At 62.4% G+C, this 56,512-nt stretch carries 61 protein-coding genes and 2 pseudogenes (2 of these 63 running past the window's edge); 39 read left to right on the top strand and 24 right to left on the bottom strand.

The window, feature by feature from the left end; translation table 11 throughout:
* Positions 1–767, bottom strand: partial view of an acetyl-CoA C-acetyltransferase gene (locus ACP4XC_RS18220; protein WP_427172103.1) — the 5' portion only. 433 nt of this gene lie to the left of the window's left edge; 767 of the gene's 1,200 nt are visible here — the first part of the coding sequence; its start codon is at positions 765–767; the stop codon falls past the left edge of the window.
* A gap of 494 nt (positions 768–1,261) precedes the next feature.
* On the opposite strand from ACP4XC_RS18220, the gene rpoB reads away from it, so the two are divergent.
* From rpoB to ACP4XC_RS18185, 7 genes are all read left to right on the top strand, one after another.
* Positions 1,262–4,777 carry a DNA-directed RNA polymerase subunit beta gene (gene rpoB, locus ACP4XC_RS18215; protein ID WP_427172101.1) on the top strand — a complete coding sequence of 1,172 codons (3,516 nt, stop codon included), beginning with the start codon at positions 1,262–1,264 and terminating at the stop codon, positions 4,775–4,777.
* Between the two features lie 117 nt (positions 4,778–4,894).
* Complete coding sequence (locus ACP4XC_RS18210) at positions 4,895–8,794, top strand: DNA-directed RNA polymerase subunit beta' (RefSeq protein WP_427172099.1); 3,900 nt, start codon at positions 4,895–4,897, stop codon at positions 8,792–8,794.
* A 466-nt stretch (positions 8,795–9,260) separates the two neighbouring features.
* Positions 9,261–9,635 (top strand): 30S ribosomal protein S12, encoded by a 375-nt coding sequence (gene rpsL / locus ACP4XC_RS18205; RefSeq protein ID WP_011692814.1) that lies wholly within the window; start codon positions 9,261–9,263, stop codon positions 9,633–9,635.
* A 1-nt stretch (position 9,636) separates the two neighbouring features.
* Entirely contained in the window at positions 9,637–10,107 is a 471-nt protein-coding gene (rpsG, locus tag ACP4XC_RS18200; RefSeq protein WP_026531948.1) for a 30S ribosomal protein S7, read from the top strand.
* A 69-nt stretch (positions 10,108–10,176) separates the two neighbouring features.
* Complete coding sequence (gene fusA / locus ACP4XC_RS18195) at positions 10,177–12,291, top strand: elongation factor G (protein WP_427172096.1); 2,115 nt, start codon at positions 10,177–10,179, stop codon at positions 12,289–12,291.
* A gap of 247 nt (positions 12,292–12,538) precedes the next feature.
* Entirely contained in the window at positions 12,539–13,729 is a 1,191-nt protein-coding gene (gene tuf / locus ACP4XC_RS18190; RefSeq protein WP_069949303.1) for an elongation factor Tu, read from the top strand.
* Between the two features lie 270 nt (positions 13,730–13,999).
* On the top strand, positions 14,000–14,125 hold the full coding sequence (locus ACP4XC_RS18185) for a hypothetical protein (protein ID WP_427172094.1): 126 nt from the start codon (positions 14,000–14,002) through the stop codon (positions 14,123–14,125).
* 16 nt (positions 14,126–14,141) lie between these two features.
* Here the strand turns inward: ACP4XC_RS18185 and ACP4XC_RS18180 are convergent, their stop codons facing one another.
* Entirely contained in the window at positions 14,142–15,578 is a 1,437-nt protein-coding gene (locus ACP4XC_RS18180; protein ID WP_427172092.1) for a GH1 family beta-glucosidase, read from the bottom strand.
* A 460-nt stretch (positions 15,579–16,038) separates the two neighbouring features.
* Here ACP4XC_RS18180 and rpsJ point away from each other — a divergent pair, with 460 nt between their 5' ends.
* The 23 genes from rpsJ (at position 16,039) to map (ending at position 29,153) form a co-directional block, all read left to right on the top strand.
* Positions 16,039–16,347: a 30S ribosomal protein S10 gene (gene rpsJ / locus ACP4XC_RS18175; protein WP_003803825.1), complete on the top strand. Its 309-nt coding sequence runs from the start codon at positions 16,039–16,041 to the stop codon at positions 16,345–16,347.
* A 17-nt stretch (positions 16,348–16,364) separates the two neighbouring features.
* A complete protein-coding gene (gene rplC, locus ACP4XC_RS18170; RefSeq protein WP_003803812.1) occupies positions 16,365–17,015 on the top strand; it encodes a 50S ribosomal protein L3 in 651 nt (216 codons plus the stop codon).
* A gap of 4 nt (positions 17,016–17,019) precedes the next feature.
* Positions 17,020–17,637: a 50S ribosomal protein L4 gene (rplD, locus tag ACP4XC_RS18165; RefSeq protein WP_427172089.1), complete on the top strand. Its 618-nt coding sequence runs from the start codon at positions 17,020–17,022 to the stop codon at positions 17,635–17,637.
* Positions 17,634–17,939: a 50S ribosomal protein L23 gene (gene rplW / locus ACP4XC_RS18160; protein WP_066293292.1), complete on the top strand. Its 306-nt coding sequence runs from the start codon at positions 17,634–17,636 to the stop codon at positions 17,937–17,939. The genes rplD and rplW overlap by 4 nt, the downstream gene beginning before the upstream one ends.
* A 29-nt stretch (positions 17,940–17,968) precedes the next feature.
* Positions 17,969–18,808, top strand: a complete 840-nt coding sequence (gene rplB / locus ACP4XC_RS18155; RefSeq protein WP_427172087.1) for a 50S ribosomal protein L2 — start codon at positions 17,969–17,971, stop codon at positions 18,806–18,808.
* 12 nt (positions 18,809–18,820) lie between these two features.
* On the top strand, positions 18,821–19,102 hold the full coding sequence (rpsS, locus tag ACP4XC_RS18150) for a 30S ribosomal protein S19 (RefSeq protein ID WP_011692805.1): 282 nt from the start codon (positions 18,821–18,823) through the stop codon (positions 19,100–19,102).
* Positions 19,103–19,140: 38 nt separating this feature from the next.
* Complete coding sequence (rplV, locus tag ACP4XC_RS18145; RefSeq protein ID WP_003803798.1) at positions 19,141–19,506, top strand: 50S ribosomal protein L22; 366 nt, start codon at positions 19,141–19,143, stop codon at positions 19,504–19,506.
* Positions 19,507–20,340: a 30S ribosomal protein S3 gene (gene rpsC / locus ACP4XC_RS18140; RefSeq protein WP_354169337.1), complete on the top strand. Its 834-nt coding sequence runs from the start codon at positions 19,507–19,509 to the stop codon at positions 20,338–20,340. It begins immediately after the preceding gene.
* Positions 20,341–20,757, top strand: coding sequence for a 50S ribosomal protein L16 (gene rplP, locus ACP4XC_RS18135; RefSeq protein ID WP_427172084.1), 417 nt, complete (start codon positions 20,341–20,343; stop codon positions 20,755–20,757). It begins immediately after the preceding gene.
* Between the two features lie 2 nt (positions 20,758–20,759).
* Positions 20,760–21,089: a 50S ribosomal protein L29 gene (gene rpmC / locus ACP4XC_RS18130; RefSeq protein ID WP_069949295.1), complete on the top strand. Its 330-nt coding sequence runs from the start codon at positions 20,760–20,762 to the stop codon at positions 21,087–21,089.
* The gene (gene rpsQ / locus ACP4XC_RS18125) at positions 21,086–21,394 is read left to right on the top strand and encodes a 30S ribosomal protein S17 (protein WP_427172082.1); all 309 of its coding nucleotides are present in this window, start codon (positions 21,086–21,088) and stop codon (positions 21,392–21,394) included. Before rpmC ends, rpsQ begins: the two co-directional genes overlap by 4 nt.
* A 510-nt stretch (positions 21,395–21,904) precedes the next feature.
* Positions 21,905–22,273, top strand: a complete 369-nt coding sequence (gene rplN / locus ACP4XC_RS18120) for a 50S ribosomal protein L14 (RefSeq protein WP_003803789.1) — start codon at positions 21,905–21,907, stop codon at positions 22,271–22,273.
* Between the two features lie 3 nt (positions 22,274–22,276).
* A complete protein-coding gene (gene rplX / locus ACP4XC_RS18115) occupies positions 22,277–22,636 on the top strand; it encodes a 50S ribosomal protein L24 (RefSeq protein WP_024366125.1) in 360 nt (119 codons plus the stop codon).
* Positions 22,636–23,217 carry a 50S ribosomal protein L5 gene (gene rplE / locus ACP4XC_RS18110; RefSeq protein WP_018773672.1) on the top strand — a complete coding sequence of 194 codons (582 nt, stop codon included), beginning with the start codon at positions 22,636–22,638 and terminating at the stop codon, positions 23,215–23,217. The genes rplX and rplE overlap by 1 nt, the downstream gene beginning before the upstream one ends.
* A gap of 94 nt (positions 23,218–23,311) precedes the next feature.
* Positions 23,312–23,710, top strand: coding sequence for a 30S ribosomal protein S8 (gene rpsH / locus ACP4XC_RS18105; protein WP_056425243.1), 399 nt, complete (start codon positions 23,312–23,314; stop codon positions 23,708–23,710).
* 18 nt (positions 23,711–23,728) lie between these two features.
* Entirely contained in the window at positions 23,729–24,265 is a 537-nt protein-coding gene (rplF, locus tag ACP4XC_RS18100; protein WP_120951143.1) for a 50S ribosomal protein L6, read from the top strand.
* A 2-nt stretch (positions 24,266–24,267) separates the two neighbouring features.
* On the top strand, positions 24,268–24,651 hold the full coding sequence (gene rplR, locus ACP4XC_RS18095) for a 50S ribosomal protein L18 (protein WP_427172077.1): 384 nt from the start codon (positions 24,268–24,270) through the stop codon (positions 24,649–24,651).
* A 26-nt stretch (positions 24,652–24,677) separates the two neighbouring features.
* Complete coding sequence (rpsE, locus tag ACP4XC_RS18090) at positions 24,678–25,361, top strand: 30S ribosomal protein S5 (RefSeq protein WP_427172075.1); 684 nt, start codon at positions 24,678–24,680, stop codon at positions 25,359–25,361.
* 3 nt (positions 25,362–25,364) lie between these two features.
* Entirely contained in the window at positions 25,365–25,571 is a 207-nt protein-coding gene (rpmD, locus tag ACP4XC_RS18085) for a 50S ribosomal protein L30 (RefSeq protein WP_306915792.1), read from the top strand.
* The gene (gene rplO / locus ACP4XC_RS18080; protein WP_427172072.1) at positions 25,572–26,066 is read left to right on the top strand and encodes a 50S ribosomal protein L15; all 495 of its coding nucleotides are present in this window, start codon (positions 25,572–25,574) and stop codon (positions 26,064–26,066) included.
* Between the two features lie 188 nt (positions 26,067–26,254).
* A complete protein-coding gene (secY, locus tag ACP4XC_RS18075) occupies positions 26,255–27,565 on the top strand; it encodes a preprotein translocase subunit SecY (RefSeq protein ID WP_427172070.1) in 1,311 nt (436 codons plus the stop codon).
* Between the two features lie 5 nt (positions 27,566–27,570).
* A complete protein-coding gene (locus ACP4XC_RS18070) occupies positions 27,571–28,140 on the top strand; it encodes an adenylate kinase (protein WP_427175157.1) in 570 nt (189 codons plus the stop codon).
* Positions 28,141–28,325: 185 nt separating this feature from the next.
* Positions 28,326–29,153 (top strand): type I methionyl aminopeptidase, encoded by an 828-nt coding sequence (gene map, locus ACP4XC_RS18065; protein WP_427172068.1) that lies wholly within the window; start codon positions 28,326–28,328, stop codon positions 29,151–29,153.
* 156 nt (positions 29,154–29,309) lie between these two features.
* On the opposite strand, the gene ACP4XC_RS18060 is transcribed toward map, so the two are convergent.
* From ACP4XC_RS18060 to ACP4XC_RS18050, 3 genes are all read right to left on the bottom strand, one after another.
* Positions 29,310–30,656: an ABC transporter substrate-binding protein gene (locus tag ACP4XC_RS18060; RefSeq protein WP_427172066.1), complete on the bottom strand. Its 1,347-nt coding sequence runs from the start codon at positions 30,654–30,656 to the stop codon at positions 29,310–29,312.
* An 85-nt stretch (positions 30,657–30,741) separates the two neighbouring features.
* Entirely contained in the window at positions 30,742–31,674 is a 933-nt protein-coding gene (locus tag ACP4XC_RS18055) for a carbohydrate ABC transporter permease (RefSeq protein ID WP_427172064.1), read from the bottom strand.
* Entirely contained in the window at positions 31,671–32,621 is a 951-nt protein-coding gene (locus ACP4XC_RS18050; protein WP_427172062.1) for a carbohydrate ABC transporter permease, read from the bottom strand. Before ACP4XC_RS18050 ends, ACP4XC_RS18055 begins: the two co-directional genes overlap by 4 nt.
* Positions 32,622–32,877: 256 nt before the next feature.
* Here ACP4XC_RS18050 and ACP4XC_RS18045 point away from each other — a divergent pair, with 256 nt between their 5' ends.
* The 8 genes from ACP4XC_RS18045 (at position 32,878) to truA (ending at position 38,177) form a co-directional block, all read left to right on the top strand.
* Positions 32,878–33,891 (top strand): P1 family peptidase, encoded by a 1,014-nt coding sequence (locus ACP4XC_RS18045; protein WP_427172060.1) that lies wholly within the window; start codon positions 32,878–32,880, stop codon positions 33,889–33,891.
* Between the two features lie 153 nt (positions 33,892–34,044).
* Positions 34,045–34,266 carry a translation initiation factor IF-1 gene (infA, locus tag ACP4XC_RS18040; RefSeq protein ID WP_009358723.1) on the top strand — a complete coding sequence of 74 codons (222 nt, stop codon included), beginning with the start codon at positions 34,045–34,047 and terminating at the stop codon, positions 34,264–34,266.
* A 68-nt stretch (positions 34,267–34,334) separates the two neighbouring features.
* Entirely contained in the window at positions 34,335–34,448 is a 114-nt protein-coding gene (rpmJ, locus tag ACP4XC_RS18035) for a 50S ribosomal protein L36 (RefSeq protein WP_009358722.1), read from the top strand.
* Between the two features lie 185 nt (positions 34,449–34,633).
* Positions 34,634–35,011: a 30S ribosomal protein S13 gene (gene rpsM, locus ACP4XC_RS18030; RefSeq protein ID WP_011692780.1), complete on the top strand. Its 378-nt coding sequence runs from the start codon at positions 34,634–34,636 to the stop codon at positions 35,009–35,011.
* A 46-nt stretch (positions 35,012–35,057) separates the two neighbouring features.
* A complete protein-coding gene (gene rpsK / locus ACP4XC_RS18025) occupies positions 35,058–35,459 on the top strand; it encodes a 30S ribosomal protein S11 (protein WP_028265083.1) in 402 nt (133 codons plus the stop codon).
* A 132-nt stretch (positions 35,460–35,591) separates the two neighbouring features.
* Positions 35,592–36,602 carry a DNA-directed RNA polymerase subunit alpha gene (locus tag ACP4XC_RS18020; RefSeq protein WP_136321891.1) on the top strand — a complete coding sequence of 337 codons (1,011 nt, stop codon included), beginning with the start codon at positions 35,592–35,594 and terminating at the stop codon, positions 36,600–36,602.
* A 77-nt stretch (positions 36,603–36,679) separates the two neighbouring features.
* A complete protein-coding gene (gene rplQ / locus ACP4XC_RS18015; protein ID WP_427172057.1) occupies positions 36,680–37,255 on the top strand; it encodes a 50S ribosomal protein L17 in 576 nt (191 codons plus the stop codon).
* A gap of 31 nt (positions 37,256–37,286) precedes the next feature.
* Positions 37,287–38,177, top strand: coding sequence for a tRNA pseudouridine(38-40) synthase TruA (gene truA / locus ACP4XC_RS18010; RefSeq protein WP_427172055.1), 891 nt, complete (start codon positions 37,287–37,289; stop codon positions 38,175–38,177).
* A 3-nt stretch (positions 38,178–38,180) separates the two neighbouring features.
* On the opposite strand, the gene ACP4XC_RS18005 is transcribed toward truA, so the two are convergent.
* Entirely contained in the window at positions 38,181–39,854 is a 1,674-nt protein-coding gene (locus ACP4XC_RS18005) for a sensor histidine kinase (RefSeq protein ID WP_427172053.1), read from the bottom strand.
* Positions 39,855–40,112: 258 nt separating this feature from the next.
* Between ACP4XC_RS18005 and ACP4XC_RS18000 the strand changes: the two genes are divergently transcribed.
* Positions 40,113–40,898 carry a response regulator transcription factor gene (locus ACP4XC_RS18000; RefSeq protein ID WP_427172051.1) on the top strand — a complete coding sequence of 262 codons (786 nt, stop codon included), beginning with the start codon at positions 40,113–40,115 and terminating at the stop codon, positions 40,896–40,898.
* Between the two features lie 32 nt (positions 40,899–40,930).
* Here the strand turns inward: ACP4XC_RS18000 and ACP4XC_RS17995 are convergent, their stop codons facing one another.
* The 18 genes and pseudogenes from ACP4XC_RS17995 to cpaB (ACP4XC_RS17910) form a co-directional block, all read right to left on the bottom strand.
* A complete protein-coding gene (locus ACP4XC_RS17995; protein WP_427172049.1) occupies positions 40,931–41,455 on the bottom strand; it encodes an Hpt domain-containing protein in 525 nt (174 codons plus the stop codon).
* Positions 41,456–41,563: 108 nt separating this feature from the next.
* Positions 41,564–41,740, bottom strand: a pseudogene (locus tag ACP4XC_RS17990) (type II secretion system F family protein); the annotation flags it as partial.
* 12 nt (positions 41,741–41,752) lie between these two features.
* Positions 41,753–43,072, bottom strand: coding sequence for an ISL3 family transposase (locus tag ACP4XC_RS17985; RefSeq protein WP_427172047.1), 1,320 nt, complete (start codon positions 43,070–43,072; stop codon positions 41,753–41,755).
* Positions 43,073–43,233: 161 nt separating this feature from the next.
* Entirely contained in the window at positions 43,234–44,085 is an 852-nt protein-coding gene (locus tag ACP4XC_RS17980; RefSeq protein ID WP_427172045.1) for an MBL fold metallo-hydrolase, read from the bottom strand.
* A 3-nt stretch (positions 44,086–44,088) separates the two neighbouring features.
* Entirely contained in the window at positions 44,089–44,961 is an 873-nt protein-coding gene (locus ACP4XC_RS17975) for a type II secretion system F family protein (RefSeq protein ID WP_427172043.1), read from the bottom strand.
* Between the two features lie 7 nt (positions 44,962–44,968).
* On the bottom strand, positions 44,969–45,898 hold the full coding sequence (locus ACP4XC_RS17970) for a type II secretion system F family protein (RefSeq protein WP_427172041.1): 930 nt from the start codon (positions 45,896–45,898) through the stop codon (positions 44,969–44,971).
* 10 nt (positions 45,899–45,908) lie between these two features.
* Positions 45,909–47,477 (bottom strand): CpaF family protein, encoded by a 1,569-nt coding sequence (locus ACP4XC_RS17965; protein ID WP_427172039.1) that lies wholly within the window; start codon positions 47,475–47,477, stop codon positions 45,909–45,911.
* Positions 47,478–48,664: pseudogene (locus ACP4XC_RS17960) on the bottom strand (AAA family ATPase).
* Positions 48,661–49,425 carry a Flp pilus assembly protein CpaB gene (gene cpaB, locus ACP4XC_RS17955; protein ID WP_427172037.1) on the bottom strand — a complete coding sequence of 255 codons (765 nt, stop codon included), beginning with the start codon at positions 49,423–49,425 and terminating at the stop codon, positions 48,661–48,663. The pseudogene ACP4XC_RS17960 and the gene cpaB (ACP4XC_RS17955) overlap by 4 nt, the downstream one beginning before the upstream one ends.
* On the bottom strand, positions 49,422–50,417 hold the full coding sequence (locus tag ACP4XC_RS17950) for a pilus assembly protein TadG-related protein (RefSeq protein ID WP_427172035.1): 996 nt from the start codon (positions 50,415–50,417) through the stop codon (positions 49,422–49,424). The genes cpaB (ACP4XC_RS17955) and ACP4XC_RS17950 overlap by 4 nt, the downstream gene beginning before the upstream one ends.
* Positions 50,405–50,710, bottom strand: coding sequence for a TadE family protein (locus tag ACP4XC_RS17945; RefSeq protein ID WP_427172033.1), 306 nt, complete (start codon positions 50,708–50,710; stop codon positions 50,405–50,407). Before ACP4XC_RS17945 ends, ACP4XC_RS17950 begins: the two co-directional genes overlap by 13 nt.
* A gap of 168 nt (positions 50,711–50,878) precedes the next feature.
* Positions 50,879–51,013 carry a TadE/TadG family type IV pilus assembly protein gene (locus tag ACP4XC_RS17940; RefSeq protein ID WP_427172031.1) on the bottom strand — a complete coding sequence of 45 codons (135 nt, stop codon included), beginning with the start codon at positions 51,011–51,013 and terminating at the stop codon, positions 50,879–50,881.
* 124 nt (positions 51,014–51,137) lie between these two features.
* The gene (locus tag ACP4XC_RS17935; RefSeq protein WP_427172029.1) at positions 51,138–51,350 is read right to left on the bottom strand and encodes a Flp family type IVb pilin; all 213 of its coding nucleotides are present in this window, start codon (positions 51,348–51,350) and stop codon (positions 51,138–51,140) included.
* 365 nt (positions 51,351–51,715) lie between these two features.
* Complete coding sequence (locus ACP4XC_RS17930; RefSeq protein WP_427172027.1) at positions 51,716–52,594, bottom strand: type II secretion system F family protein; 879 nt, start codon at positions 52,592–52,594, stop codon at positions 51,716–51,718.
* A gap of 11 nt (positions 52,595–52,605) precedes the next feature.
* A complete protein-coding gene (locus ACP4XC_RS17925; RefSeq protein WP_427172025.1) occupies positions 52,606–53,547 on the bottom strand; it encodes a type II secretion system F family protein in 942 nt (313 codons plus the stop codon).
* A 3-nt stretch (positions 53,548–53,550) separates the two neighbouring features.
* On the bottom strand, positions 53,551–55,023 hold the full coding sequence (locus tag ACP4XC_RS17920) for a CpaF family protein (RefSeq protein ID WP_427175156.1): 1,473 nt from the start codon (positions 55,021–55,023) through the stop codon (positions 53,551–53,553).
* Complete coding sequence (locus tag ACP4XC_RS17915; protein ID WP_427172023.1) at positions 55,020–56,219, bottom strand: AAA family ATPase; 1,200 nt, start codon at positions 56,217–56,219, stop codon at positions 55,020–55,022. The genes ACP4XC_RS17920 and ACP4XC_RS17915 overlap by 4 nt, the downstream gene beginning before the upstream one ends.
* On the bottom strand, positions 56,219–56,512 hold the 3' end of the coding sequence (gene cpaB, locus ACP4XC_RS17910) for a Flp pilus assembly protein CpaB (protein WP_427172021.1). 462 nt of this gene lie beyond the right edge of the window; 294 of the gene's 756 nt are visible here — the last part of the coding sequence; its start codon lies off the right edge, out of view; its stop codon occupies positions 56,219–56,221. Before cpaB (ACP4XC_RS17910) ends, ACP4XC_RS17915 begins: the two co-directional genes overlap by 1 nt.

Raw genomic sequence — 56,512 nt, 5'->3', positions numbered from 1 at the left:
AGCGGCGAGGAGTTGCCCGCGGTGATGGTTCCATCGGTGACAAACGCCGCGCGCAGCCCGGCCAGCGACTCAACGGTGGTGTCCGGCCGGATGCCCTCGTCCGAGCCAAGGACGATCGGATCGCCCTTGCGCTGCTTGACACTGATGGGGGCGATCTCGCCGTCGAACACGCCGTCCTTGGCGGCCCGTGCGGCGCGCTGGTGCGACTGTGCCGCGATCTCGTCCTGGGACTTCCGGTCGATGCCGAGAACCAGGTTCTTGCTCTCGGTGGAAAGTCCCATCGACTGCCCGTCGAAGGCGTCGGTCAGCCCGTCGTGGGCGGCCACATCGAGGGCTTGAACTGTACCGTAGGCCCACCCCTGGCGGGAACCGGGAAGGATATGCGGGGCCCGGCTCATGGATTCCTGGCCGCCGGCGACGACGACGGTGGCGTCTCCGCTGCGGATCATCCGGGCGGCGTCGATGACCGCAGTGAGCCCGGAGAGGCAGACTTTGTTGATGGTAACGGTGGGCACGTTCCAGCCGATCCCGGCGCCGATGGCGCTCTGGCGGGCCGGATTCTGCCCGGCCCCGGCCTGCAGGACCTGTCCCATGATCACGGCATCGACCCTGCCGGCCGTCAGCCCGCTCGCAGCGAGGGCGGCCTTGATGGCGTGTGCCCCGAGTTCCACGGCCGTGAAGCTGGTCAGCTGGCCGTTCAGGCGGCCCTGCGGGGTCCGCGCCGCGGCGAGGATGACAACGTCATTGTTGTCTGCGGAGTTGCTCATGGTTTCTCTTCCGATCTCTCAAGACGTAGGCCTAGGCTATCGTGGGCCGAATCACGTATCCATTCAACGCTGATCCGGGGCCGGCCATTCCTGAAGCGGCCCGCGTCGCCGTACCCGCGTCGCCGGGCCTCCGTTGCGCCGGCGTCACGCCGGGCCTCCGTTGGCGCCGTAGGCGAGTTTGGGGTCCAGCCACGGGCTCCTTGGGGCTTCCTGAATTGGTGCTTGCAATAAGCTGAGAAGTGGGGTAGACACGTAGGCGACTTTGCCGTATCGTAGATATTTGCGTCTTCCCTGTTTACCTTCAGCCTTCATATAGCGGTGGGCTTTGCCTAGCAGCTGATCCATTAACGTGCCGTCAACAACGCGCATCAGCATGGACAGCCTAGGTTCCGGGTCATATAGCGGAACCGGACTGGTAGCGCTGCGGAGTCATTCTGCAGGGCTTGCAACGGGGGAGATCTGAAAACGCCTGAAGGTCTGTGGAAGGATCCCTCTTGGTCGCCTCGAGCACCTCTAATGTAAACAACGCTACCGCTATCAATGCCGACAGCACCGATGGTGCCACTCGCCGGCTCTCATTCGCAAAGATTCACGAACCTCTTGATGTTCCGAATCTGCTTGCCCTGCAAACGGACAGCTTCGACTGGCTGGTCGGAAACGAACGCTGGCAGGCACGCGTTGCGAAGGCCGTCGAAGAAGGCGACCTCAGCGTCGCCACTAGCTCCGGTCTGTCTGACATCTTCGAAGAGATCTCCCCGATCGAGGATTTCCAGGGCACCATGTCCCTGAGCTTCTCCGACCCGGAGTTCGCTGATCCCAAATACACCATGGCCGAGTGCAAGGACCGGGACGCAACGTACTCGGCTCCGCTGTACGTTAAGGCCGAGTTCATGAACAACAACACGGGCGAAATCAAGCAGCAGACCGTGTTCATGGGTGACTTCCCGCTGATGACCGAGAAGGGCACCTTCGTCGTCAACGGCACCGAGCGTGTCGTTGTCTCCCAGCTGGTCCGTTCCCCGGGCGCCTACTTCGAGCGCACCGCCGACAAGACCAGCGACAAGGATATCTTCACTGCCAAGATCATCCCGTCCCGCGGTGCCTGGTTCGAGCTCGAGATCGACAAGCGCGACCAGGTCGGCGTTCGCCTTGACCGTAAGCGCAAGCAGTCCGTCACGGTGCTGCTGAAGGCCCTCGGCTGGACCGAAGGCCAGATCCTCGAAGAGTTCGGCCAGTACGACTCTATGCGCGCAACGCTGGAGAAGGACGCCACCGAAACCCGCGAAGACGCCTTGCTGGACATCTACCGGAAGCTGCGACCGGGCGAGCCGCCCACCGTCGAGGCTGCCCAGTCCCTGCTGGACAACCTGTACTTCAACTCCAAGCGCTACGATCTGGCCAAGGTCGGCCGTTACAAGATCAACCGCAAGCTTGGCATCGACCGCTCCCTTGGCGACAAGGAAGCTTCGGTCCTGCACGTTGAAGACATCGTTGCAATGATCAAGTTCCTGGTTGCCCTCCACGCCGGCGAGAAGACCCTCATGGGCAAGCGCGACGGCCAGGACCACGAGCTGCGCGTTGAGATCGATGACATCGACCACTTCGGCAACCGCCGCATCCGCGCCGTGGGCGAGCTCATCGAGAACCAGGTCCGCACCGGCCTGTCCCGTATGGAGCGCGTCGTCCGCGAGCGTATGACCACGCAGGACGTCGAAGCCATCACGCCGCAGACGCTGATCAACATCCGCCCGGTTGTGGCAGCCATCAAGGAGTTCTTCGGAACCTCCCAGCTGTCCCAGTTCATGGACCAGAACAACCCGCTCTCGGGTCTGACCCACAAGCGCCGCCTTTCCGCGCTTGGCCCGGGTGGTCTGTCCCGTGACCGTGCAGGCATGGAAGTCCGGGACGTTCACCCGTCCCACTACGGACGTATGTGCCCCATCGAAACTCCTGAAGGCCCCAACATTGGTCTGATCGGTTCGCTGGCGTCCTACGGCCGCATCAACCCCTTCGGCTTCATCGAGACGCCTTACCGCCTCGTGTCCGAGGGCGTCGTTTCCGATGAGGTCCAGTACCTGACGGCCGACGACGAAGCGGAGGTCCTGATCGCCCAGGCCAACGCTCCGCTGGACGAGAACAAGAAGTTCGCTGAAGAGACCGTCCTGGTCCGCGCCCGTGGTGGTGGAGGCGAGCCCGTGCTGGTTCCCGCCGCCGAGGTCGAGTTCATGGACGTTTCCCCGCGCCAGATGGTTTCCGTGGCTACGGCCCTGATTCCGTTCCTTGAGCATGACGATGCAAACCGCGCCCTCATGGGTGCCAACATGCAGCGCCAGGCTGTGCCGCTGGTTCGTTCCGAGGCGCCGTTTGTCGGTACCGGCATGGAGCGCGCCGCTGCAGTCGACGCCGGTGACGTTGTCATCGCGAAGAAGGCCGGTGTGGTCACCGAGGTGTCCGCTGAGCTCGTCATCATGCTCAACGACGACGGTACGGAAACCAACTACCGCATCAACAAGTTCGCCCGCTCCAACCAGGGCAACTGCTACAACCACCGTGTCCTGGTGAACGAAGGCCAGCGCCTGGAAGTTGGCGGCATCATCGCTGACGGCCCGGCTACGGACCAGGGCGAGCTCGCCCTCGGTAAGAACCTGCTCGTGGCATTCATGTCATGGGAAGGCCACAACTTCGAGGACGCCATCATCCTCTCGCAGCGCATTGTTGCCGAGGATGTCCTTTCCTCCATCCACATCGAGGAGCACGAGATCGATGCCCGCGACACCAAGCTTGGTGCCGAGGAAATCACCCGTGACATCCCCAACGTGTCCGAGGAAGTCCTGGCGGGCCTGGACGAGCGAGGCATCATCCACATCGGTGCCGAGGTTGAAGCCGGCGACATCCTGGTCGGTAAGGTCACCCCGAAGGGTGAAACCGAGCTGACCCCGGAGGAGCGCCTGCTGCGCGCCATCTTCGGTGAGAAGTCCCGCGAAGTGCGCGACACCTCCCTGAAGGTTCCGCACGGCGAGTCCGGCACCGTGATCGGTGTCCGCGTCTTTGACCGCGACAACGACGACGAGCTGCCCCCGGGCGTTAACCAGTTGGTCCGCGTCTACGTGGCCGCCAAGCGCAAGATCACCGACGGCGACAAGCTCGCCGGCCGTCACGGCAACAAGGGTGTTATTTCCAAGATCCTCCCGATCGAGGACATGCCCTTCCTTGCCGACGGCACCCCCGTTGATATCGTCCTGAACCCGCTGGGTGTTCCGGGCCGTATGAACGTCGGCCAGGTGCTCGAAACGCACCTCGGCTGGGTGGCCAAGACAGGTTGGAAGATCGAAGGCGAGCCCGAGTGGATGAAGCAGCTGCCGAACCTGCCGCGCGAAAGTGGCCAGACCACTGTTGCAACGCCGGTCTTCGACGGTGCTCGTGAAGAGGAAATCACGGGCCTGCTCGACTCCACCAACGTAACCCGCGACGGCGACCGCCTGATCAACTCCTCGGGCAAGACGCGCTTGTTTGACGGCCGCTCCGGCGAGCCGTTCCCGGATCCGATCTCGGTCGGCTACATGTACATCCTGAAGCTCCACCACCTGGTGGACGACAAGATCCACGCACGCTCCACCGGCCCGTACTCCATGATCACGCAGCAGCCGCTGGGTGGTAAGGCACAGTTCGGTGGCCAGCGCTTCGGTGAGATGGAAGTGTGGGCGCTCGAAGCTTACGGCGCCGCCTACACGCTCCAGGAACTCCTCACCATCAAGTCGGATGACATCCATGGCCGTGTGAAGGTCTACGAAGCCATCGTCAAGGGCGAGAACATCCCGGAACCGGGCGTTCCTGAGTCCTTCAAGGTGTTGATCAAGGAAATGCAGTCGCTGTGCCTGAACGTGGAAGTTCTTTCCACGGACGGAACCACAATTGAAATGCGTGACTCTGATGACGCAGTCTTCACGGCTGCGGAAGAACTGGGCATCGATCTGTCTCGTGCAGAGCCCAGTTCCGTAGAAGAGGTTTAGCAGGCGGGGTACCGGGAAAAGCAGCGCCCCACCCGCGCTGTCTTTCCCGGTACGCCCCTCCCTCTTCCCGTAACCCAAGACTTCAGAATTTAGAGAACAAGAGAGAACAGGGACCATATGTCCAGCGAATCCTCCTTCGGCCTCATGCAGATCGGCCTCGCCACCGCGGAAGACATCCGTGGCTGGTCTTACGGCGAGGTTAAGAAGCCGGAAACCATCAACTACCGCACGCTCAAGCCTGAGAAGGACGGCCTCTTCTGCGAGAAGATCTTCGGACCGTCCCGCGACTGGGAGTGCTACTGCGGTAAGTACAAGCGCGTGCGCTTCAAGGGCATCATCTGCGAGCGGTGTGGCGTTGAGGTCACCCGTGCCAAGGTGCGTCGTGAGCGCATGGGCCACATCGAACTGGCCGCGCCCGTCACCCACATCTGGTACTTCAAGGGTGTTCCCTCCCGTCTGGGCTACCTCCTTGACCTGGCACCGAAGGACCTCGAAAAGGTCATCTACTTCGCTGCCTACATGATCACGAGCGTCGACGCCGACAGCCGTCACGAGGAACTGCCCAACCTGCAGGTTGAGCACGACATCGAGAAGAAGCAGCTGGTTGACAACCGCGACTCCGACATCGCCACGATCGCCCGCGACCTTGAGAACGAGCTTGCCCGTCTCGAAGGCGAAGGCGCCAAGGCCGCCGACAAGAAGAAGGCCCGTGACTCCGCGGACCGTCAGATGGCAAACGTGCGCAAGCGTGCGGATGCTGAGATCGAGCGCCTGGAGCAGGTCTGGGACCGCTTCAAGAACCTGAAGGTCGCAGACCTCGAAGGTGACGAGGGCCTTTACCGCGAACTGCGTGACCGCTACGGCATGTACTTCGAAGGCTCGATGGGTGCCGAGGCCATCAAGAAGCGTCTTGAGAGCTTCGACATGCAGGCCGAGTCGGACCTGCTGCGCGACATCATTGCCAACGGCAAGGGCCAGCGCAAGACCCGTGCCCTCAAGCGCCTGAAGGTGGTCAATGCGTTCCTGACCACCAACAACAGCCCGCTCGGCATGGTTCTGGACGCCGTCCCGGTGATCCCGCCGGAACTGCGCCCCATGGTCCAGCTGGACGGTGGCCGCTTCGCGACCTCCGACCTCAACGACCTCTACCGCCGCGTGATCAACCGCAACAACCGCCTCAAGCGACTGCTTGATTTGGGTGCCCCGGAGATCATCGTCAACAACGAGAAGCGCATGCTTCAGGAAGCCGTTGACAGCCTCTTCGACAACGGCCGCCGTGGCCGTCCGGTCACCGGACCGGGCAACCGTCCGCTGAAGTCCCTGAGCGACATGCTCAAGGGCAAGCAGGGCCGTTTCCGCCAGAACCTTCTGGGTAAGCGCGTTGACTACTCCGGCCGTTCGGTCATCGTCGTCGGCCCGCAGCTGAAGCTGCACCAGTGTGGTCTGCCCAAGCAGATGGCCCTGGAGCTCTTCAAGCCGTTCGTGATGAAGCGACTGGTTGACCTCAACCACGCGCAGAACATCAAGTCCGCAAAGCGCATGGTGGAGCGTTACCGTCCGCAGGTCTGGGACGTTCTCGAAGAGATCATCACCGAGCACCCGGTACTGCTGAACCGTGCACCCACCCTGCACCGCCTCGGCATCCAGGCGTTCGAGCCCCAGCTTGTTGAAGGTAAGGCAATCCAGCTTCACCCGCTGGTTTGTGGCGCCTTCAACGCCGACTTCGACGGCGACCAGATGGCAGTTCACCTGCCGCTGAGCCCCGAAGCCCAGGCCGAGGCACGCATCCTGATGCTCTCCTCGAACAACATCCTGAAGCCGTCTGACGGCCGCCCGGTGACGCTTCCTTCGCAGGATATGATCATCGGCCTCTACCACCTGACCACCAAGCGTGTCGGTTCAGCTGGCGAGGGCCGCGTGTTCTCCTCCGTGCCGGAAGCCATCATGGCGTTCGACCTCCACGAGCTGCACCTGAACTCCCAGGTCAAGATCCGCCTCGAGGGCTTCGTCCCTTACGCGGGCTGGGAAGCTCCGGAAGGCTGGGAGCCGGGTCAGCCCGCGCTCGTCCAGACCTCCCTGGGTCAGGTCATCTTCAACCAGACCCTGCCCGAGGACTACCCGTGGGTTGAGGCCGTGGCCGACAAGGGCGAACTGTCCCGGATCGTCAACGACCTCGCTGAGCGCTACCCGAAGGTGGTCACTGCCGCAACGCTGGACAACCTGAAGGACGCCGGTTTCTACTGGGCTACACGCTCAGGCGTCACCGTGGCCATCTCCGACATCGAGGTGCCCAAGGACAAGCCGCAGATCCTGGCCGGTTACGAGACCATGGCCGCCAAGATCCAGGGCCAGTACGACAAGGGCCTGATCGACGACGACGAGCGTCGCCAGGAACTGATCGAGATCTGGAACAAGGCGACCAACGAAATCGCCCAGGCGATGCGTGACAGCCTGTCCCCGATGAACACCATCAACCGCATGGTGTCCTCCGGTGCACGTGGTAACTGGATGCAGGTCCGTCAGATCGCGGGTATCCGTGGCCTGGTGGCCAACCCTAAGGGTGAGATCATCCCGCGTCCCATCAAGTCCTCCTACCGCGAGGGCCTGTCGGTGCTGGAGTACTTCATCGCCACGCACGGTGCACGTAAGGGTCTGGCCGACACCGCGCTGCGTACCGCCAACTCGGGTTACCTGACCCGTCGTCTGGTGGACGTCTCGCAGGACGTCATCGTTCGCGAAGAGGACTGCGGTACCGAACGCGGCCTCGTCACCCCGATTGCCGTGGCTGACGCCAACGGCGAGCTGGTGCTGGACGAGAACGTCGAGAACAGCGCGTACGCCCGTACCCTGGCCGTGGATGTCGTTGACTCCAAGGGCAAGGTCCTGGCACCGGCGGGAACTGACTGCGGCGACGTTGTCATCGCCGAGCTGTTCGCGGCCGGCATCACCGAGGTCAAGGTCCGCTCCGTGCTCACCTGTGAGTCCAGCGTCGGCACCTGCGCCCTGTGCTACGGCCGTTCGCTTGCCACGGGTAAGACCGTGGACATTGGTGAGGCCGTGGGCATCATCGCCGCACAGTCCATCGGTGAGCCCGGTACCCAGCTGACCATGCGTACCTTCCACACCGGTGGTGCTGTTTCGGCCAGCGGTGGCGATGACATCACCCAGGGTCTGCCCCGTATCCAGGAGCTCTTCGAAGCCCGTACTCCGAAGGGTGTCGCACCGATTGCTGAAGCAGCCGGCCGCATCACCATCGAAGAGTCCGAGCGCCAGATGCGCCTGGTCATCACTCCGGATGACGGCAGCGAAGAGATCGCTTACCCGGTCCTGCGCCGCTCACGTCTCCTGATTGAGGACGGCCAGCACGTCACGGTGGGCCAGAAGCTCATCAACGGTCCGGTCGACCCCAAGCAGGTTCTGCGCATCATGGGTCCCCGTGCCGCGCAGAAGTTCCTGGTGGATGAGGTCCAGGGCGTGTACCGCAGCCAGGGCATTGGTATCCACGACAAGCACGTCGAGGTTATCGTCCGCCAGATGCTGCGCCGCGTCACGGTTATCGAATCCGGCGAGTCCGATCTGCTCCCCGGTGAGCTGGCCGAACGCAGCCGCTTCGAGGACGCCAACCGCCGCGTTGTGTCCGAGGGCAAGACGCCGGCTTCCGGCCGTCCTGAGCTCATGGGCATCACCAAGGCGTCCCTGGCAACCGAGTCCTGGCTGTCCGCAGCTTCCTTCCAGGAAACCACCCGCGTCCTGACGCAGGCGGCCATGGAAGGCAAGAGCGACCCCCTGCTCGGCCTCAAGGAAAACGTCATCATCGGTAAGCTCATCCCGGCAGGCACGGGTCTCCCGCGCTACACCGAGGTCACGGTGGAGCCCACTGAGGAAGCAAAGGCCAATCTGTTCACCGGCCCCAGCGCATTCAGTGACTTCTCCTACGACTCACTGGGCGGCGACGGAGCTCCGGAGTTCCACGCCATCCCGCTGGATGACTACGACCTCGGCAGCGACTTCCGCTAACCGTTAGCTCGGCGTCGGGCCCCGTCACCACTCCGCGTTATCAGCGGAGCGGAGGCGGGGCCCTTCCTGTTGGCCCAACTGGCTCGCAGTTAATGTCGTTATGGGCGTCCATAACGACATTAACTGCGAGCTACTTGGGCAGCGGGGGTCCGATTAAGGACTGGCGGCCGTCCGTGTTAGACTGGGTACCAATTGTTATTGTGGCAGAGGATGAGAGCGCCGGTGGCAGCTGTAAAGCTGAGCCAGAGCGACGTTTCCGGTTTGCAGGGTTCTTGTGCAACGTATGCCACATTTTTGCATGCCTAGGGGCCAACGCAGATGCAAGTCGGCGTCTCCGGGTGTGCGATCCGACTATTAAGGCTTCGCCTAAGCTGCTCTGGAGACTTCTTCAAAGCTCGGGCGGCGGGGCAAAGCAACAAGCGAGCGGCTGTCAGCGGCCGCTCCGGATAAAACGGAGAACACGAGAGTGCCTACGATTAACCAGCTGGTCCGTAAGGGCCGCACGCCTAAGGTCAAAAAGACCAAGGCTCCCGCGCTTAACGGCAGCCCGATGCGCCGCGGTGTTTGCACCCGCGTCTACACCACCACCCCAAAGAAGCCGAACTCGGCTCTGCGTAAGGTTGCACGTGTGCGCCTTAACGGTGGCGTGGAAGTCACCGCCTACATCCCCGGTGTGGGCCACAACCTCCAGGAGCACTCGATTGTGCTCGTCCGTGGTGGTCGTGTGAAGGACCTCCCGGGTGTCCGCTACAAGATCGTCCGTGGCGCCCTCGATACCCAGGGTGTGAAGAACCGTAAGCAGGCCCGCAGCCGCTACGGCGCAAAGATGGAGAAGAAGTAATATGCCTCGTAAGGGTCCGGCCCCGAAGCGGCCGCTAGTTCTAGATCCCGTATACGGCTCCCCGCTGGTCACCCAGCTGATCAACAAGGTGCTCGTCGACGGCAAGAAGTCCACCGCAGAGCGCATCGTCTACGGTGCACTCGAAGGCGCTCGCGCCAAGTCCGGCGGCGACCCCGTTGCAGCCCTCAAGAAGGCCATGGACAACGTCAAGCCTTCCCTCGAGGTCCGCTCACGCCGCGTTGGTGGCGCAACCTACCAGGTCCCGGTTGAAGTCAAGCCGGGCCGCTCCACGGCACTCGCCCTGCGCTGGCTGGTCGGCTACTCCAAGGCCCGCCGCGAGAAGACGATGACCGAGCGCCTCCAGAACGAAATTCTGGATGCGTCCAACGGCCTGGGTGCCGCTGTGAAGCGTCGCGAAGACACCCACAAGATGGCCGAGTCCAACAAGGCCTTCGCACACTACCGCTGGTAATACTTCCCGGACGCCGCCGGCTCTACAGAGCCGGCGGCGAACGTGCAGTCCATCCGAAAGGGAGACACCGTGGCACAGGACGTGCTTACCGACCTTAGTAAGGTCCGCAATATCGGCATCATGGCCCACATTGATGCCGGCAAGACCACCACCACCGAGCGCATTCTGTTCTACACAGGTGTGAACCACAAGATCGGCGAAACGCACGACGGCGCGTCGACCACCGACTGGATGGAACAGGAAAAGGAACGCGGCATCACCATCACGTCTGCCGCCGTGACCTGCTTCTGGGAAAACAACCAGATCAACATCATCGACACCCCCGGCCACGTTGACTTCACGGTCGAGGTTGAGCGCTCCCTGCGCGTCCTCGACGGTGCTGTTGCCGTGTTCGATGGCAAGGAAGGCGTGGAGCCGCAGTCCGAGACTGTTTGGCGCCAGGCTGACAAGTACAACGTTCCGCGTATCTGCTTTGTCAACAAGATGGACAAGCTGGGCGCTGACTTCTACTTCACCGTTGACACCATCATCAGCCGCCTCGGAGCCAAGCCGCTCGTTATGCAGCTGCCCATCGGCGCCGAGAACGACTTTGTCGGCGTCGTCGACCTGCTGTACATGCGTGCACTGGTCTGGCCCGGCGACTCCAAGGGTGATGTCACCATGGGTGCCAAGTACGAGATCCAGGAGATCCCGGCTGACCTCAAGGAAAAGGCCGAGGAGTACCGCGCAACGCTCGTTGAGACCGTTGCGGAGTCCTCCGAGGAGCTCATGGAGAAGTACCTCGAGGGTGAAGAAATCACCACCGACGAACTCAAGGCCGGCATCCGCAAGATGACGATCAACTCCGAGCTCTACCCGGTGTTCTGCGGTTCTGCATTCAAGAACCGTGGCGTTCAGCCGATGCTCGATGCTGTTGTCGACTACCTGCCGAACCCGCTCGACGTCCCGCCGATGATCGGTCACGATCCCCGCGACGAAGAGAAGGAACTGACCCGTAAGCCTTCAGCCGACGAGCCGTTCTCCGCACTGGCATTCAAGATTGCCGCGCACCCGTTCTTCGGTCAGCTCACCTTCATCCGCGTGTACTCCGGTCACGTGGAAGCAGGTTCCCAGGTGGTCAACTCCACCAAGGGCAAGAAGGAGCGCATCGGCAAGCTGTTCCAGATGCACGCCAACAAGGAAATGCCCGTTGACGGCGCCACCGCTGGCCACATCTACGCAGCGATCGGGCTGAAGGACACCACCACGGGCGACACCCTGTGCGATCCCGCCAACCAGATCGTCCTCGAGTCCATGAGCTTCCCGGAGCCCGTGATCTCGGTTGCGATCGAGCCGAACACCAAGGGTGACCAGGAGAAGCTCTCCACGGCCATCCAGAAGCTTTCCGCTGAGGACCCGACCTTCCAGGTCTCCCTCAACGAAGACACCGGCCAGACCATTATCGCCGGCATGGGCGAGCTCCACCTGGACATCCTGGTGGACCGCATGCGCCGCGAATTCAAGGTCGAGGCGAACGTTGGCAAGCCGCAGGTCGCATACCGCGAAACCATCAAGCGTGCTGTGGAGCGTCACGACTACACGCACAAGAAGCAGACCGGTGGTTCCGGCCAGTTCGCAAAGATCCAGATTGCGATCGCACCGCTGGACACGTCCGAAGGCGAGATGTACGAGTTCGAGAACAAGGTCACTGGTGGCCGAATTCCGCGCGAATACATCCCGTCCGTCGACGCCGGCATCCAGGACGCACTGAACGACGGCGTCCTGGCCGGCTACCCGGTGGTGGGCATCAAGGCGACGCTGATCGACGGCGCTTACCACGATGTTGACTCCTCGGAAATGGCGTTCAAGATCGCCGGGCGTATGGCTTTCAAGGAAGCCGCACGCAAGGCGAACCCCGTCCTGCTCGAACCGCTGATGGATGTCGAGGTCCGCACCCCTGAGGAATACATGGGTGAAGTTATCGGTGACCTCAACTCACGCCGTGGCCAGATGCAGTCCATGGAAGATGCACAGGGCGTCAAGGTCATCCGTGCGCACGTTCCGCTGTCCGGCATGTTCGGCTACATCGGTGACCTGCGCTCGAAGACCCAGGGCCGCGCTGTGTACTCCATGACATTCAACAGCTACGCCGAGGTCCCGAAGGCAGTTGCCGACGAGATCATCCAGAAGAACCGCGGCGAATAGTCCCCAGGGACTTTCACAGCGACAAACTCGGGTGTGCTTCCTCTACGGAAGTCCGCCTGGGGCAGGCGGCCGGTCTCCGGTCCCGACCGATTGCCGGCCGTCTGCCCGAACAGGCTCTGGGAGCTAGTATTAGTTCCTGAATCTGCAATTTCACCAATCCAAAGCCCCCCAAGTAGACTTACTGAAGTTTCGTCGCGACAAGCGCGGTCGAAGGGTAAGTCATTTGAAAACGTTCTAGGAGGAACCTGTGGCAAAGGCAAAGTTCGAGCGGACTAAGCCGCACGTTAACATCGGCACCATTGGTCACGTTGACCACGGTAAGACGACGTTGACGGCCGCGATTTCCAAGGTGCTGTACGACAAGTACCCGACACTCAACGAGCAGCGCGACTTCGCGTCTATTGACTCTGCTCCCGAAGAGCGTCAGCGCGGCATTACCATCAACATCTCCCACGTTGAGTACCAGACCGAGAAGCGCCACTACGCACACGTAGACGCCCCCGGTCACGCTGACTACATCAAGAACATGATCACCGGCGCTGCACAGATGGACGGTGCAATCCTCGTGGTTGCCGCCACTGACGGCCCGATGGCTCAGACCCGCGAGCACGTTCTGCTCGCCCGCCAGGTTGGCGTTCCCTACCTGCTGGTCGCGCTGAACAAGTCGGACATGGTCGATGACGAAGAGCTCCTCGACCTCGTCGAAATGGAAGTTCGTGAGCTGCTTTCGGCTCAGGGCTTCGACGGCGATGAGGCTCCGGTCGTTCGCGTTTCAGGCCTGAAGGCTCTCGAAGGCGACCCGGTTTGGGTCAAGTCCGTCGAGGACCTCATGGAAGCTGTCGACAACTCCGTGCCGGACCCGGTACGCGACCGCGACAAGCCCTTCCTGATGCCGATCGAAGATGTCTTCACGATCACCGGCCGTGGCACCGTTGTTACGGGCCGCGCCGAGCGTGGCACCCTCGCCATCAACTCCGAGGTCGAGATCGTCGGCATCCGTCCGGTCCAGAAGACCACGGTTACCGGTATCGAGATGTTCCACAAGCAGCTCGATGAAGCATGGGCCGGCGAGAACTGTGGCCTCCTGCTCCGCGGTCTGAAGCGCGACGACGTAGAGCGTGGCCAGGTTGTCGTCAAGCCGGGTTCCATTACCCCGCACACCGACTTCGAGGCCAACGTCTACATCCTCTCCAAGGACGAAGGCGGGCGTCACAACCCGTTCTACTCCAACTACCGCCCGCAGTTCTACTTCCGCACCACGGACGTAACCGGCGTTATCACCCTGCCGGAAGGCACGGAAATGGTTATGCCTGGCGACAACACTGAGATGACCGTTGCGCTCATCCAGCCCATCGCCATGGAAGAGGGCCTCGGCTTCGCTATCCGCGAAGGCGGCCGCACCGTTGGTTCAGGTCGTGTCACCAAGATCCTCAAGTAATACTTGTTGATCGCGGATCGGGAGGTCTAGCGACCGCCCGTGAAGTTTGGAACAGCCCCGCTGCAGTTTGCAGCGGGGCTGTTCTTTTGCCCCCGCCCTTCGAAAGACTAAAGCCTCTTACGGAGGCCGCCCCTTACAGTCACTGCAGCAATGCGGCGGCCGGAGAGCACCGAGGCGGGACGCCCGGGTCAGGGAAGGGAACATCGCTAGTCGCGTGGCTGCCTGATAGTGTTTCCGTCGGAGAGCCGGAGAGTCTGAGAGGAGCAAGGCATGGGATGGCTAATTTTCTTGCTGATAGCGGTGGCGGTGGTGGGCGGCGTCCTTTGGGCGAAAAAGCATTTCCGTCATGAGATCGACCGCGCCAAACGCATCAACCGCGCCAACCGGAACAACTGATCCGGAATCACGAGCCTCAGGGCCGGCCGGACTTCCGCGCGTTGCTCAGCGCCTGGAACCAGTAAAAGGACTCCTTCGGGGTGCGCTCCAAGGTGTCGAAGTCCACATGGATGAGCCCGAACCGCTGCGAATAGCCGGCGGCCCACTCGAAGTTGTCCAGCAGCGTCCAGACGTAGTACCCCAGTAATTCCACGTCCTCAGCGATGCCGCCCGGTGACGTGGCCGCGAGCGCATGGCCAAGATGGCTGGCCAGGTAGTTGATTCTGTTCGTGTCGGCGATCGGACCCGTGACATGTTCGGGCTCGGGGAAACTCGCGCCGCTCTCGGTGATGTACAGCGGGGGCAGGGCCGCGCCGTAGCGGTCCTTGAGTTCCCGCAGGAGTACCCCGAGATGTTCAGGGGCCACGGGCCAGCCGAACCCGGTGGTCCCGTATTCGGGAAACGCGGCCATGTGGAACGGGACGCGTGCCATGGCTTCGGCCGTGCCGGCCGGGCTGTCTGCGGAACCGCGCCCGGTGGCCACCTTCACGGGGTAGTAGTAGTTGAGTCCGTAAAAATCCAGGGGCTGGTGGATATCGCGCAGGTCCGCATCGGAGGCCTTGCCCAAGGAGCGGAACCAGGGCCGGGCGATCAGCGGCGGCTTCGGGTAATGGCCCAGGAGAATAGGATCCGCGTACACGCGGTTCAACATCAGGTCGAAAACCGTGGCCAGCAAGCGGTCGCTGAGCTTGCGGGAGGCCGGACGAACCGGAGAGTGCAGGTTGGTCACTCCGATCCCGCCCGTCACGCCCGCGGCTCTCAAGGCCTGCACGGCAAGGCCGTGGCCCAGGAGCTGGTGATGGACAGAGGGAAGCGCGTCGAACAACAGGTCCCGCCCGGGCGCATGGACCCCGAGCGCATAGCCGTTGAGGGTCACGGAAACCGGCTCGTTGAGGGTGACCCATTGAGCCACCCGGTCCCCGAACCGCTCACCCGCTGCGGCGCTGTATTCGGCGAAGCGTTCGGCCGTTGTCCTGTTCATCCACCCCCCGCCGTGTTCCAGCGGCAGGGGGGTGTCCCAGTGATACAAGGTGGCCATGGGGGAGATGCCGGCCTCGAGCAGCTGGTCAATCAACCGGTCATAGAAGTCCAGTCCGTGGCTGTTGAACGGGCCGGTGCCGTCCGGCTGGATGCGCGGCCAGGAGATCGAGAACCGGTAGGAGTCCACGCCGAGTTCGCGCATCAGTCCTACGTCCTCGGGGGAACGGTTGTAGTGGTCGCATGCCACGGCGGGTGAGTGGCCGTCCATGATGCTGCCGGGCTTCTCCGCGAAGGCGTCCCAGCCGGAGGGCCCGCGCCCGTCCGCGGTCAGGGACCCCTCGATCTGGAACGCGGCGGCCGCCACCCCCAAAGTGAACCCGGGGTGCAGGAGTTCGGCCAGGCTCTGCACCGCTGCAGACTTCTGCACAGTCATGCCCCTATCATCCATTCGACGGTTGCTGAAGGCAATGACTCTGCCCGCCCTAGTGGCCCGCCATTATGGGGCGCCGGATCCTCACAGGCCGACGCGGGGGCCGACTAAGGGCCCGCGTTGCCTCTGATTCGCTTCTGGGGCCAATGTCCGGCATACTAGATGAGTTGTTCAAGCGCTCTTTCGTGTCCCGATCCGGATAATGCCGGGTGTCAGGGTCCAAGTAGGAGACCAAACATAACCCACACCCCATGGAACTGCGGACGAGTATGCGTGCAAAGCGCGACACGCCCGACCGCGGGGGTCGGTTACGCCGGCAGGTTGAGGAACCCGGATTCATCCGGATTCAGCTTGTGCGGCGGGTGGTAGTTACGACTTCAAATGCTTCGGCAGCCACACAACATGTAAGTGAACAGGGCAGCCCCAATCAGGGGAAGCACAGACTGAAAGAGAGTCAGGCGACATGGCGGGACAAAAAATCCGCATCCGGCTGAAGTCATACGACCACGAGGTCATTGACGTTTCAGCACGGAAGATCGTTGAGACGGTCACGCGCGCAGGCGCAACGGTTGTTGGCCCCGTGCCGCTTCCGACGGAGAAGAACGTTTACTGCGTAATCCGCTCTCCGCACAAGTACAAGGACAGCCGCGAGCACTTTGAAATGCGCACGCACAAGCGTCTGATCGACATCATCGACCCCACGCCCAAGGCTGTTGACTCGCTTATGCGTCTCGACCTGCCGGCCGACGTGAACATCGAAATCAAGCTGTAGGGAGGTGCTGAGAGACTATGACCGCAACCCGTAACGTAAAGGGCCTGCTGGGCACGAAGCTCGGCATGACCCAGGTCTGGGACGAGAACAATAAGCTCATCCCCGTCACTGTGGTCCAGGCTGACTCGAACGTCATCACGCAGCTGCGTAACGCAGAGACTGATGGCTATGTCGCCGTTCAGATCGGCTACGGCCAGATCGATCCCCGCAAGGTCACCAAGCCGCTGGCTGGTCACTTTGAAAAGGCAGGCGTCACGCCTCGCCGCCACGTCGTGGAACTGCGCACTGCAGATGCTGACTCTTACGAGCTGGGCCAGGAGCTTTCAGTTGAGCTCTTCGAAGCCGGCCAGAAGATCGACGTCGTTGGCACCACCAAGGGTAAGGGCTTCGCCGGTGTTATGAAGCGTCACGGCTTCCACGGCGTTGGAGCTTCCCACGGTGCACACAAGAACCACCGTAAGCCCGGTTCAATCGGTGGCGCATCCACCCCGAGCCGCGTCTTCAAGGGCATGAAAATGGCCGGCCGCATGGGCGCCGTTCGTCACACCACGCTGAACCTCACGGTTCACGCGGTTGACGTCGAGAAGTCGCTGCTCCTGATCAAGGGCGCCGTTCCCGGCGCCCGCGGCCAGGTCGTACTCGTACGCACCGCCGTGAAGGGAGCCTAGTTCAATGACTAGCACTGTCAAGGTTGACCTGCCTGCAGAGATCTTCGACGTACAGACCAACGTGCCGTTGCTGCACCAGGTCGTCGTTGCCCAGCTCGCTGCTGCTCGCCAGGGTACCCACAAGACCAAGACCCGCGCCGAAGTTTCCGGTGCAGGCCGCAAGCCGTTCAAGCAGAAGGGCACCGGCCGCGCCCGTCAGGGTTCAATCCGTGCTCCTCACATGACCGGTGGTGGCGTCGTTCACGGCCCCACCCCGCGTGACTACAGCCAGCGCACCCCCAAGAAGATGATTGCTGCTGCACTGCGCGGCGCTCTCTCTGACCGCGCACGCAACGGCCGTATCCACGTCATCGCTGAACTGGTGGCCGGCACCAAGCCGTCCGCCAAGGAAGCCCTGGCAACCTTGCGCGGCGTGTCCGACCGCAAGAACCTGCTCGTTGTCATCGAGCGCGCCAACGATGTTGCCGCACTGTCCGTGCGCAACCTTGAGGCTGTTCACGTTCTGTACGCAGACCAGCTGAACACCTACGACGTGCTCGTTTCCGACGACGTAGTCTTCACCAAGGCTGCCTACGAAGCATTCGTTGCTGGCAAGGCAAAGAACGAGGAGGATGCCAAGTGAGTGCAGCCACCATCAAAGACCCGCGCGACGTCGTGCTTGCACCCGTCGTCTCGGAAAAGAGCTACGGCCTGATCGATGAGGGCAAGTACACCTTCCTGGTGGACCCCCGCTCGAACAAGACCGAGATCAAGCTGGCCGTGGAGAAGATTTTCTCCGTCAAGGTCGACTCGATCAACACCATCAACCGTGCCGGTAAGCGCAAGCGGACCAAATTCGGATGGGGCACCCGCAAGAACACCAAGCGTGCGATTGTGACCCTCAAAGAAGGCACTATCGACATCTTCGGCGGTCCGCTCGCGTAGCGGAGACCACTTTAACGAGGAAATAAATTATGGGAATCCGTAAATATAAGCCGACTACCCCGGGCCGTCGTGGCTCGAGCGTAGCGGACTTCAGTGAAATCACGCGTTCGACGCCGGAAAAGTCGTTGGTACGTCCGCTCCCCAAAAAGGGCGGCCGTAACAACACCGGTAAGATCACGACCCGTCACAAGGGTGGTGGCCACAAGCGCCAGTACCGTCTGATCGACTTCCGTCGCCACGACAAGGACGGCGTCAACGCCCGCGTTGCCGAAATCGAGTACGACCCGAACCGTACGGCTCGCATCGCGCTCCTGCACTACGTTGATGGCACCAAGCGTTACATCATCGCCCCGAACAAGCTGTCCCAGGGCGACTTCGTAGAGGCCGGCGCCGACGCCGACATCAAGCCCGGCAACAACCTTCCGTTGCGCAACATCCCGGTGGGTACCGTAATCCACGCAGTTGAACTGCGTCCGGGTGGCGGCGCCAAGATGGGCCGCTCCGCCGGCGCATCGATCCAGCTCGTTGCCAAGGAAGGCCGTTTCGCCCAGCTGCGTCTGCCTTCCGGCGAAATCCGCAACGTTGACGTGCGCTGCCGCGCAACCGTCGGCGAGGTCGGCAACGCCGAGCAGTCGAACATCAACTGGGGTAAGGCCGGCCGTATGCGCTGGAAGGGCGTTCGCCCGACCGTCCGTGGTGTCGCCATGAACCCGGTCGACCACCCCCACGGTGGTGGCGAGGGTAAGACGTCCGGTGGACGTCACCCCGTCAACCCGAACGGTAAGCGCGAAGGCCGCACCCGCCGTCCCAACAAAGAGAGCGACAAACTTATTGTTCGTCGCCGTCGTACTGGCAAGAACAAGCGATAGGAGCCTGGACACATGCCACGCAGCCTGAAAAAAGGTCCTTTCGTTGACCAGCACCTCTTTGTAAAGGTGGACAGGGAAAACGAAAAGGGCACCAAGAACGTCATCAAGACCTGGTCCCGCCGCTCGATGATCATCCCCGACATGCTCGGGCACACGATCGCCGTGCACGACGGACGCAAGCACATTCCGGTGTTTGTCACCGAGTCGATGGTCGGGCACAAGCTCGGCGAATTCGCTCCCACGCGGACATTCCGCGGCCATGTCAAGGACGACCGTAAGGGCAAGCGCCGCTAGGCGCCTGCACTTACGTCAAAGACGAGAGAAGGAAAGCAATGGAAGCCAAGGCAATTGCGCGTCACATCCGCGTAACGCCTATGAAGGCCCGGCGCGTCGTCAACCTTGTTCGTGGTAAGCAAGCGAACGAGGCTCTGGCAATTCTGAAGTTTGCCCCCCAGGCAGCTTCTGAGCCGGTATTCAAGGTAGTTCAGTCGGCAATCTCCAACGCCCGGGTCCTCGCGGACCGCGACGGCGTGGCGTTTGACGAAGGTGACCTCATCATCAGCGAAGCGTTTGTTGATGAAGGCCCGACCATGAAGCGGTTCCAGCCGCGAGCTCAGGGTCGTGCATTTCAGATCAAGAAGCGCACGAGCCACATCACCGTGGTAGTCGCTACCCCGGAGAAAGAGGAGGCTCGCTAAGTGGGACAGAAAGTTAACCCGCACGGGTTCCGACTCGGCATCACCACCGATCACGTATCGCACTGGTTTGCTGACAGCACCAAGGCTGGCCAGCGGTACAAGGACTTCGTTCGCGAAGACATCCGCATCCGCCAGCTCATGTCCACGGGCATGGAGCGCGCAGGTATCGCCAAGGTCGAAATCGAGCGCACCCGCGACCGTGTCCGCGTGGATATCCACACGGCACGTCCGGGCATCGTTATCGGCCGCCGCGGCGCTGAAGCAGACCGCATCCGCGGCGAGCTCGAAAAGCTCACCGGCAAGCAGGTTCAGCTGAACATCCTCGAGGTCAAGAACCCCGAGATGGAAGCGCAGCTTGTTGCCCAGGGCGTTGCTGAGCAGCTGACTTCCCGCGTGGCTTTCCGCCGTGCGATGAAGAAGGCCATGCAGTCCGCACAGCGTGCAGGCGCCAAGGGCATCCGTATCGCTTGCTCGGGTCGACTGGGCGGCGCAGAAATGTCCCGCTCGGAGTTCTACCGCGAAGGCCGTGTGCCCCTGCACACCCTGCGTGCGAACATCGACTACGGCTTCTACGAGGCCAAGACCACCTTCGGCCGCATCGGCGTGAAGGTCTGGATCTACAAGGGTGACGTCACCGCCAAGGAACTGGCTCAGCAGGCAGCTGCTGCTCCGTCCCGTGGCCGTGGTGCCAGCGACCGCCCGGGCCGCCCGGGTGGCGCTGACCGTGGTGACCGCCGCCGTCGTACTGACCGTCCGGCAGCCGAAGCAGCTCCTGCTGCAGAGGCTCCGGCCGCTGAGGCTGCTGCTCCTGCAGTAGAGGGAGGACAGGCTTAAATGCTTATCCCACGTCGAGTCAAGCACCGTAAGCAGCACCACCCGGGTCGTTCCGGCGCTGCAACGGGTGGCACCAGGGTCTCCTTTGGTGAGTGGGGTATCCAGGCTCTGAGCCCGGCATACGTCACCAACCGTCAGATCGAGTCTGCCCGTATCGCGATGACCCGCCACATCAAGCGTGGCGGCAAGGTCTGGATCAACATCTATCCGGACCGTCCGCTGACGAAGAAGCCGGCCGAAACCCGCATGGGTTCCGGTAAGGGTTCTCCGGAATGGTGGGTCTCAAACGTCAAGCCGGGCCGGGTTCTCTTTGAGATCTCCGGCGTCGAGGAATCTGTTGCTCGTGAGGCACTTCGCCTGGCGATCCACAAGCTCCCGTTGAAAGCACGCATTCTGCGTCGCGAAGGTGGTGAATAGAAATGTCAGTAGGATCCAAGGAACTTGCATCCGCACAGCTGGACGGTTTCGACAACGAGCGACTCGTTGAAGAACTCCGCAAGGCCAAGGAAGAGCTGTTCAACCTGCGTTTCCAGTCCGCCACCGGTCAGCTGGAGAACCACGGTCGGCTGCGCGCGGTAAAGAAGGACATCGCACGCATCTACACCGTTCTTCGTGAGCGCGAGCTGGGCATTCGTGCCGAGGTTGCCGCACCGGTTGTGGAAGCCAAGGAAGAAAAGAAGTCCAAGAAGGCCGCAACCAAGAAGGCCGACAAGGCTGAAACGGTTGAGACCGAGGAGGACGCCAAGTGAGTGAAAAGGACGAGAACGTGACGGAAACTGTTTCCGCCGCAGCTACGGCTGATGAGCGCGGTTACCGTAAGACGAAGCGCGGATACGTTGTCTCTGACAAGATGGAAAAGACCATCGTTGTTCAGGTCGAAGACCGCGTGAAGCACGCCCTTTACGGCAAGGTTATCCGCCGCAACACCAAGATCAAGGCTCACGACGAAGAGAACACCGCCGGCATCGGCGACCTCGTTCTCCTCGCCGAGACCCGCCCGCTGTCCGCTACCAAGCGGTGGCGTCTGGTTGAGATCCTCGAAAAGGCCAAGTAGAGCCTAAGCCGGCGTTCGCGCAGGCACAGGACCGTACAGGTCAGGAAACCCCCGTTCCCTCTTGGGCGCGGGGGTTTCCGCGTTCCCTGGACCCGCGCCCTCCTGGATGGCGGGGCGGCGACCCCGGCGAACGGGCCGGACGACGTCGGCGGGCCGGCTTGCCGGAGGAATGCCGCGTCAGGCGGGCCAAAACGCCGCCGTGCGCGTCGCCGTCGGGCGCCTCCAGCTGTGATATGGGGATAAGCCCAGAACGTGCTAAGATTTTGAGTTTGTATGGCGCCTTTCGTGCGCCGTCATCAACCTCGTAAACAATCGTGCCACGGCATAGTGCCCCCTTGCGCCCCGACTCGTCGGATTCCACTTGGGAAGCAAATGTTTTTGGCACGGGAGTTTAGGCCTGGTCTGGCAAAATCCAGGCAGGTCAAGAGACACCCCGATCAACCGTTCCGCAAGGCTCATTCCGTAGGAAGATTTTCGGTCTGAGAACCAGCGCGACGCAAGGAGTAAATAGTGATTCAGCAGGAGTCGCGACTCAAGGTCGCCGACAACACGGGTGCTAAGGAAATCCTTACCATTCGCGTTCTCGGTGGATCTGGCCGTCGCTACGCAGGCATTGGCGACGTAATCGTCGCTACCGTCAAGGACGCAATTCCGGGCGGCAACGTAAAGAAGGGCGACGTCGTCAAGGCTGTCATCGTCCGTACCAAGAAGGAACGCCGCCGTGCGGATGGTTCCTACATCAAGTTTGACGAGAACGCAGCTGTGATCCTGAAGAACGACGGTGACCCCCGCGGTACCCGTATCTTCGGACCGGTTGGTCGTGAACTTCGCGACAAGAAGTTCATGAAGATCGTTTCTCTGGCTCCGGAGGTGCTCTAGTCCATGGCTAAGATCAAAAAGGGTGACCTCGTTCAGGTCATCACTGGCGCCAAGGCTGAGCGCGGCGGCGACAAGGGTAAGCAGGGCAAGGTTCTGCGCGTATTCCCGGAGACCAACCGCGTGTTGGTTGAAGGCATTAACCGCGTAACCAAGCACACCAAGGTCGGTCAGTCGCAGCGCGGCACCAAGACCGGTGGCATCGAGGTCGTCGAGGCTTCGATCCACATCTCCAACGTGGCTCTGGTTGACCCGTCCACCAAGAAGCCCACCCGCGTCGGTTTCCGCACCGAGACCGTTGAGCGCGATGGCGTGAAGCGTGAAGTGCGCGTCCGCGTGGCCAAGAGCTCAGGGAAGGACATCTAATGACTGAGACTCTCGAGACTCCGGCAAGCAAGATCGTTCCTCGTCTGAAGACCAAGTACGCCGATTCCATCAAGAACACGCTGACTGAGGAATTCAAGTACCAGAACGTCAACCAGGTTCCCCGTCTGGTCAAGGTCGTTGTGAACATGGGTGTTGGAGATGCCGCCAAGGACTCCAAGCTGATCGACGGCGCTGTCCGCGATCTGACCCTGATCACCGGCCAGAAGCCGCAGGTAACCAAGGCCCGCAAGTCGATCGCACAGTTCAAGCTGCGCGAAGGCATGCCGATCGGTGCGCACGCTACCCTGCGTGGGGACCGCATGTGGGAATTCCTGGACCGTCTGGTCACGCTGGCTCTGCCGCGTATCCGCGACTTCCGGGGCCTCAGCGGCAAGCAGTTCGACGGCAACGGCAACTACACCTTCGGTCTGACCGAGCAGGTTATGTTCCACGAGATCGACCAGGATTCCATTGACCGCGTTCGCGGTATGGACATCACTGTCGTGACCACTGCCAAGACCGACGACGAAGGCCGCGCGCTGCTCAAGGCGCTTGGCTTCCCGTTCAAGACCGAAGACTAATCTAGCTACGTAAAAGGTCCGGCTACCCGGTCCTGAACTTTGTTCAGGACCTGCAGGTCAGCGGAAACCGTTATGAGGAAGGGCAAGAGCCCACATGACAATGACAGATCCCGTCGCAGACATGCTTACGCGTCTGCGCAACGCTAACTCGGCATACCACGATTCCGTGTCCATGCCGTACAGCAAGCTCAAGGCACGCGTTGCCGACATCCTGAAGGCCGAAGGTTACATCGCCTCCTGGAAAGAAGAAGACGCGGAGGTCGGCAAGAAGCTGACCCTCGAGCTCAAGTTCGGTCCGAACCGCGAGCGTTCCATCGCTGGTGTTCGTCGTATTTCCAAGCCGGGACTGCGCGTTTACGCAAAGTCCACCAACCTGCCGCACGTGCTCGGTGGCCTGGGTGTCGCAATCCTGTCCACCTCTTCCGGCCTCTTGACTGACAAGCAGGCCGGCAAGAAGGGCGTGGGCGGCGAAGTCCTCGCTTACGTCTGGTAACGGGAAAGGAAGAGAATAATGTCACGTATTGGACGTCTCCCCATCACCGTTCCTGCCGGCGTTGAGGTCAAGGTTGACGGCTCTGTCGTCAGCGTCAAGGGTTCCAAAGGCGAGCTGAGCCACACTGTGCCCAGCCCGATCGAGGTTTCCCTGGAAGAAGGCACCCTGACTGTCGCCCGCCCGAACGACGAGCGCGCCTCACGTTCGCTGCACGGCCTGACCCGCACCCTGATCGCCAACATGATCCAGGGTGTCACCGCAGGCTACGAGAAGAAGCTTGAGATTGTCGGTACCGGTTACCGCGTCCAGGCCAAGGGTTCTGACCTGGAGTTCGCTCTGGGCTACAGCCACCCGGTCAACGTCTCGGCACCGAACGGCATCACCTTTGCAGTAGAGACCCCGACCAAGCTCTCTGTTTCAGGTATCTCCAAGCAGCAGGTCGGCGAGGTTGCTGCCAACATTCGCAAGCTGCGGAAGCCGGACCCCTACAAGGGCAAGGGCATCCGTTACGCAGGCGAAGTCATCCGCCGCAAGGTCGGAAAGGCTGGTAAGTAACCATGGCGATCGCAATTAACAAGAAGCGTACGAACAAGAGCAAGTCTGCCCAGCGCAGCCGTCGCCAGCTTCGTATCCGCAAGCGCATCTCCGGAACGGCTGTACGCCCTCGTCTGGTCGTCAACCGCTCCGCACGCCACGTATTCGTCCAGGTTGTCGATGACACCAAGGGCCTGACCGTGGCAAGCGCCTCCACTCTGGAAGCCGACCTTCGCGTGTTCGACGGTGACAAGACCGCCAAGGCCAAGCGCGTTGGCGAACTGGTCGCCGAGCGTGCCAAGGCTGCCGGTATCGAAGCTGTTGTCTTCGACCGCGGTGGTAACAAGTACCACGGCCGGATCGCCGCCGTCGCTGACGGCGCACGTGAAGGTGGGCTGTCACTGTGACCGAAAATAACGAAAAGGACATTCAGGTGACTGAAGCTGTAGCTGCTGCTGCAACTGAGACCGCTGCGCCTGCTACCACCGACGACCGCCGTGGTGGCGCTGCTCGTCGTGGCGAGCGTGGCGACCGCGGCCAGGGCCGTGGCGACCGTGGTGGCCGTGGTGGCCGCGATGGTGGCCGCGAAGCCGAAAAGAGCCAGTTCGTAGAGCGCGTCGTAACCATCAACCGCGTTTCCAAGGTCGTCAAGGGTGGTCGTCGCTTCAGCTTCACCGCACTCGTCGTCGTTGGTGACGGCAACGGTATGGTCGGCGTTGGCTACGGCAAGGCTAAGGAAGTTCCTGCCGCAATCGCGAAGGGCGTTGAAGAAGCCAAGAAGTCCTTCTTCCGCGTTCCCCGCATCGGCAGCACCATCCCGCACCGCGTTCAGGGTGAGGCCGCTGCAGGCGTCGTAATGCTGCGTCCGGCTTCCGCCGGTACCGGTGTTATTGCCGGCGGTCCGGTCCGTGCAGTACTGGAGTGCGTGGGCATCCACGACATCCTCTCCAAGTCGCTCGGTTCCTCCAACGCCATCAACATCGTTCACGCGACCGTTGATGCACTGAAGCGTCTCGAAGAGCCTGCAGCTGTGGCAGCCCGCCGCGGCCTCCCGCTCGACGAGATCGCTCCGCCGGCAATGGTGCGCGCACTTCTGAACCAGAAGGCAGGTGTCTGAGTCATGGCCAAGAACCTGATTCCCTCCGACGACACGTTGGAGATCACTCAGATCAAGTCCGCCATTGGCGGCAAGCAGAACCAGCGCGACACCCTCCGGTCCCTCGGCCTGAAGCGTATCGGACACACCGTTGTCCGCACCGCCGACGCCGTGACCGTTGGAATGCTCAACACGGTTCCGCACCTGGTAAAGGTAGAGGAGGCGAAGTAAATGGCAGAGAACAAGACCGCCGAAAAGGCACAGGGCGCCGCTGCTGAGAAGCAGAACGCACTGAAGGTTCACCACCTGCGTCCCGCCCCGGGTGCCAAGACCGCCAAGACCCGTGTTGGTCGTGGTGAAGGTTCCAAGGGTAAGACCGCTGGTCGTGGTACCAAGGGTACGAAGGCCCGCTACCAGATCAAGGCTGGCTTTGCCGGCGGCCAGCTGCCGCTGCACATGCGCCTGCCGAAGCTGCGCGGCTTCAAGAACCCGTTCCGGGTTGAGTACCAGGTTGTGAACCTGGACAAGCTCAACGAGCTGTTCCCGGAAGGTGGCGCTGTCACCGTGGAGAACCTGGTTGAAAAGGGTGCCGTTCGCAAGAACCAGCCCGTCAAGGTGCTGGGCACCGGCGACATCACCGTCAAGGTTGACGTCACGGTCCACGCATTCTCGGCCAGTGCCGCAGAAAAGATTGCTGCAGCAGGCGGAAGCACCACCGCCCTCTAAGGAGGACGGCGGGGCATTTGCCCGGTTGTGGATACTCCCGGTACGAGGGGCTGAGGCCTTTCGTACCGGGAGTTTTTCGATTTCCGGGACCTCGCCGATTGTTCGCATGGCGCATCAACCCGTTAGACTCGGTTGTTGGGTTTTATTGACCTGTCTCACACGACTTTATTAACAACTCAGGAGGACGCTTGCTTAGCGCATTTGGCCGGGCCTTTCGCACGCCTGATCTGCGACGCAAGTTGTTGTTCACGCTGGGAATCATCACAATCTTCCGCTTGGGTGCCTTCATTCCCTCGCCTGGTGTGAGCTACCAGAATGTCCAGCAATGCTTGCATAACGGTCAGACCCAGGGCGGGATCTACCAGCTCGTCAATCTGTTCAGTGGCGGTGCATTGCTGCAGGTGTCGATCTTTGCCCTGGGCATCATGCCCTACATCACGGCGAGCATCATTGTGCAGTTGCTGCGGGTGGTCATTCCCCGGTTCCAGGAGCTCTATGACGAAGGCGCCTCCGGACAGTCGAAGCTGACGCAATACACGCGTTACCTCACGATTGCCCTCGGCCTGCTGAACGCCACGACGCTGGTGTCGCTGGCCCGGTCAGGGCAGCTGCTGCCGAACTGCCAGCTCTCCATCATTCCGGACACAAGCATCATCTCCACGATCCTGATCGTCATCACGCTGACGGCCGGCACCGGCCTCATCATGTGGATGGGCGAGCTCGTGACGGAGAAGGGCGTGGGCAACGGAATGTCGATCCTCATCTTCACGTCCATCGCGGCAGGCTTCCCGACGTCACTCGGCGCCATCTGGACTGCCCAGGGCCCCGGAACGTTCTTCATGGTGATTGTCATCGGCCTGCTGACCGTGGCCCTCGTTGTGTTTGTGGAACAGTCCCAGCGCCGGATCCCCGTGCAGTATGCCAAGCGCATGATCGGCAGGCGTACTGTGGGCGGCACCAGCACCTACATCCCCATCAAGGTGAACATGGCCGGCGTCGTGCCCGTCATCTTCGCCTCATCGATGCTCTACCTGCCGGGCTTGATCTCCCAGTTCAACCAGCCCAAGGCTGGAGAGCAGATGCAGCCGTGGGTTGAGTGGATTAACAACAACCTCACCCGCGGTGACCACCCCATCTACATGGCGCTGTATTTCGTCATGATTGTCTTCTTCACGTACTTCTATGTCGCCATAACTTTCAATCCTGAGGAAGTTTCGGACAACATGAAGAAGTACGGCGGCTTCATCCCGGGTATCCGGGCTGGCAAGCCGACAGCGGAATATCTGCAGTATGTCCTTTCCAGAATCACCCTCCCCGGCGCCATGTACCTCGGTCTCGTGGCGTTGATTCCACTGATCGCCCTGGTCTTGATCAATGCCAACCAGAACTTCCCGTTCGGCGGCACCTCGATCCTGATCATGGTGGGCGTGGGCCTGGAAACGGTCAAGCAGATTGACGCGCAGCTACAACAACGTCACTACGAAGGGCTTTTGCGATGACGAGAATGTTGATTATCGGACCCCCGGGCTCCGGCAAGGGAACGCAGGCGGAACGAATCTCGGAGCGCCTCGGCGTTGTTGCGATTTCCACTGGCGATATCTTCCGTGCCAACGTCAAGGGTGAGACGCCGCTCGGCGTCGAAGCAAAGAAATACATGGACGCCGGAGATTTCGTTCCGGACAGCGTCACCAACAAGATGGTGCGCGACCGGCTCAACGAGGACGACGTCGACGGCGGCTTCCTCCTCGACGGTTACCCCCGCACCACCGCGCAGGTGGACTACCTCGACGGCATCCTGGCCGAGGGCGATCAGAAGCTCGACGTCGTGCTTCAGCTGACCGCTGATGACGAGGAACTGGTGAAGCGCCTCCTGGGCCGTGCCAAGGAAACCGGCCGCAGCGACGACAACGAAGGCGTTATTCGTCACCGGCTGGACCTGTACCACGAGCAGACGGAACCCGTTGTGGCCAAGTATGCCGAGCGCGGCATCCTGACCCGGGTTGACGGCATCGGCGGCATCGACGAGGTCACCGACCGCGTCATGGAAGCCATCAAGGCAGCACAGGCAGCCTGACAGGCCTGCTTGCAGTCCCTGGCAGGGCGCGTCCCGCACCACCGTGTGCGGGACGCGCCCTTTCCTTTTGGAGGGCGCAGCTGTTGCCGGCAGGCGTGGCACCGGGCAGCTTTGCCGGTGCGGGAGAATGGATAGAAGACCTGGGATGAACGCATCCCGCCGCGAGACGAAGCACTGAGGTATATATGGCATTCGGACAGCCCCGGATTGAATACAAGACCAACGCCCAAATGCGCATCATGCATGAGGCCGGCCTGGTCCTGAGCCGCGCCCTGGACGCAGCGGTGGCGGCAGCGGTCCCCGGCGCCAGCACGGCGCAGCTGGACGCTGTCTTTGCCGCGGTCCTGGACGAAGCCGGTGCCAAGTCCAACTTCCGCGGTTACCACGGGTTCCCGGCCACCATCTGCACCTCGGTCAACGAGGAAGTGGTGCACGGCATCCCGGGCAGCCGTGTGCTGAACGACGGCGACATCATCTCGATCGACGGCGGCGCGATCGTGGACGGCTGGCATTCCGACTCGGCCCGCACCGTGATTGTGGGGACCCCCGACCCGGAAGACGTCCGGTTGTCAGAAGTCACCGAGGAAGCCATGTGGCGCGGCATCGCGGCGCTGGCCACCGGGAAGTTCGTGGGGGACATCGGCTGCGCCGTGGACGATTACGTCTCCTCCGTCCCGGGCAAGCCGCTGGGTATCCTGGAAGACTACGTGGGCCACGGCATCGGCTCCGAAATGCACATGGCGCCGGACGTGCTGAACTACCGGGCCAGCCACCGCGGGCCGAAGATCCGCCCTGGACTGTGCCTGGCCATTGAGCCCATGCTGGTCCGCGGCAGCATTGACACCGCGGTGCTCGAGGACGACTGGACCGTGGTCACCACAGACGGCCAGCGTTCCTGCCAGTGGGAGCACTCCGTGGCGGTCCACGAAAAAGGTATCTGGGTTCTTTCAGCGCCCGACGGCGGCGCGGAGCGGCTCGCGCCGCTGGGCGTGGTGCCCGTCCCGATTCCCTAACTCCCCTCCACCCCCTTCTACCCAAGTAGCTGACAATTGATGCCGTTATGAGCGCTCATAACGGCATCAATTGCGAGTCAGTTGGGCGGGGGAGGTGGGGTTGGGCGGGGGAGGTGGGGTTGGGCGGGGGAGGTTGGGCGGTGTGGTGCGGGCGGGTTAGCTCTTGAGCTTCGGCTTGACGTCCTTGTTGTAGATGCCCTCGAGGGTGGCCTTGAGGTCCGTCATGGTCGCCTTGACGTCACCCTGCTGGGTCAGGATCTTCGCCGCGGCCTTGGCCATCTCCTGGTCGGCGCCCGGCAGGAACACACGTGCGTTGTCCTGGACATGGGTGACTGCGAGCTGGTCCATGGCCGTCTTGATCTGCGGCGTCTTGGCAAGCACCGCGGTCATGTCCGCCGAGGTGCGGGTGGGCATGTAGCCGGTCGCGGCGGAGAACGCGGCCGTGCTGTCCGGCTCCGTCATGAACTTCAGGAAGGTGGCGGCGGCGAGCTGGACCTCCTTGCTCACGCCACTCGGAATGCCAAGCCCGGCGCCGCCGGTGGGGCAGACTTCCGTTTCCTTCTTGGGTCCGCCGGGCAGGAAGCCGACGCCGACATTGAACGTGGCGGACTTGAGCACACCCAGCAGGTCCCCAGTGGAGGAAATCGTTGTGGACGCAATGCCGGCGGAGAAGTCGTCCGCGGCGTTCTTGGAGGAGACCCCGGCCCACTTGTCCTTGTAGACAGAGTCCTGTGCCCACTGCAGGGCCGCTACCGACTCAGCGGAGTCGCAGTTGATGTCCCAGCCGTTGGACCAGCTTCCGCCCCAGCCCCACAGGTTGTTCTGCAGCGTCCAGCCCGCGTAGCCGGCGAGGGCCGGGTACATGTAGGCGTAGCTGGCGCCCGAGCTGGCCTTGAGCTTGGGGGCCCAATCGGCGAACTCCTGCCAGGTCTTCGGTGCGCGGTCCGGCAAACCGGCGGCCTTGAAGTGGTCCTTGTTGTAGTAGAAGAGCGGAGTGGAACGGCCGTAGGGCAGCGCCCACTGCTTGTCGGCGTACTTGTAGTCCGCCACGAGGGACTTCTGGAAGTCGTCGATCTTGAAGTCCAGCTGCTTGATCAGCGCGTCAAGCGGAATGATGTTGCCGTTGGTGTAGTACCGGAACCACCAGACGTCTGAGAGCACCACGAGCCCAGGGAGGGCGGACTTCGCAGCTTGCGAGGTCTGGAACTTCTGGGCGATCTCCTCGTAGTTGGCCCCGGCGGTCACCAGGTTCACCTTGATGTCCGGGTACTTCGCCTGGAACTTGTCGATGATCGACTTTTCGACGTCCTGGGACTTGCCCGGGTGGCTGGTCCAGAAGTCGAACGAACCGGCTGGCTTCACGCCCGTGAAGTCGATATCGGAGGCGCTGCTGGTGGCGCCCCCTCCACTGGTGGACGGGCCGCCGCAAGCTGCCAGCGCCGCGGCGCCAGCAGTGGCGCCCGCCAGTCCAAGGAAGTTTCTGCGGTCAAGATTCATGGCCATGGTGGATCCTCTCAAAGGAAGTTCTGAATCGGGTTGATGCTGGGGTGGAGTCGGTGGGGAAAGGGAGCTCCCCGGGGACCAGGTGCTACCCGGTGACGCTGCCCTGGGTTAGGCCGGCGACGATATAGCGCTGCAGGGCGGCAAAGACCAGCAGGATGGGAACGATCACCAGCATCGCGCCGGCCATCAGGATGCCCCAGCCGGCGCCGTTACCTTCCGAGTTCTGCAGCAGGGTCAGGCCGACCGGAAGGGTCATGGTCTCGGGGCGGTCGGTGATGATGAGGGGCCAGATGTAGTCGTTCCACTCGCTGACCACCGTCACGAGGGCCACGGTGGCGATGGACGGCATCGAGACCGGGGCGACCACCTGCCACAGGCGCCGCCAGTGACCGGCGCCGTCGATTTCGGCGGCTTCCAGGATGGAGGCCGGCAGGGTCATAAAGTGCTGCCGCAGCAGGAAGGTGCCGAAGGCTGTGCCCAGGCCGGGAAGGATGATTCCCCACAGGGTGTTTTTCCCGCCCATACCGGCGATCAGGATGTAATTCGGCAGGATGGACACCTGCGGCGGCACCATCAGGGCCACGAGGATCACCACGAAGATGACGTTCTTGAACGGGAAGCGCACAAAAACCAGGGCGTAGGCCGTGAGGATGGCGAGGATGACTTTCACCGTGGACCCCACTGTTGTGACGATCAGGCTGTTCAGGAAGAACTGACCGAACGGCACGGTGGTCATGGCCGTGCGGTAATTGTCCAGGTTGAGGCTTTCCGGCAGGATCTTCAGATCCGTGGTGACGATCTCGCCGGGCTGCTTGAAGGAGCTCAGCAGCATCCACAGCAGGGGCACAACCACCACCAGGGTTGCCAGGATCAGCGGGATGTACCCACCGGCGATCGTCTGGACCAGATTGGCGCGGGAGAACGGACGGCTGCGCTGCAACGGGAGCTCCGGACCGCCGTTGGGGCTGTGCCCGGCGCTTGCGGCGGGATCGGGACTGACAGGAGAGAGCGTGCTCACGAGTAGTGCACCTTCCGTTCGACGAACCGCAGCTGCAACACGGTGATGATGAGCAGGATGGCGAAGAGGACCACGGAGATCGAGGCCGAGTAGCCGGCCCGGTTGTAGGCGCCGAACGCCTGGAGGTAGGCCTCGTAGATCAGGGTGCTGGTGCCGTTGCCCAGCGGGGTCATGATCCGGATCAGGTCGAAGGCCTGCAGCGAGCTGAGCATGGTGGTGATCAGCAGGAAGAAAGTGGTGGGGGAGAGCAGCGGCACCGACATGCTGACAAAGCGGCGGAAGCCGTTGGCGCCGTCGAGCGAGGCGGCCTCCATCACGTCCTGGGGAAGGGACTGCAGCCCGGCCAGGTAAACGACGGCGCAGTAGCCCAGGTTCTTCCAGATGTAGACCAGGATGACCATCACGAGGGACAGCTGCGGGTCGTTGATCCACTGGGGACTCTGCTGCCCGATGCCCCGAAGCAGCCAGGACAGCACGCCGTACCCGGGATCGAAGATGAACAGCCAGACCAGACCCACCCCGACGCCGCTGAGGACGTAAGGGGCGAAGACGGCGGAGCGCGCGAAGGTGGTGCCCCGGACCTTGGAGTTCAGCGCCAGGGCGACCAGAAGGCCCAGGACCATGGAGCCGCCCACGGTGACGATTGTGAAGAGCGCCGTGGTGCCCAGGACCTGGGGTGCGTCGGAACTGGTGAAAAAGTTGAGGTAGTTGTCCAAACCCACCACGGTGGCCGACGCTGAACCCAGGGTCCAGTCCAGGGTGGAGTAGTAGATGTTGTTGATCAGGGGTAAATACGTGAACACCGCGATCAATGCGAGGTTGGGCAGAGCCAAGGCCACGAAAACCAGGAAGTCGCGGCGGGTTCTGGCCGACCAGCGTGCCCGGCGGCGCGGGGCCGTGGGATCGGCCACGACGGCCGGCGGCCTGTCAGTCAGTTGTCTAGTCATTCGGTCTCTAACGGATCCGGGCCTGCCAAGGGCACGCCGGTGGACGGAGGGGGATAGCTTCACTTCACCACATGCATGGTGGGCAAAATCCCGCACAAGTCCCCGTCAGAGGTTTGTTATACGAGGCTTCCTTGCCCGTTAACGCTGTGTTCGTTGCAGTATTACACGACGTTTGTTTTGGAGGCCGGAGTTGGCCCCGCGGGTCGCTGAACGCGTGGGAGCGGACACTCAGTTTGCGCGGGCGCACAATGGAGCCATGGGATCGATCACTGACGTCGCCGGAATACGAGTGGGGCATGTCCAGAAATCCGGCGCAGTCCAGCAAGAAGGAGCCCTGCCGGCGTCCGACGGCGGCTGGCTCACCGGGGTGACCGTGGTGCTGCCGCCGCCCGGCACCGTGGGATCGGTCGACGTCCGGGGCGGCGGCCCCGGCACGCACGAGACGGACGCGCTGGACCCCACCACGCTGTCCAACCAGGTGGATGCCGTGGTGCTCACCGGCGGCAGCGCGTTCGGCTTGGTCGCTGCGCACGGGGCCAAGCGCTGGTGCGAGGAGAACGGCCGGGGATTCCCCGTGCCGGGTGGTCTCGTGCCGATCGTCCCGGCCGCCGCGATCTTCGACCTGGGCCGCGGCGGTGACTTCTCCGCCCGTCCCGATGAGCAGATGGGCTATGAGGCAACTGCCGCCGCGGCCGCCCGGAAGGACGGGCACGACGTCGAGCGCGGCAATGTGGGCGCCGGCACCGGGGCCGTCATCGGCCGGGGGACCTATAAAGGGGGAGTAGGGACCGCTTCCATCACCCTTGAGAACGGCGTGGTGGTGGGGGCCCTTGCGGTCGTCAATGCCGTGGGAATGCCTGTGGGCGTTCGGTCGGGAAATCCCGAACCCTCCCCGCCCGATTCCCCTCCCGCCGAAGACGGTCAGCCCCTCAACACAACCCTTGTGGTCATCGCCACCAATGCGGTCCTGAGCAAGGCGGAGTGCAAGCGGACCGCGTCTGCCTGCCACGCCGGGCTGGCCCGTGCACTGAATCCGTCCCATACCCTTGCCGACGGTGACACGGTGTTCGCGCTGGCCACGGGCGCCGTCGAGCTTGACCGCAGTACGCAGGCCGTCCGGCAATTCAGCCTCATCACCTTGCAGAGTGCGGCGGCTGACGCCGTGACCGAGGCCATCCTGGACGGCATCTCCCGGGCGGAAGGCATCAAAACTCCGGCGGGGGAGTTTGGTGCGTACGGAGCGGTAGTGCGCTACGATAGTTCGATTTAACATTCATGCCGTGATGGCGTAGTGTTGTCTGTTGGTTGTCTGCCCTGTTTGTGCCCTTTTGCGGTCGGAAGGCAGACGCCAATCAATCAAAAACGTCCGCAGTCATGTCCGGTGCCAATCGGAAAGCTGCGGCAACAACAGTTAGCGGAGGGTATGGCCAAGAAGGACGGGGTCATTGAGATCGAGGGCGTTGTGACCGAGGCGCTGCCTAATGCGATGTTTCGCGTTGAGCTCACCAACAAGCACATCGTTCTGGCGCACATCTCTGGAAAAATGCGCCAGCACTACATCAGGATTCTCCCAGAGGACCGCGTAGTGGTGGAGCTGAGCCCGTACGACCTGACACGTGGTCGTATCGTCTACCGCTACAAGTAAACGCTGGGCGGCCAGAGCAGCAGCCGAAGGCCGGTCCAGGGACCAACTGCAACACGCAAAGGAACGCCATGAAGGTCAAGCCGAGCGTCAAGCAGATCTGCGAAAAGTGCAAAGTGATCCGCCGTAATGGCCGGGTCATGGTGATCTGCGAGAACCCGCGCCACAAGCAGCGCCAGGGCTAATTTCCCACACGGGAAAACCCTGGGTTGCTAACCCACGCAAGTAAATATAGAAGGCAGCACAAGCTGATCTGGGACATTGAGCATCAAAGAGTCCGGACAGCTAACCCCCGGTCGGAGGCTGGGGCCGCACTGAACATGCGGTGTGCTGTTTACGACCTCCGGTTTATACAAGGAGCACTGCCACTATGGCTCGTCTCGCTGGCGTAGACATTCCCCGCGAAAAGCGGCTGGAAATTGCGCTTACTTACATCTACGGCGTGGGTAAGACCCGTGCACACGAAACCCTGGCTGCCACTGGCATCAGCGCGGACGTCCGGGTCAAGGACCTGACGGACGCACAGCTGGTTGAGCTGCGTGACTACATTGAAGGCAACTACAAGGTTGAGGGTGACCTTCGCCGCGAAGTAGCAGCTGATATCCGCCGCAAGGTTGAGATCGGCAGTTACGAAGGCCTGCGTCACCGCAAGGGCCTGCCCGTACGCGGACAGCGTACGAAGACCAACGCACGTACCCGCAAGGGTCCGAAGCGTACCGTCGCCGGCAAGAAGAAAGCCGGCCGCTAGAAATAGCTGCTGACTTTCCCCCAATAAACTTTCTGTAGGAGAAATAATGCCCCCGAAGACTCGTGGCGCGGTTCGCAAGCCGCGTAAGAAGGACAAGAAGAATATCGCGCTTGGCCAGGCGCACATCAAGAGCACCTTTAACAACACCATCGTGTCCATCACGGACCCCAATGGTGCTGTCATCTCCTGGGCTTCCGCCGGTGAGGTTGGCTTCAAGGGCTCACGTAAGTCCACCCCGTTCGCTGCCCAGATGGCTGCCGAAGCTGCCGCAAAGCGTGCACAGGAGCACGGTCTGCGCAAGGTTGACGTATTCGTCAAGGGACCGGGATCAGGACGCGAAACCGCAATCCGTTCACTGCAGGCCGCTGGCCTCGAGGTTGGCTCCATCCAGGACGTCACCCCCAGCGCGCACAACGGTTGCCGCCCGCCCAAGCGCCGCCGCGTCTAAGGCTGCCCAGCGCGCCAGAGCTTGCCCGGACCCTCACCGGTCCGGGCAAGCCCGGCCGCGTTAAGTCTTCAGACCGAATTTCCACCACCTGTGTTGCGTCATATAGCGGATGCTCGCCGAAAGGAAACCTAAGTGCTCATTGCACAGCGCCCCACCCTCTCCGAAGAGGTCGTCTCCGAAAACCGCTCCCGGTTCATCATTGAACCGCTGGAGCCGGGCTTTGGATACACCCTCGGAAACTCCCTCCGCCGTACCCTGCTCTCCTCCATCCCCGGTGCCGCTGTAACCAGCATCCGGATCGATGGCGTGCTGCACGAGTTCACCACGGTTCCGGGTGTCAAGGAAGATGTCACCGAGATCATCCTGAACATCAAGAGCCTCTCAGTGTCCTCCGAGCACGACGAGCCGGTTGTTGCCTACCTGCGCAAGCAGGGCCCGGGAGTCGTCACCGCCGCGGACATCGCTCCGCCGGCCGGCGTCGAATTCCACAACCCGGATCTGCACATTGCCACGCTGAACTCGAAGGGCAAGTTCGAACTCGAACTGACCATCGAGCGCGGCCGCGGCTACGTTTCGGCAGCTCAGAACAAGTCCGGCGACTCCGAGATCGGCCGCATTCCGGTCGACTCGATCTACTCGCCGGTGCTGAAGGTTACTTTCCGCGTGGAAGCTACCCGTGTTGAGCAGCGCACTGACTTCGACAAGCTGATTGTCGACGTCGAGACCAAGCAGGCCATCGCCCCGCGCGATGCCGTTGCTTCCGCAGGTACCACCCTGGTGGAGCTGTTCGGTCTGGCCCGCGAGCTGAACACCGCAGCTGAAGGTATCGAGATTGGCCCGTCGCCGACGGATGCTGCCCTGGCAGCAGACATGGCTCTGCCGATCGAGGATCTGGACCTTACAGTCCGTTCCTACAACTGCCTCAAGCGTGAGGGAATCCACACCGTGGGTGAACTCGTTGCCCGCTCCGAGGCCGACCTCATGGACATCCGTAACTTCGGTGCGAAGTCCATTGATGAGGTCAAGGCAAAGCTGGTTGAACTGGGCCTGTCCCTCAAGGACTCGCCTCCCGGTTTTGACCTCGCAGCACGCGCCGCAGCAATTGAAGAGGACGACGCCGCTTTCAGCGACGACGAGCTCTAACAAACAGATCTTGGCCTGCCGGCTGGATGCACCATGGTGTGCGCAGCCCAACGGCTTCCATATGAGGAGAAACTATTATGCCTACCCCCGCTAAGGGTCCGCGCCTCGGAGGCGGAGCAAGTCACGAGCGCCTGATGCTCGCGAACCTGTCCGCCGCACTGTTCGAGCACAAGCGGATCACCACCACGGTGACCAAGGCCAAGCGACTGAAGCCGTACGCCGAGCGCCTGGTGACTTTCGCCAAGCGTGGCGACCTGGCTTCCCGCCGCCGTGTACTCGGCTTGATCAGCGACAAGGGCATCGTCCACGAGCTGTTCACCGACATTGCACAGGCAGTGGAGAACCGCAACGGTGGCTACACCCGCATCACCAAGATCGGCAACCGCAAGGGCGACAACGCCCCCATGGCTGTCATCGAACTCGTTCTTGAGCCGGTTTCCGCCAAGCAGGCCGTGGTAGCCGAGGCTACTTCCGCCGCCAAGCGCGACGCCGAGAAGGCCGAAGCCGCTCCGGTTGTTGAGACTGAAGCTGCCGAGACCGAAGAAGCTCCTGAAGCCGAGGTTGCCGAGACCGAAGCCGCTGAAACCGAAGAGGCTCCGGCCGCTGAGGAAGCTGCTGAAGAGCCTGCTGCCGAGGATAAGGACGCGAAGTAATTCGCTGAATCCTTCGCATAGACTTAAGTCTATGAACCACCAGAAACCCGCTGCCCCCGTTTTGGGGGGCGGCGGGTTTTTGCGTATCCGATTGGATTTGGCGTACGACGGCGGCCCCTTCAGCGGGTGGGCAGTGCAGCCCGGCCTGCGGACCGTGCAGGGCGTCCTCGAAGAGGCACTGGCGCTGCTGGTCCGGCGGAAGGTGCGCGTCACCGTGGCCGGGCGCACCGACGCCGGGGTGCACGCCCGCGGCCAGGTGGTCCACCTGGACCTCACGGATGCCGAGTGGCTCGGACTGAACCGCGGCGCGGAACTGGATCCCGCCGTCGCCCTCCTGCGCAGGCTCCGGGGAGCCCTCAGCCGGGGCCTGGGCGAGCTCACCGGCGCCATCGAGGTGCACCAGGTGTCCATGGCCCCCGAGGGCTTTGACGCCCGCTTCTCGGCACTGTGGCGCCGTTACAGCTACCGCATCGCGGACGGCCCGGCGCTGTGGGATCCGTTGGGCCGGTACTCCACGCTCTGGCACAACTCGCCGCTGGATATCGACCTGATGAACGAGGGTGCGGCCAAACTGCTGGGCCTGCAGAATTTCCGTTCCTACTGCAAGCCCCGGGAGGGGTCCACCACCATCCGGGAACTGCAGCGGTTCGAGTTTGCCCGCGGAGCCGACGGCGTCATTGTGGCCACGGTGCAGGCTGACGCGTTCTGCCACAATATGGTCCGTGCTCTGGTGGGCTCGGCCCTGTACGTGGGGGAGGGCATCGAAAGCCCGGGATGGCTGTACGAGCGCCTGCTGGAGCAGAAGCGCGATGCCAAATCGGTGTTGTCCGCGCCGCATCCCCTGGTGCTGGAGGAAGTGGCCTACCCGTCGGACAGCGAACTCCTTGCCAGGGCTGAGTTGACGCGGGCCTTGCGGAAGTAGCACCTAGAACGGGGGAGGGGGACCCTCGGCCGGCAGGGCCACGGTGAACGTGCTGCCCCGGTCCGGCTGGCTCTCGCAGACGATTGACCCGCCATGGAGTTCAACGATTTCCTTGGTGATGGACAGCCCGAGGCCAATGCCGGGGATTCCGGCGTCCCGGGCCGAGGAACTGCGGAAGAACCGGCTGAACACGCGGGCGGCATCCGCCGGTGTCATCCCCATTCCAGCGTCGCGTACCTGAAGCTGGACCCAGCCGTCATCCGCACGGGCCGATACCCTCACCGTGCCTCCCCCGGGTGAGTACTTGATGGCGTTCGATACCAGGTTGTCCAGCACCTGGCCGATCCGGATGGGGTCCACGTGCGCCCACAACGGCACCGGCACATCGGTAAGCACGGACACGCCGGCGCCCGCAGCGTGGACCCTGGCCGTGCCAACGCTGGCATCCACCAGGCCGGAGAGGTCCGTGCGGCGCGGGTGGACGTAGGACGCGGCCGACGCCGAGACCAGGAGGTCGGACACCAGAGCCAGGAGGCGCTCGGAATTCCGGTGCGCCACCTCCAGCTGCTGTGCCGCCACGGGCGGTAGCCAGTGGCCGCCGTCGAGCACCAGATCGAGGTTGCCGATGACGGAGTTGAGCGGCGTGCGCAGTTCGTGCGTGACATTGGAGAGGAAGTCGTCCTTGGCCGCTATGGCCTCCACCAACCCGGTGACGTCGTTGAAGACCACTACGGCACCGCCGAACCCGCCGTCGTCGTCCCGGATGCTCCGTGCGGCGGTGGAAATGGCCCGCTGCTCGGGACCCTCGCCGAACCAGACCAGATAGTCGGCAAACGAATCACCTTCCGCCGCCCGGTAAACAGGGCGTTTGTGCGCGGGAAGCGGCGTTTTGCCGTCCTGGCTGAGGAGAGTCAGTTGCGCCTCTCCGTGAATTTCCGATGAATTGTCCTTGATCGCGCCGGCTTCCAATTGCGCTTGCCGGTTATTGGTCAGCAGCCTGTCGCCATTGCTGTTCACGGCAATAATTCCCACGTCCACAGTTTCCAGAATCGTATGCAGCAGCCTCTCGCGGTCTTTGCTTTCGGCAAAAAGAGCCTGGAGTTCCCGGTCCTTGGCCTCAAGGTTCCTGTGCTGGAGCCTCAAGTTAACGCTGGCGAAGCGAACCGCCAGGGACACGGTAAGCATCAACAGGGGCAGCAGCAGGGCGGACACCACATCCGCCGGGGTGATGCCGGGAAGATGCTGGAACAATGACGGAAACGCAATCAGCAGGGTCCCGAAAAAACTGAGGAACAGACTGGTCCTGGCCCGAACAACGGAGGCGGATAACCAGATCACGGGAAAGATCGCCAGGGCGCCCAGTCCGGGGAGGTTTTGCGGTGCGCCAGTGCGGGTCAGCCAAATGGCCAGGAAATCCAGCATGGGGATGAACAGGGGAGCGTGCGGACCCAGGTTTTCCCACGGCACCAGGGCGCAAGCGATGAAAAGAGACACCTGAAAAAGCATGGCCATGACGAAGAGCCCGTTGCTGAATATCCCGGGCCAGACAAGCAGGGCCGCCAATGCCAAAGCCAGGGTGACCGAAGCCAAGGGCAACTGGCACAACACCACTTGCGCGCGTGGCGCCAGCTCCCTGAAGAAACGCTCGGCGTTGGGGGCCAGCGACGTCTCAGTCAATGGTGTGTTTCCCGGTGCCCGCTTTTGACCATTCCCTGGGGCGGGACGTATTCAGGATCCAAGTCGTGACGAGCACTGTGCCCGGCCTTTCTTAACGTCGACGTAACTCTGAATGTCATGATAATTGACCACTCGAATTCTTATCCGGCAAAAAGAGCCGCTGGGAGGCAAGATTTCTTGTAGCGTAGTCCCTCGGGGGTGAAATAAACGTTTGCGGTGGGCGAATGTATGGGGTTATGGATGCATGGGGGTCAAACCATGAGCGATCTGGGTGTAGCTGTGGTTGTCGAGGATGACAAAGATGTACGCAATCTGCTGGAGTCTGTTTTCCTTCAGGCAGGGTTTGAAGTCCACACGGCCGCCGGGGGCCGTGAGGGCGTTGAAGTGGTCCGACATCAGCACGCCAACGTCGTCACTCTGGATGTGGGGCTGCCGGACATTGACGGCTATGAGGTTCTTCGGCGCATCCGGCAGTTCAGCGACGCCTACGTGGTGATGCTGACCGGCCGGTCCGAAGAGCCTGCCATGCTCACCGCCCTCCACGCCGGCGCGGACGACTACATCGTCAAGCCGTTCCGGCCACTGGAACTCCGGGCGAGGGTGGCGGCGATGTTGCGCAGGCCCAGATACCAGGACGTCCAGGAGCCCGCGCCCGCCTCTGTTGCGGCGGCGGCTGTTCAGCTGGCCTCGCCGGCACCCGCGAACGGGGACGTCTACCGCTACAAGGACCTGGCGCTAAACCGCAGGACCCGGTCCGTTGTGCTTCGTGGGTCGGCCCTGGAGCTGACCCGGAGCGAGTTCGATCTCCTCCACGCGCTTCTGCAGGCGGCTGGGGCCGTGTGCACCAGGGCGGAGCTGGTCCGCGTGGTCCGGGGCGACTACTACGAGGCGGACGCCTACATCAGCGAGGCGGACGAACGCGCTGTTGAGGTGCATATCGGGAATCTCCGGCGCAAGCTGCAGGAGGATCTGGGCGAACCGCGGTGGCTGCAGACGGTCCGGGGTGTGGGCTACCGGATGGCGCCGGTGGGCCCGGAGGCTTAACGGGACCGCGCTGGCGGCGCCCCACGGCGGGCTCAGCCCGCGGTCTGGTCCGGGGCGAGGTAGCGGAGCTGAAGTTCCCTCATGGTCTCATTTCCCCGGGCTTCAACCAGGGGCATGAGCTCCTGGCAGTAGTCCCAGTCGCCACTGCGGATCAGTCCCTGCACAGTTTCGGCCAGTTCGGCAAGGCGAAGGGCTCCCACCATGGCGGAGGCGATCTTGAGGCTGATGACGGCGTCAAGGGCATCGGCAACGTCTTCGGCGTCCACCGCCGTCTTCAGGTGCCCGTACCGTTGGCCCCAGATCTCGGTGTAGTCGCGCGCAAAGGTACGGGCGGCGGCGGGGCTGGCCAGCTCGGCTTCCAACTCCTGCAGGACCGTGAGGTCCAGCAACGGGAGCTGGCTCGAGGCGGGCTTGTCGTCAACGGTCCCGTTCTCGGGGGACGCAGCGCTAGGGAGTCCAGCGGCCGTGATCCCGGCGTTCGGGGCAGCGGCAGCCGGAGGAGCCGTATGGACGCAGTCCATGCCTCCATCGTCGGTGCAGCAGCCTGATGTGGACATGTCTCAACGCTACTTCCTGGAATGATGAAAGAGCGTGACTTCGGTTGATCTTGTGGAAACCTTGAGTCTCGCCTGGGCTAATAGGGGTTGGGCCGGGTTTAGCCGTGCCTAGTGGCCGCTAAAGGTGTCTATGGCATTGATGACGGCCGGTCCCAGAATAGCGATAAACAGCACGGGGAAGATGAAGAAGAGCAGCGGGAACAGAATCGCCACGGGCAGCTTCATCGCTTTTTCCTCGGCGCGTTGGCGGCGTTTGACTCTCATGACTTTGGCGGCTCTTCGGACATCTGGTGGGGGTCATGGGGTGAGGCCGCCGGCGGCGAGGAGCATGCGGAGCCGGTAGTTCTCGCGGTTGCGGAACCCGCGCGCGAGGCGGCGGTGGAGCTCGATGATCCCGTTCACGGCTTCGGTGCCGCCGTTGGATGATCGCCCGGTGGTGAAGTAGGCCAGGAACGCGTCCTTCCATCGGCGCAGGGTGCGGCCAAGGCGGGCGATCTCGGGGATCGGGCAGGTGTGGAACGTGTCTACAACGCGTTGCGCGATTCGTCGTCCGTCGGCCAGGTTCTTCTGGTGGTAGGCGGAGCGGAGCAGTTGGGCGCACTGCCACGCGACGAACACTTCGTCGTGCGCGGGGTCGGCCTCGACCGCGGCGTGCAGGCGGGCGCTTTGCTTGTCGGTGAGGTTCTCTTCCCCGGCACGGAGGATGGTCTGGATCCCGTAGAGCGGGTCGCCCTTGCGTCCCCGATGCCCGAGCGTGTCCTGCTGCACCCGGCGGCGGACTTCGTCGACCGCTGCGGTGCCGGGCTTGACCACGTGGAATGCGTCGAGCACCGCGACGGCGTCCTGCAGCTTGTCGTCGATCGCGGTCTTGTAGCCAGCGAACGGGTCCAACGCGGCGATCTTGACGCCCTCCCGGAACGCGTCGCCACGCTCGTCGAGCCAGACCTTATAGACGGCCCCGGACCGGCCGGGCACGAGATCCAGCAGCCTGGCCCGCGTTCTCCCCTTCGCGTCGCGGGTGAGGTCGACCATCCCGGTCAGCGCCTTCGGGCCCCGCTTTCGCGGGTCGACGTGATGCCAGACATGCTCGTCCACCCCGAGTGTCGTGACGTTCTCGAACCGGGACTCGTCGGCGGCGAGCCGCACCAGCTCGGGTTCGATCGCACGCCACACCGTCTTCCACGACGTGCTCAGCTGCCGGGCGAGACCATGCACGGTCGCGTGTTCGCGACGCAACTGACCGACCGCCCACGCGGTTGTGCGCTGCGTGATCGAACCCCGCGCAGCGACCATCGATGGGAGCTGCTCCACGAACGTCTTCTTGCTGCACGCATCGTCGGTGCACCGCCAGACCCGTTGCCGCCACACGATCCGCACCCGCGTCACGCTGGGCACGTCGTGCAGGACCCGTCGGCGTCGTCCGCGGCCCACGGCGATCACGCCGCACGCCGGGCATCCGGTCGGGGCGGCCGGGCTGGATACCGTCACGACTAGCACGTCCTCACGGCGGTCGACATGCTCGACATGAACACCATCGAGACCAACAAGCAGGTCACAACGGGAACACGGGGCGGTGGCAGAGCGCGCGTCAGCGCACCCCGAAGTAGGGTGAAGCACGTCGAGGTCCTCGGTCGGAATCAGGGAGTTAGCACTACTGATCCTCGGGGACCTCGACCCCTACCCGCCCATGACCCAGTCGATCACGTCACCGTGCGGGTGGCGATGCCTTGATCGTGGCTGCGCGGGCGACGGGCGACCGCAGATCAGTGGTTTCCGCGTCACATCGCGGCGGGTCGCGGGACTGGGACCGATTCCCCCAGGCCGGCGTAGAGGTAGCGGTCGCCGAACGCCTCGCTCAGTGTCAGGAAGGCAGGTTCACCCGTGCAGTGTCCCGGGGCGATGGTCTGCACGTGCCAATTGTCGCGAAGTGCGTGCGCGACGCGACGCACCTCGGGCTCGTCGGCGAGGACGAGATGGAGGCCGCCGACGATGCAGTAGACACGGTCGTCGATCGCGGCAGCGGCCTCCAGGATCCGCTCGATCCCCGGGTGGGAGCATCCCACCACGAGCACTAGTCCCTGCGATGTCGACAGCGCGAGGGTGATCTCGCGCAGCTCACGCGTTCCCGGCACCTCCGAGACGACGGGGATCAGCCACGCGTTGCTCCCTAATGGGGTCAATTCCTCGATCCAGCTGAATCGTGCGCCGGGCCACGGCGTGCCGTGGTGGATGACGTCGGGAGGTTCGCCGTCGTAGTACTGCATGGACCTTGGCAGCGACGGACGGCGCGGGTAAAAGTGGCCGGGCAGGCGCGAGCCGAACACGCCGTACAACTCGGCCGGGGCGTAGACAGGGACGTCGGGGTTTATGTGTAGAAGGTGACCGAGCCCGGAGGTGTGGTCGCCGTGCCGATGCGAGACCACAACAAGGTCGATCGCGCGCAGGTCAACACCGAGGGCGTCGGCGTTGGCGGCAAGCGTCGACGAGTCGTTTCCGGTGTCGAAAAGGATCCGACGCCCCTCGAACTCGACGAGTGCGGCGAATCCCCAGTCCTTGATCAGGCCGGGTCGGTTCCCGAACGCGTCGTGGAGGACCGTGATCCGGTTGGTCGTGCCGTCCCAACGCTCCATTCCCTAACCTGACCACACCACACGGCGTACGTCCAGCGGGGCGGAGGGGTGCCGTGCCCGCGGATCCATGGGACCTCGTTCGTCAGGGCTGGCTAGCGACCGGGTCCTCGGGAGCCACCGATGACCCCTACCGGATGTCCGAAGAGCCACCTTGGCCTGGATCCGCAGGACCCGGCTGATGGCAATGCCGTACGTGTCCGCCTGCACCACGGCTTGGACGAAGCTGCGGAGTTCCGGAATGTTGGTCCGCTCCGCCAGCGCCAGATACGACTCCCGTCGGCTGCGCCCCACCTGCATGTCCTGAAGGGTGCGGACGAGTTCCTCGGCCAGGGGGCCTTTGCCGTTCTCACCGGCGCGGGCCATGGCGCCCTCGAAGCACAGGCCCGCTTCGACGGAGATGAGCATCTGATCCAACGTGTTGGCTAGTTCCAGCTGCATGGCTTTCTGACGTTCCTGGGCCCCGCTGTAGAGAAGGAGGTCCGGAATGAAGTACCCCAGAAGAAGGACGAAGAGGCCAACGAGCTTCATTGTGGGGGTGGGGCTGCTCATGCTGATGAGCAGCCCGAACGACGCTCCCACCAAGCCCACGACGGGCTTTGCCGCGAGGATACGCCCGAGGGGCCACGCTTCCGGACGGCCCGCCAAAGCTAACAGCCTGTCGAGCTTGCGGACGTAGCCGGCCGGGGTCAGCCGGTAGCCGACGGCGTCCAGGAGGCCATTTTGCTTCTTGCCCTGGTCCTCAACGGTGTGCCGGCCCCGGGCCAGGATTTCGATGGTTGCGGCGCGGGCACGTTTGTCAACGGAGAGGAATGACCACGCCAGGTAACCGGTCGGCAGGCACACCAGCAGGAGCGAGGAGAGTATCAAGGGATTCACGGGTTCCTCAGAACTTCAGGTTGACGATCTTGCGCATCCAGAGACTGCCGAGTGTTATCAGGACGCCGGATGCGGCCATCATCACCAGGCCCAGCGGATGGGTGAACATCGAGTTCATGTAGCCCGGGTTCAGGGTCATCAGCAGGAGTACGATGCCGAAGGGCATGGCAATCAGGATGTAGGCGGAGAACTTGCCTTCCGCCGCCAGGGACTTGATGTGACCCTTGATCTCGGACCGCTCCCGGATGGTTTCATTCACCTGGTCGAGTACCTCCGCCAGATTCCCGCCCACTTCACGGTTAATCTGGATGGCCTGGGCAATCCAGACGAAGTCCTCGTTCTTCATGCGCTCGGAGGTGTCGGTCAATGACGCCAGCAGATCGCGGCCCAGGCTGGTTTCGGTCACAACCCGCCGCATCTCCTCCGACGTGGGGCTTTGGGATTCCGTCGCCGCCGCGTCGATGGCCCGCAGAATGCTGTGCCCTGCACGCAGTCCACCTGCCAGCAGTTGCAGGGTGTCGCCCAGTTGCTCGTCGAATTTGGCGCGCCGCCTCCCGGCCAGGAAGCCCAGGACCAGTTGCCCCACGAAGGGAGCCAGCACCACCAGAAGCACCGACAGGACGGGGGCGCCAATAATTAGCCCGATCAGCGTCCCCACCGCCGCTCCAGCGACCACCAGAACGATGAACTCGGCCTGGCTCAGCCTGACGACCGCGTTCTCGAGGGCTTCCCGGTTATACAGGCGAATGTTGCGCCCTGCCAGAAAGCGGTCCAAAGCCTGGACCGTGACGCCGGCAACGCGTGTCAGACGGGAAGGCGGATCTGAGTCGTAGGGACGGCGCCGGTCCAGGGCAATTCCCGGGGTGCGCGGCATCAGCACCGCCACCCCCAACAAAATTGCTGCGACGAAGAAGAGCACCAATCCAGCAGTCATCATGACGGCGTCCCTAACCTTTTCCTGCGCCAGGGGAAGTGGCAAAGACTCCCGGTGAGACGTGGATACCCAGGTCTTCGAAACGGTCGATGAAACGTGGGCGGATACCGGTGGCGACGGGCCGCCCGAGGAAGCGCCCGTGGGCGTCCACGCCAGCCGAGTAGTCGAACACCAACGCATCCTGGAGCGTGACGATATCGCCCTCCATGCCCTGTACCTCGGTGACGTGCGTGATGCGGCGGCTGCCGTCACGCAGGCGGGAAATCTGGACGATCAGGTTCACGGCAGAGGCAATCTGCTCGCGGATGGCCCGCAGGGGAAGGTCCATCCCCGCCATCAGCACCAGTGTCTCAAGGCGGGCCACGGCGTCGCGCGGTGAATTGGAGTGAACGGTGGACAGCGAGCCGTCGTGGCCGGTGTTCATGGCCTGGAGCATGTCCAGCGATTCGCCACCACGGACCTCGCCCACCACGATCCGGTCCGGACGCATACGCAGCGAGTTCCTCAGCAGTTCACGGATGGTCACCGCGCCCTTGCCCTCGGTGCGGGGAGGGCGGCTTTCCAGCCGCACCACGTGTTCCTGCTGGATCTGGAGCTCCACGGCGTCCTCGATGGTGACGATCCGTTCATTGGCGGGCAGGAAGGAGGACAGGACATTCAACAGGGTGGTCTTTCCCGTTCCCGTGCCGCCGGAGACGATAATGTTCAGTTTTGCCTTCACGCATGCGTCCAGGAGTTCGGCCATCTCCGGCGTCAGCGTCCCGAAGTCAATGAGATTGCGGACCGTGAGGGGAACCTTGCTGAACTTACGGATGGTCAGCGAAGAGCCGCCCACGGCCAGGGGCGGAATCACCGCGTTGACGCGGGAGCCGTCTTCGAGCCGGGCATCCACCAGGGGAGAGGACTCGTCAATGCGCCGGCCGACCTTGGACACAATGCGTTCGATGACTTTGCGCAGGTGCTCCTCGGAACTGAAGCGGGAATCGGCCAGGGTGAGCTGGCCTTTGTGTTCCACATAGATCTGGTCCATGCGGTTGACCATGATTTCGGTAACGGCAGGATCGTCCAGCAGCCGTTGCAGTGGTCCATATCCCAGAACGTCGTCCGCAACGTCCTGAACCAGTCGCGTGCGCTCTTCGGTGGACAGCGGCACCTGCTCGGCATCGATGATGCGGGTGAGCTCGTCGCGGGCTGTGGTCCGCAGTTCCTGTTCGGTGATCGCGGAGTCGTTGAAGCGGGCACCCATGCGTTCGAAGAGGGCAGTCGCCGCTCTTTGTTTCAGGGCGGCAAAGGCGTCCACCGGCTGTTGCGCTTTGGGCTTCACCCCCTCCGGGTGTTCCGGGACGCCGACGGCGGCAGGTGCGGCTCCCGGCGTCGGCTGCGGCGCGGGGAGCTTCGCCCCCGCGAGCCTGCTGTCACTGCGGCGGGCGTCCGCCCGCCTTCCGTCCACCCTCCGCGCGTCAGCGCGAACAGCGTCCAGCCGCGGACCGACGACGACGGGCAGGGGCGCGGCCGGCTGCGTTCCAGCCGCGGCGGCTTGGGTCCTTGCTTGCGCTGCACTTATACGCTCTGAAAGTTTCATTTAGACAACCACCCTTCGGTGCAGGTTGCGTTGAGACTTGGCCCGCCACGCCGGGTTGAAGCGGTCAACGAGCCTGTTGAGGCCCTTGGCCGCAGGATCTTTCACCGGCTCCTGGAGTACCGGTATGCCCCGGTTGGTGGAGAAGGCAACCGCACGGGAGCGGGGGATGCTCACGTCAACGGGAGCGCCGATGGTCGATTCGATGTCCTGGACGGTAAGCCCGGTTTTGGCATCGGCCATGTTCAGCACCACGTGCCGGGACTCCGGAAGGATGTCCAGCTGCCTCAGGACGTCGAGTCCGGCACGGAGCCCCCGCACGCTTGGAATATCCATGGCACTGACCCACACCACGTCAGTGCACTGCTCCATGGCGGCGAGGCCGCTTTCGGGCAGGCCGGGCGCGGTGTCAATCACCACATACTGGAATTGCTCTGCCAACTGTTCCAGCAGCCGGCTGATCTGCTCTGGGGTGATCTCATCGGCTTCCACCGGATTGGGCGGCGCGCACAACGCGTAGATGCTTCCGGGGTGAACGGTGAGGAAGGCCTTGAGCACCAGTGAGTCCTGGCTGGCCGCGGGGGAGACGGCGTCGGTGACGGTGTGGGCGGGGTTGAGGTAGAGCCCGGGGGCGACGTCGCCAAACTGCAGGTCCAAGTCCACAATCACCACGCCCATCGGGGCAATCTTGCCCAGTCCGATGGCGATGTTGGTGGCGATGGTGGTTTTGCCCACTCCTCCCTTGGGGGAGAAAACACGGATGACGAGGCCGCTGCCGCCTTGCGGCGGCGTGGGGGCTTGTGTCCTGTGGCGGCTGGCGAACTGCTGGGTGGCCCGCTCCAGCAGCACACGGATTTCGGCGGGCTCCGAGTCCGGGCCAAGAATGTCCCGGATGCCGGCGCGCATGGCATGCAGGATGAAATTGGGATCCGGTTCGCTGACCAGGATGACGCTCAACTCAGGAAACTGGACATTCAGGACGCCAGTCGAAGGGCCTCATCCACGGCCACCCCGGGACCCAGGACAAGAACCTCCGGCTGCTGGATCAGCTGTGCAAAGAGCTCGTTTGGATCGGCGGGCAGCATGCTCGTGAAGAACGTCTGTACGCCGCCCTGCAGACCGCCGGCAACGGCCTGCCGGAGCCGGCCGTCAAAGTCGACGTCGGGAGTGATGAGGACGAAGCGGCTCATTTGTACACATCCGGCGCGGTCAGGACACGCGGTCCGCTGTCCTGCGCATCCAAAGGCTCCTTGCTGAGCCAAACGCTGCCGAATTCCGAGGCGAACACTATCTTGTCCGCGTTGATGTCGTTGACCGCCACTGTGACCATCAAGGACCCCGTGGGGAGCGTGACATCGCGCGGATCGGCTGTGGCGCTCGCCGAGGGCGCAGGTTTGGCCGCCGCCCCCTCGGACGCCCTTTGGAGGGCCGTCACCAGGACTTTGTGAATGGAAAGCTGAGTGGTCTCCTTGTCCGGCTTAGCCTCGAGTCCACCGAATTTTTTGGATAGAAAAATTCCCACGTGATCACCGGGCTCCAGCCGGCCGCCCACCACGCGCTGCGGATCCAGCTGAAAGGACACTTCCTGAAGACCTGCCGGCACCTTCACCACTCCGTAGGCCTTCGAGTCGTCCGGAGCGACGAGGCGCTCGGCCATGAGCTGCTCGCCGGGGACCAAATCCACGGCCGTAACCTTGCCGGCGGAGTCGTCCAGGTTTTTCAGGGCAGTCTTCGCCACCGCGGTGCCGGGAAGCTGCTCCACGGTCACGGAGGTCTTAATGGTTTCCAGGGAGGCACCCGCCGGGATGGCCTTCGTGACCACCAGCACGGCCACGGGATCCAGGTTCTTGACCGCCCGCTGGTCCGCACCTTGGGCGTAAGTCAGGATGAGGACTGCGCCGACGATGGCCAGCAGGACTGCTACCACTCCTGCCAACAAGCGTGACTTCACTGATTGCTCCTGTGCTTCCGGGACGGGCTAAAGGGTGAGACGGACAACAGTGGCCCCGTAATCGGGAGTGTTTCGAGGGCTTGGGACAGGGAGACGAACTTAACGAAGTAGCCCCTGATGGTTTTGTTGTCCACCTTTGCCCCGGCGGTCCAGCTGATGTCCGCAAAGTGGTAGCCGGTGACGTGGAAGGCGGCAAAACCCTTGATGTAGTACTTGCCCGTGGAGCCGGTTCCAGTGGCAAGGTCGTACAGCGGCAACAGCACTGTCTGGTTGTTCATCTGGCTGAAGTCGGCAGCCGTGCACACAGTCGGAGCGCTGGCGCCGGTGTCGCTGGCGAACCATATTCCCGAGTTGGTTGATGCGCCGGCCGTTACCGTTACCGCGCATTTTGTTGCTGTACTTTGGATCCAGCCGAAGCCACCGGGGATACCGGCGCAACCATTGAACGCCTGGTCCAGGACCTGCTCCGCGCCGGCGACGGAACCGGGCGATATGTTCAGCTTGCAGTAGGCAATGGCCAGCGGCAGAATGACTGGTCCCTTGGAGGGGGTGCCCCATTGGGCCGTGGAGCTGGCCCCGACCTCAGCAGTGTTCATGCCGAGGACCCGGGCGAAGAAGAGGGAAACCTGGTTCGGCGTTTTACCAGCCTCTTGTGACGCGGCTGTCGCCGTGACTGTGCGGTTGGTCTTGTCCAAGACCAAGGACTTGATATTGCTCAGATTGTCGTTGGCGTTGCCATTAGCAAGGCTGCCGGCGAGGGTCGATGTTGTGGAGCAATCGGGGTCGCTCAGATTCTTGGCGCATTTCTGCGCCACGGCGAGGGCGGCAGCGTCGGCGCCGTTGCGCAACTGGGTCCGCTCCGCGTACAGCATGCCGACGTCCACAGCTATAGCACCGAAGCCGAGGAGCACCAGCATCAGGAGGGCGACCACAACGACGACGGCTCCGCGTTCGCCGTCGTGATTAACGGCACTGGCTCCTAGCCTCCGCACAGCATGACTCCTTTACCGGTCATCGTGAAGGGGCCCGCGATTCCCGTGAGAGTGGAGAGGTTGTAGGTGATGGTGAGGGTGATCTGGGCCCCGGGGGAGCAGAAGGCCCCGCCGAAGCTGATATTGGTGTCCGTCAATGCCGGGCTGAGGGAGACGGCGGCGTTCTTTGCCGCTGTGCGGGCGGCCGTCTTGTCATTGGAGATGGCCATAACCCGGACGCCTTCGCGGGCGGCAGCGGAGAGCGAGACCTGCGCGTTGTAGGCGCGGCCGAACTCCATAATCCGGCTCTTCACGGTTCGTGGTGAAATGTTCTGCCATGAACCGTGAAGAGCCGGTAATCGGGCAGGTTGAAAATGGCGGTGGCAGCATCGGGGCACGGGGAAGTAGGCTCGATCAAGGCTCGTAGCTCCTGACTTGATGAATGCGTAGAGAACATCCATCACAGCAGGGCTACGAGCCCTTCAGCTTTCAAGACACGGAACCCGTTTCACCATCAACCGTGAAGAGCCCATAATCCCGAGCAGCAACATGATGAGTACCGGGGCCAAGATGGCAAATTCCACCGCGACGGCGCCCCGTTCCCGGTGATCACGCATTTGTGGAGGCCTCTCGTCGGCTGGGAACCTTGGCCCGACTCGAAAAGTCGGCAGCATGCGGATGGTGCAGTGAAGGGACGGAGTCCCTCTCACCGCACCATCGGCGTGGTCTGGCTGGAGTGGGCTACGGAGCTGTTTTCGGAGTGATCGAGGTCGTGATGCCCTGGAATATGCTGTTCAGCTGTCCACCAAGGAGGCCAACGGCAACAATGATGGCAACGGCGATGAGGGCGACCATGATGCCGTATTCGACGGCCGTTGCGCCCTTCTCTTCTCCGCGAACGCGGTTCATGGCTGTGAAGCCGAGGGTCTGGAGGGTAGCGATGAGAGAAAGCATTGGGACTCCTGAGCGAGTTCGGGTGGCTGGTCCTGCACCAGCTCTTCAACGAAGGTGGCAACCGATTTTCGGCCTCGAAGTCGATCTTGGAACATCCTGTGGCAAGCCTGCTTACCTTGCGTGTTTCTTGCGCACGCCTTGAGCAATTCTTGAGCATTAGAAGGCTTCTTCTGCAGCACCCTGAACGCAAAAGAGGACCCCCTCGGTTCTGGGTGCCGAGGGGGTCCTGCCGTGTGGACCCTCCCGGCTCTGGGTCCGAGAGGGTCCGGTCTTTGTGGCAGCTGCCGGCGGATGTTCTGCGCGCTGCGGATGGCTCTGGGTGCCAAGATGGTCCTGGAGTTCTGGCGCCGTTGGTGCGGCGGGGCTCAGCTAAACGCTGCGATGATGTTGATGGCCGCCGGGCCGAGAAGGACAATGAACAGCACTGGAAAGATGAAGAGGATCAGCGGAAAAAGTACTTTGACGGGCAACTTCATTGCTTTTTCCTCTGCGCGTTGACGGCGCTTGACCCTGGCTTGCTTAGCTTGGGCTCGGAGGACTTTTGCGATGCCAATTCCGTACTTGTCAGCCTGAACAACGGCCCTCACGAAGCTGCGCAGGTCCTGGACAGAAGATCGTGCGGCCAAAGACTCGTAAGCCTCCTGCCGAGGACGACCCACTTGGATGTCTTGCAGCGTGCGCACCAGCTCTTGAGCGAGCGGGCCCCCGCCATATGCAGCTGATCTCGCCATCGCCGATTCGAACCCGAGCCCGGCCTCCACGGAGATCAGCATCTGGTCAAGAGTATTGGGCAACTCAAGCTCGATGGCCTGCTGACGCTTGACTCCATTGTTGTAGATCAGAAGGTCCGGGATGAAGTACAAGAATATTGTCATGAAAATTGTCAGGCCGACGCTTGCTGGCGCTGGCGAAGCGCCGATCAGGAAGATGCCTAGCAGTGCACCACCCAGAGCCAGAAGCGGCTTCGCAACGATCACTTTTTCAAGCGGCATCGATTCAGGCCGACCAGCAAGGGCAAGCCACCGGTCCAACTTGGCTTCGTAACTTCCCGGGGTCAGTCTCTTGGAAATTCCAAGCAAAATTGGAGCGGCTTGGACGGAGTTATTCCCGCCGTGGGTGAAGCCGTGGGCCAGGTTGGTTTGGATGGCCACGGCGCCTTTTCGGTCCAGCGTAACGAGCACCCATGTGAAATAGGCGAGCGGAAGGACGACTGCTGCAATGATTAGCCAGGCGATTGTTGTCATGGCAAGTCCCCCTAGAACTTGATCTTTATTATGCGGCTCATCCAGAAGCCGCCAATGACGAACATGAGGAGGCTGACTACCATCATGATGATGCCGATAGTTGTCTGGACGAAGGCGTTCAGGTATCCCGGATTTATTATTCCCAAGAACATCGCGACTCCGACAGGGAGTGCCATGAGAATGTAGGCCGACATCTTGCCCTCAGCACTTAGCGAGCGCACATGCCCTTTGATCTCGCTGCGCTCGCGAATCGTGCCAGCCACCTGTTCCAGAACTTCTGCCAGATCGCCACCCACTTCACGGTTAATTTGGATCGCTTGGCCAATCCAGCGAAAGTCCTCACTGTCCATGCGGTCAGCGGAGTCGTCGATTGCCAGACGGGCATCCTTGCCTATGCGCGTCTCGTTCACGATTCGGGCGAGCTCTTCGGATGTGGGAGCCTCGGCCTCTTGGGCAGCGGCCTCGATAGACCGCATGACGCTGTGTCCAGCCCGCAGGCCGCCGATAAGCATTTGGATCGTGTCGGTCATCTGGCTCTCGAACTTCATCTGCCGCTTGTCCTTGAGTATGCCGAGAACCATCCGTGCCAGAAACGGCGTGGCGACCGCGATGAGAATGCCGATCAGAGGATGCATCAACAGAGCTCCCATTCCTCCCAACAGGAACGCGGCGACTGCGACCATGACCGTGAAATCGGCTGGCGCCATTTTCACGCCGGCGTCGTAAAGCACAGCCCGGTTGTACGGGCCGCCTGAGTCGCCGAGGACGCCACCTACGACGTCTACTGCTGTTTGCGAGACCTTGCTGATAGCGGATTGATCGGACTGGGTGCCCGGTCGCCTGCGATCCACAGGGATGGAGCCATGGCGTGGCTTGAGCACAACGAAAAACATCAGGAGGAGGGCTCCGAAACAAAGTGCTAATGGAATGACAAGAAACACTGGAGAGTTCATGGCCTACCGCCTCCCGGATTGCATCGATGTGGCGCCAAAGACGGCTGGCGACACAATGATCCCGAGTTCTGTAAAACGGTCAAGGAACCTGGGACGGATTCCAGTTGAGATGGGCTTGCCTAAGAACCGGCCCTGGGGGTCCATGCCTGCGGAGTAGTCGAAAAGGAAGGCATCTTGGAGTGTCACGATGTCGCCTTCCATGCCTTGCACCTCGGTCACGTGGGTGACACGCCGACTGCCGTCTCGAAGCCGGGTGACTTGGATGATGAGGTCTACGGCTGACGAAACCTGTTCGCGGATAGCCCTTAGCGGCAGGTCCATCCCGGCCATCAGGACAAGAGTTTCCAGGCGTGCCACAGCATCTCGTGGCGAATTCGCGTGCACGGTTGAGAGGGAGCCATCGTGGCCGGTGTTCATGGCCTGCAGCATGTCCAGGGATTCACCGCCACGCACCTCGCCCACGATGATACGGTCAGGCCGCATGCGAAGCGAGTTGCGAACTAGCTCACGGATCCCGACTGCGCCTTTGCCTTCGATGTTTGGCGGCCGACTTTCCAGCCGAACGACGTGCTCCTGCTGGAGCTGGAGTTCTACTGCGTCTTCGATGGTGACAATGCGGTCTTCTTCAGGAATGAAGGAAGACAGCACGTTGAGCAACGTCGTCTTACCCGTGCCGGTTCCGCCAGAAACAATGATATTCAAGCGGGCCCGCACACAGGCGCTCAACAATTCCGCCATTTCGGGAGTGATGGAACCCCAATCTATAAGGTTCTGCACGGTCAGCGGCACGTGACTGAATTTCCTGATAGTGAGGGATGGCCCGTTGACCGCCAGCGGCGGAATGATGGCATTGACGCGCGAACCGTCTGCCAAACGCGCATCGACTAGTGGCGAAGATTCATCGATCCGGCGTCCCACCCTGGACACGATCCGTTCGATGACCTTCCGCAGGTGGTCATCTGAACTGAAGGCAGATCCGGTCAAAGTGAGATGTCCATGCCGTTCAATGTAGATCTGGTCAAACCGGTTGACCATAATCTCAGTGACAGACGGATCTTCGAGGAGTCGCTGAAGAGGACCGTAGCCCATGACCTCGTCCGCAATCTCGCGGATCAGCCGCCGGCGTTCTTCAGGAGATAGCGGGACCTGTTCCTGGTCGATGACGGCGGACAGTTCTTCGACTGCGGTTGCGCGCAGATCCTCCTCTGAAGCTGATGCGTCGCCAAATCGGGTGCCCATGCGTTCAAAGAGTGCCTGGCCTGCCCGTTGTTTGAGGCCGGCAAGCGCGTCGACAGTCGGGGCCACCGGAGGTCCGCCCAGGGACAGACTTGATGATAGCGACGTATTCACCGAACCATACGTCGGAATCTCCGGAGGGGAAGCCGGTAAAGGCACAACTGCGGGAGCCTCGATGCCATTCGCTTGCTGGGCGGTCGCGTCGCTTTGCGACCTTGAAAGCCGATCTGAAAGTTTCATGACACAACCACCCGTCGGTGCAGCTTGTTGTGGGTGGACGATACCCACTGAGGATCGAACCGGTCTACAAGTTTCTTGAGCCCTTTAGAAGCCGCATCCCTGGTGGTGGCCTGCAACACTGGGACGCCGCGATTGGTGGAGAACGGGAGCGTTCGTGAGCGGGGGATAACAGCATCGATGGGGACCCCGATTGTTGCTTCCACATCCTGCACGGAAAGTCCGCTTTTGCGATCGGCAAAATTGAGTACCGTGTGCCGGCCCTGGGGAAGAAGCTGGAGCTCCTTGAGGACACCGAAGCATTTACGTAGGCCTCGAACGCTTGGAACGTCCATGCCGCACACCCAAACACCGTCCGTGGCCTGTTCCAAGGTGGCGAGGACGTGCTCGCCGAGGCCTGGCGCTGTGTCCACCACCACGTACTTGAATTCACTCGCCAGTTGATTAATGAGCCGGCCGACGTGCTCTGCGGTGATGTAGTCGGACTCTGCAGGGGTACGTGGAGCGCAAAGCGCATACATGCCGGCAGGGTGCACCGTGAGGAATGCCTTAAGAACCATGGAATCCTGAGAGGCGGCGCCGTGGACGGCGTCTGTAATCGAGTGTTCGGGCTCCAACAGCAATCCCGAAGCCACGTCGCCGAACTGCAGGTCAAGATCCACAATAACCACACTCATCGGTGCAACTTTGCCCAAGCCGATGGCCAGGTTCGTGGCCACGGTGGTCTTGCCGACGCCGCCCTTGGGCGACATGACGGCGATGACGCGCCCGCGCTCGTGGCCAGGTTCGGCCGCCGGGGCCATGCCGCGGCGCCGACTGGCGGAGGCGAGGCAGGCCCGCTCCAGCAGGACCCGAAGTTCGTTCGCATCTATTTCAGGCGTAACGACGTCGCGGATTCCTGAATGCATGGCGCGGAGAACTAGCTCCGGGGAGGGTTCGGCTATGAGAAGGAGGCTGATTTCCGGGTACTGAAGGTCGAATACGGTTGCGAGCTTCAGAGCGTCTTCCGGCGCAACGCCTGGTCCTAGAATCAGAACTTCCGGCGGTGCTCCATTGAGTTGCTTGAACACATCGTCGGGACCTCCCGAGAGGACCTCGGGAGAAAGTGTCTGCAGTTCCCCGTGCAACGCTCCGGAGACAGCCTGACGAACCCGTCCCTCAAAATCTCGAACGGCAGTGATCGCAACGAAGCGGCTCATTAGTACAGCCCTCCAAAGGTAGTAATGGGAGGATTGCTCTTGCTTGTGGTGTCGGTTTGCTTGGACAACCACAATGTTCCGAACTCGGCTCCGAAGACCATCTTGGCTGCTTCGGCATCAGTCCTGGCTACTGTAATGAATGCAGATCCGTTGGGCATGGCCACTGCGTTGTCTGTAGTGCTGGAGCTGTTACCGGAACTGGTTTTCTGAGTCTCCGGCGCCGCCTTCTGAACTGCTGTCACCAGGACATCGTGAAAAAGGAGGCCCGTGGATTGTTTTGCGCCTGCCGCGGC

The organism is Arthrobacter sp. 92 (genome assembly GCF_050260325.1).
Lineage (GTDB): Bacteria > Actinomycetota > Actinomycetes > Actinomycetales > Micrococcaceae > Arthrobacter.
Note: the sequence above shows the minus strand (reverse complement) of the source record. Positions and strands in the feature narration are given on the sequence as shown.

Bases quoted from the DNA above. Each gene is read 5' to 3' on its own strand.
- rplF (WP_120951143.1), top strand. From the start codon at position 23,729: ATGTCACGTATTGGACGTCTCCCCATCACCGTTCCTGCCGGCGTTGAG.
- ACP4XC_RS18210 (WP_427172099.1), top strand. From the start codon at position 4,895: ATGTCCAGCGAATCCTCCTTCGGCCTCATGCAGATCGGCCTCGCCACC.
- ACP4XC_RS17965 (WP_427172039.1), bottom strand. From the start codon at position 47,477: ATGAAACTTTCAGAGCGTATAAGTGCAGCGCAAGCAAGGACCCAAGCC.
- rpsG (WP_026531948.1), top strand. From the start codon at position 9,637: ATGCCTCGTAAGGGTCCGGCCCCGAAGCGGCCGCTAGTTCTAGATCCC.
- ACP4XC_RS18000 (WP_427172051.1), top strand. From the start codon at position 40,113: ATGAGCGATCTGGGTGTAGCTGTGGTTGTCGAGGATGACAAAGATGTA.
- rpsJ (WP_003803825.1), top strand. From the start codon at position 16,039: ATGGCGGGACAAAAAATCCGCATCCGGCTGAAGTCATACGACCACGAG.
- rplV (WP_003803798.1), top strand. From the start codon at position 19,141: ATGGAAGCCAAGGCAATTGCGCGTCACATCCGCGTAACGCCTATGAAG.
- rpmD (WP_306915792.1), top strand. From the start codon at position 25,365: ATGGCCAAGAACCTGATTCCCTCCGACGACACGTTGGAGATCACTCAG.
- ACP4XC_RS17920 (WP_427175156.1), bottom strand. From the start codon at position 55,023: ATGAAACTTTCAGATCGGCTTTCAAGGTCGCAAAGCGACGCGACCGCC.
- rpmJ (WP_009358722.1), top strand. From the start codon at position 34,335: ATGAAGGTCAAGCCGAGCGTCAAGCAGATCTGCGAAAAGTGCAAAGTG.
- ACP4XC_RS17925 (WP_427172025.1), bottom strand. From the start codon at position 53,547: ATGAACTCTCCAGTGTTTCTTGTCATTCCATTAGCACTTTGTTTCGGA.
- rplO (WP_427172072.1), top strand. From the start codon at position 25,572: ATGGCAGAGAACAAGACCGCCGAAAAGGCACAGGGCGCCGCTGCTGAG.
- ACP4XC_RS17995 (WP_427172049.1), bottom strand. From the start codon at position 41,455: ATGTCCACATCAGGCTGCTGCACCGACGATGGAGGCATGGACTGCGTC.
- rpsH (WP_056425243.1), top strand. From the start codon at position 23,312: ATGACAATGACAGATCCCGTCGCAGACATGCTTACGCGTCTGCGCAAC.
- rplQ (WP_427172057.1), top strand. From the start codon at position 36,680: ATGCCTACCCCCGCTAAGGGTCCGCGCCTCGGAGGCGGAGCAAGTCAC.
- ACP4XC_RS17970 (WP_427172041.1), bottom strand. From the start codon at position 45,898: ATGATGACTGCTGGATTGGTGCTCTTCTTCGTCGCAGCAATTTTGTTG.
- rplX (WP_024366125.1), top strand. From the start codon at position 22,277: ATGGCTAAGATCAAAAAGGGTGACCTCGTTCAGGTCATCACTGGCGCC.
- rpsS (WP_011692805.1), top strand. From the start codon at position 18,821: ATGCCACGCAGCCTGAAAAAAGGTCCTTTCGTTGACCAGCACCTCTTT.
- ACP4XC_RS17980 (WP_427172045.1), bottom strand. From the start codon at position 44,085: ATGGAGCGTTGGGACGGCACGACCAACCGGATCACGGTCCTCCACGAC.
- rplP (WP_427172084.1), top strand. From the start codon at position 20,341: ATGCTTATCCCACGTCGAGTCAAGCACCGTAAGCAGCACCACCCGGGT.
- ACP4XC_RS18045 (WP_427172060.1), top strand. From the start codon at position 32,878: ATGGGATCGATCACTGACGTCGCCGGAATACGAGTGGGGCATGTCCAG.
- infA (WP_009358723.1), top strand. From the start codon at position 34,045: ATGGCCAAGAAGGACGGGGTCATTGAGATCGAGGGCGTTGTGACCGAG.
- rpsK (WP_028265083.1), top strand. From the start codon at position 35,058: ATGCCCCCGAAGACTCGTGGCGCGGTTCGCAAGCCGCGTAAGAAGGAC.
- rplC (WP_003803812.1), top strand. From the start codon at position 16,365: ATGACCGCAACCCGTAACGTAAAGGGCCTGCTGGGCACGAAGCTCGGC.
- rpmC (WP_069949295.1), top strand. From the start codon at position 20,760: ATGTCAGTAGGATCCAAGGAACTTGCATCCGCACAGCTGGACGGTTTC.
- rplR (WP_427172077.1), top strand. From the start codon at position 24,268: ATGGCGATCGCAATTAACAAGAAGCGTACGAACAAGAGCAAGTCTGCC.
- truA (WP_427172055.1), top strand. From the start codon at position 37,287: ATGAACCACCAGAAACCCGCTGCCCCCGTTTTGGGGGGCGGCGGGTTT.
- ACP4XC_RS17930 (WP_427172027.1), bottom strand. From the start codon at position 52,594: ATGACAACAATCGCCTGGCTAATCATTGCAGCAGTCGTCCTTCCGCTC.
- ACP4XC_RS18050 (WP_427172062.1), bottom strand. From the start codon at position 32,621: ATGACTAGACAACTGACTGACAGGCCGCCGGCCGTCGTGGCCGATCCC.
- rplB (WP_427172087.1), top strand. From the start codon at position 17,969: ATGGGAATCCGTAAATATAAGCCGACTACCCCGGGCCGTCGTGGCTCG.
- ACP4XC_RS17915 (WP_427172023.1), bottom strand. From the start codon at position 56,219: ATGAGCCGCTTCGTTGCGATCACTGCCGTTCGAGATTTTGAGGGACGG.
- ACP4XC_RS18185 (WP_427172094.1), top strand. From the start codon at position 14,000: ATGGGATGGCTAATTTTCTTGCTGATAGCGGTGGCGGTGGTGGGCGGC.
- rpsM (WP_011692780.1), top strand. From the start codon at position 34,634: ATGGCTCGTCTCGCTGGCGTAGACATTCCCCGCGAAAAGCGGCTGGAA.
- ACP4XC_RS17940 (WP_427172031.1), bottom strand. From the start codon at position 51,013: ATGCGTGATCACCGGGAACGGGGCGCCGTCGCGGTGGAATTTGCCATC.
- rplD (WP_427172089.1), top strand. From the start codon at position 17,020: ATGACTAGCACTGTCAAGGTTGACCTGCCTGCAGAGATCTTCGACGTA.
- ACP4XC_RS18180 (WP_427172092.1), bottom strand. From the start codon at position 15,578: ATGACTGTGCAGAAGTCTGCAGCGGTGCAGAGCCTGGCCGAACTCCTG.
- ACP4XC_RS18060 (WP_427172066.1), bottom strand. From the start codon at position 30,656: ATGGCCATGAATCTTGACCGCAGAAACTTCCTTGGACTGGCGGGCGCC.
- ACP4XC_RS17935 (WP_427172029.1), bottom strand. From the start codon at position 51,350: ATGCTTTCTCTCATCGCTACCCTCCAGACCCTCGGCTTCACAGCCATG.
- ACP4XC_RS18070 (WP_427175157.1), top strand. From the start codon at position 27,571: ATGTTGATTATCGGACCCCCGGGCTCCGGCAAGGGAACGCAGGCGGAA.
- rplE (WP_018773672.1), top strand. From the start codon at position 22,636: ATGACTGAGACTCTCGAGACTCCGGCAAGCAAGATCGTTCCTCGTCTG.
- map (WP_427172068.1), top strand. From the start codon at position 28,326: ATGGCATTCGGACAGCCCCGGATTGAATACAAGACCAACGCCCAAATG.